Here is a 56,057-nt window from a genome sequence, read left to right as displayed (position 1 = left end):
CAGATTCCCGGAGCGCTGTCGTTGCTCGAGAGGGCTCTCTGGCCTGATCCAGGTCGGCGAGCACGACGGTTACGGCGTCGTAGGTCTGTTCAGGATCGCGTCCGTCCGTGTACACGACCGCGCAGCCCGGCCGGCCGCGGAGGAACTCAGTGAGTTGGTCGTGGATTCGACTCAACAGTGTCGGACCGCCGCTGCGCGCGACGATCTCGTCGATATGACGGTGACGGGCTGGGTCGCCGCTCGCCGCCCGGCACGCGAAACGGTCGAGGGCCTGCTGCTTCTCAGCCAACAGGACGACCTCGCGATACTCAGCGCCGCTCCGGTGGACGGCGGTCTCGAAGCCCTCGATCTCGTCTGGCGCGGTCACCAGCTGAGGCATCACGACATCGTGGCCGGTCCGCAGGTGGGTCTCAACCATGCTGATCGCGAGGAGCCGGGCCGGCTTCAGGGTCTCCCAGAAGTTGTCCTTCCAGCCACCGATGAGGCTGACCACCCTATCGGTGTCGAGGTTGAGCACACCCGGATGCCGATCGGCATACATCTGGGCGACAGTCGACTTCCCGACGCCAGGCGGACCATTTAGATGGATCAGTCTAGCCATCGGCGCAATGTACGTTCTCGCCCCTCGAGCCCGAGCCTGAGGTGATCTCCTCGCGGCGCGGGTTCATCCCTGCCAGGGTCGAGGGTCGGGGTGCAAGGCATGCGATCCCGCCTTTGGCGGAGCCCGCTTGATACCTAGTCGAGTGCACGGCACCATCGGTGCATGCTGGCATCCCGAAAGGACAGTGGGTCGTAAGCACCCGCCCCGACAACAGGAACCCTTCATCCTTCCGTCGCGCATTCGCGGCTTGCCGCGTTCGACGTCGTGGGCGCTCGATCGGCTCCGGCGTCCGGAGATCAGCTCACATGGCGTTGCAGGCGCACTGATTTTGTGGCGGCGATACTCCCAGATTCCACGGGGGCCTCGGCGCTGGCAGAAGGACCCGGTCGCCGAGGACGTGGGCATCTATGCGCGGACGACCTTGGAGGCTGCGATGTTCGCGCTCGGGCCACGGCGGGCTGAGCCGCTGCGGAGGGTGGTAGATCGGCTGGACCGTGCGTTCCTGGCCGCGACGGTGCCGGACCCGTCGGTGGACGCGAGGCGCTACTGGTGGCAACGGCGGGATTGGTTCTGATCGCCGAATCGGCTTCTGAGATGTGCGCGGTCGTGGCGGCGAACGAGACTAGGAAGGTCAGCCTCCACCTGGACGACCGGTCCGCTCGTCCGCGGTCGACCTGCCTCCACCCCTCGGCCCGGTAGCCCTCGGGCGCGCCGTGAGGAGATCACCACCTCCGCCGCACTCCTCCGATCTTTGAGCCGTGCCGGGTGCGGGCGGAGCCCGTCGCTGTTCTTCGGATCGACACTCGCCCGGGTGGTCTCTAGCCTGATGAGGTACCGCACCGGTGGCGGCTTCCTTGCACTCGTGGTGAAAAGGAGAGCCGTGGTGTCCATTGGAGAGGTAAGACCGTTCCGTCGCGCCGACCGCGACCAGCTGACCGCGCTGGTGAACGCGCACGTCCAGGCGGTCATCCCGGGGATGTCGGTCTCAGTAAATGCTGTGCTGAGCCAGCTGGAACGCGATCCGGGGGAGTTCATCGTCGACCCATGGGTGAGCGAGCGTGTCACCCTCGTCGTGGAGCAACGAGGACGCGTGTCTGCTGCGACCCACCTGGTTCGGTACGGCACGGGGACGGATGTGGGCCCGGCCTTGCGTGGGACCGGTGAGATCCGTTGGTTGATCTACTGGCCGGATGCTCCGTTCTGGCCTGATTCCTCGGCTGCTGGCGCGGCGGTGGCTCATGCCGCTGTTGCTGTCCTGCGTCGATGGCAGGTAGCCAAGATCACCGCCGACGGAACGCTGCCGGCGCCCGGTGTCTACGGCCTGCCTGAGCAGTGGCCGCATGTCCATGAGGTCCTTGAACGGGTCGGGTTCGTGCGAGGGGACCGGACGGAGGTCGTCCTGCTGGCCGACGTCGCGTCTCTCCCCCGCTCCTCGGGGCACACCGTGGGCCACGACCTGGTGCGCACGTTGGGTGTGTCCGGTACGCGGTTCACGGCTCGGCGGGACGGGGTCGAAGTCGGGTTCATCGAGATCAACACCGGGATCAGCGGTGCCGGTCGCGTGTCGAGCCATGAAGGCTGGGCCGATGTCGGGGACCTGCACGTCGATGAGGCGCACCGCCGCCGCGGTGTCGCTACGTGCCTGGTCGCTCGGGCCGCTGACTGGCTCCGTCTGGCCCGGGTCGATCGGCTGCTCGACTACGCGGCGCCGCAGGAAGTGGCGCGGTTGGCGTTCCTTGAACGGCTGGGGTTCAGCCGTCTGACTGAGACGGCCCGGGAGTGGCAGCTCGACATCTGATCTGGGTCAAGGCTCCCCTTCGCGCCGCCGGAGGCGGCGCCCTGAAAGCCCATACGTCCGTGCTGTGGAGTCCATCGACGGGGGCACCACCGCGCAACGATCCGGATCCGTCACGAGAAGTGGCCGAGCGCGGGCTGCCACGATGAGCCGCGTGACCACGGATTCAAAAGATCATGCACGTATCACTGAGCCGGCCGGTGGAGGCGCTTACGACCCCATCGCCGAGGGGTACGCGGCCGAGAACGAGGTCAGCCTCCTGAACGCCCACTACGAGCGGCCCGCGGTCCTGGAGCTCGCCGGCGACGTGACCGGGCGGCGGATCCTCGACGCCGGGTGCGGCGCGGGACCCCTGTCCGCCGCACTGCGCGACCGCGGTGCCCTCGTCACCGGCATCGACGCGAGCGCGGGCATGCTGGAGGTGGCTCGGCGGCGACTAGGCCCCGACGCCGACCTGCGGGTCGCCGACCTGGCCGAGCCGCTGCCCTTCGCCGACGCCGCATTCGACGACGTCGTCGCGTCCCTGGTGCTGCACTACCTGCGCGACTGGGGACCGACCCTGGCCGAGCTGCACCGCGTGCTGGTCCCCGGCGGGCGGCTCATCGCCTCGGTCGAACACCCGTTCGCCCTCGCTCTTCTTAGGCGCCTGGCGGGAGAGAAGGCGAACTACTTCGGGGTCACCGAGCGCACCGAGGAGTGGACGAAGGGCGGGGGCACCAGCCGGCTGACCTTCTGGGACCGGCCGCTGCACGCGATGACCGACGCCTTCACCGCGGCCGGCTTCCGGATCGAGGTCATCAGCGAGCCGCCGGCCGTGCCCGGGGCCCCGGAGATGTTCCCGGAGGACTTCGCCACGCTGTCCGACACCCGCTTCCTGGCCTTCCTGTTCTTCGTCCTCAAGGCCGAGTGATTGCGATGGTCTTGGTGAGTTCGTGGGCGTCGGCGAACTGCTGAGCACTCCGCCCGCGCCTCCACCAGATGCTCTCGCGCCCAGCAGCGGGGTCGCGACTGCAACCAGAACTGCAACCAGACGACGAACGCCGGGCGCTCCCTCAACGGAAGGCCCGGCGTTCGCCCTGTTCAGTGGCGGTAGCGGTGGGATTTGAACCCACGGAGGCTTGCACCTCACACGCTTTCGAGGCGTGCTCCTTCGGCCGCTCGGACACGCTACCGCCGATGAGCTTACAAGGTCCCGTCCGCGCGCTCCGCACGGTCCTCACAGACCCCGGGAACCCTGCGAGGACCAGGGCGAGCGCGCGAAGTGGCGGGGGCCGTTCCCAAGTCGGCGCGGTTCTGCCACGCTCCGAACGGGACTTCCCGCGAAGGAGCGGTGACGTGGGCGAGCAGAGCGGTCCGACCCTCATCCAGTCGGTTCAGCGTGCGCTGCGGTTGCTCGAGGTCGTCGCCGAGCGGGAGGGGCGGGCGCCCGCCAAGGAGCTCGCCCGGGCCACGGGGCTGCCCCTCCCGACCGCGTATCACCTGCTGCGCACCCTGACCCACGAGGGCTATCTGCAGCGCCTCGATGACGGGTCCTACGTGCTCGGCCACCGGATCGACGTCGTCCGCAGCCACGGGACGGCCGCGCGTGGGGTGGCGCGTGCCCGTCCGGCGCTGGAGTGGCTGCGCGACGAACTGTGCAGCGCCGTGTACCTCGCACGGCACGTCGACGGGGAGATCGTGATCGTCGAGATCATCGACAGCGCGCGGGCCCCGCGGATCGACCTCTGGGTCGGCATCCACCACGCGGCCCACGCCACGGCGTTGGGGAAGTCGATCCTCGCCCAGCTTCCCGCCCCGGACCGGGAGGACTACCTCGCCCGGCACCCGCTGCACGACCTCACCCCGCACACGGTGGTCGACCGCCGCAGGCTCGGCGACCGCCTGCCGGCTCCGGGCGCCCTCGCCGTCGACGACGAGGAGTACGCGGTGGGCGTCTGCTGCCTCGCCGTGCCCGTGACCACGAGAGACGGTGCCGGCTCGCTCGGGTTCGTCGCCTCGCCCACAGCTCTGCGACGCCGGGCCGCGCTCCGGCAGACATTGAGCGCGGGCGCGTCGCGGGTCTCCCGGGCGCTCACCCTCGAGTGAGGCTGCCCTGACCGGGCGGCCCACCATCTGAAATCACCGCTCTTCCGCCACTGAGACCGGCGTCACACGATCATCGTATGGATCCACACGCCGCGCCCCCGGCCGTTCCCGAGTGGGCCACCGCCGCCCTGTCGGACGTGTACGACCCGTGCTGCCGGGAGAAGGGCATCTCGGTGGTCGACATGGGCCTGCTCCGGTCGGTGGCGCTCCACGACGGCCACGCCCGGGTCGAGCTGCTCCTGACCTCGGGGTGGTGCCCGTTCGCCTCGCGCGTGCTCACCGAGGTGGAGGAGGCGATCGCGGCGCAGCCCGGGGTGGACAGCGCCGAGGTCGAGATCGTCTGGGACGAAGCCTGGACCACGGACCGGCTCGCCGAGTCGGCCGTGCGCAAGCTCCGCTTCCTGCCCGCCCCCACTGCCGTGCCCGACCGTGACGCCTACGTCGCGGCGCACCGTTCCCAGGTCGAGGAGGCCAGCTGATGATCGGCGACGCATTCGTGTTCGACGGGGTGGCGCACCCGTTCAACTTCGACCCCAAGAACGCCTACGGCAAGCCCGCCGAGATGTTCTCCAACCACCTCTACGCCTTCCACGCCACCCTCACCCCTGACGACGCGACGAAGCTGCCGCCGGAGGAGTTCCTCAAGGACTGGAGCCCGGCGGACGTCCGGGAGATGGTCTACGAGCAGTCCGACACCGACATGCTCGTGGCGATGCCGCTGCCGCTCACCGACCTCTACCGTGACGGGCTCTCCCCCTGGGAGGAGTGCACCGAACTCGCCGCGCGCGACCCCGACCGCACCGTCTTCTGGGGGTCGGTGAACCCCCTCGAAGGCCGGCGGGCGGTCGATCTCATGGAGCGTCAGGTCGGCGAGTTCGGGGCGAAGGCGTTCAAGTTCTACAACGTCCGCTACGACTTCGGGGCGCCGATCCCCTGGCGGATGGACGACCCGAAGGTAGCGTTCCCGATCTTCGAGAAGGCCCAGGAACTGGGCGTCAACCTCATCGGCGTGCACAAGGGCGTGCCGCTGGGCCCGCAGCCGATCGAACACACCCAGACCTGGGACATGGACGGTGCCGCCGCCAACTTCCCGGACATCAACTTCGTGATCTACCACGTCGGACTGCCGTTCATCGACGAGACGTGCTGGCAGCTCATCCGCTACCCGAACCTCTACGCGTCGATCGCCGCGACGATCAACTTCGTGCGGCGGTCGCCACGGATGTTCGCCGAGATCATGGGCAAACTGCTGTTCTGGTGCGGCGAGGACAAGATCGTGTACGGGTCCGAGGCCCCGCTGTTCCACCCGCAGTGGGCGCTGAAGGCGTTCATGGACTTCCAGATCCCGCAGGACCTCTGCGACGGCTACGGCTACCCGCAGCTCACCGACCAGGCCAAGCGGAAGATTCTCGGGGAGAACCTGCTGCGGCTGCACGGCCTCGACGTCGAGGAGACGGTCAAGCGGCTGGGCCGGCCCCAGACGCACTGACCTCCCCCGGCGGCGCCGGGCCCGGGCGCGGAGCGGGGTGCGCGCCCGGGTCCGGGTCCGCGCCACGTGCGCCGCCGGGTGGGGATGATCGACGCCCCGCGTCCCGCACGACAGAATCTCCTGGTGCCCTCCCCGCTTCCCCTCCGGCGCCTGCTCGTGGCGGCCACTGCCGTCCTCGCCGTCGCAGGCTGCGCCCCAGCCGACACGAACAGCGCACCGGCCACAGCCGCCACCTGCACGCCAGGAGCGCTCCCGACCCGTTCCGACGGGATCCTCACCGTGGGAACGGACCAGCCGGTCTACCCACCGTGGTACGTCGACGACGACCCGACGTCGGGCAACGGGTTCGAGAGCGCTGTCGCCTACGCGATCGCCGGCGAGCTGGGGTACCCCCGCGACAAGGTGACCTGGACGCGAGTGCCGTTCAACGCGGCCGTGCAGCCGGGGCCCAAGGCGTTCGACCTGAACCTCACCGAGTTCTCGATCACCGCCGAACGGCGCCAGGCGGTCGACTTCTCGGCGCCCTACTACGACGTCAAGCAGGCGGTGGTCGCCCTCGCGTCGAGCCCGTTCGCCGGCGCGACCACCATCGCCGCGCTCAAGGACGCGCGGTTGGGTGCGCAGGTCGGCACCACCAGCTACGAGGCGATCGCCGACCAGATCAAGCCCTCCGCGCAGCCCGCCGTCTTCAACACCAACGACGACGCGAAGCTCGCGCTCACCAACGGGCAGGTGGACGCGATCGTCGTGGACCTGCCCACGGCCTTCTTCATCACCTCGGCGGAGCTGGAGGGAAGCAAGATCGTCGGGCAGCTGCCGGCCGGGTCGGGCACCCCCGAGCAGTTCGGCGCGGTGCTGGACAAGGGCAGCCCGCTCACCGGGTGCGTCTCCGCCGCCGTGGAGCGGTTGCGGTCCGCCGGGACCCTCACCGCGCTGGAGCAGCAGTGGCTCGCCTCGGCGGGGTCGGCGCCGACGCTGACATGAGGGGGACGCCCGTCGCGGCGGAGCTGAGCCCGCTCGCCCGGGACCGGCTGGCCTACCGGCGCTCCCGGGCGCGACGCTCCACGCTGGTCGCGTTCGCGTCCACCGTCGTGTTCGCCGGGGCGGTCGGCTTCGGGGTGGTCAGCTCGCCGGGCTGGCCACGGGTCCGCGACACCTTCTTCGACATCGACGTGGCCTGGTCGTCGCTGCCCCCGGTGCTCGCGGGGCTCTGGCTCAACGTCCGGGTACTCGTGGTCGCCGAGATCGGGATCCTCGTGCTGGGGCTGCTGATCGCCGTGCTGCGGACGTTGCGCGGGCCGGTGTTCCTCCCGGTGCGCGCGCTGGCCACCGGTTACGTCGACCTGTTCCGCGGGCTGCCGCTGCTCATCGCGCTGTACCTGATCGGTTTCGGGGTGCCGGCGCTGCGGCTGGGGGGCGTGCCGACCGACACCGCCGTGCTGGGCACGATCACGTTGATCCTCGTGTACTCCGCGTACGTGGCCGAGGTGTTCCGCGCCGGCATCGAGTCCGTGCACCCGTCCCAACGGGCCGCGGCCCGCTCGCTGGGGCTGAGCCACCGCCAGTCGATGCGGCTGGTCGTGCTGCCGCAGGCGGTACGCCGGGTGCTGCCGCCGCTGCTCAACGACTTCGTCGCGCTGCAGAAGGACGTCGGCCTGATCTCGGTGCTCGGCGCCGTCGACGCGATCCGGGCGGCGCAGATCGAGGCGGCTCGCACGTTCAACTTCACGCCGTACGTGGTGGCGGCGCTGCTGTTCGTGCTGCTCGCGATCCCGACCGGCCGGGTGGCCGACGCCGTGGCGGCCAGGGCGGCGCGCCGGCAGGGTGCCTCGTGAACCCCGTGCTCGAGGTGCGCGGGCTGGTCCGGCGCTACGGCCCGGCGACCGTGCTCGACGGCGTCGACCTGACCGTCGAGGAGCACCGGGTGGTCACGCTGATCGGGTCGTCGGGATCCGGCAAGTCGACGCTGCTGCGGTGTGTGGACCTCCTGGAGGAGATCGACGACGGGCAGGTTTTCCTCGACGGCGTCGACGTCTCCGACCCCCGTGCCGACGTCGCCGCAGCGCAGCGCCGGATGGCGATCGTGTTCCAGGCGTTCAACCTCTTCCCGCACATGACCGCGCTGCAGAACGTGTCGCTGGCTCCGCGGGTGGTGCACCGCGTGCCGGCCGCGGAGGCGGACGAGCGGGCGCACGAACTGCTGCGCAGGGTCGGGCTGGAGCGGTTCGCCGGCGCCTACCCCGACCGCCTCTCCGGCGGCCAGCAGCAGCGGGTGGCGATCGCCCGCGCGCTGGCGGTACAGCCGCGGCTGCTGCTCCTCGACGAGATCACCTCCGCCCTGGACCCCGAGCTGGTCGGCGAGGTGCTCGCGATCGTCCGGGAGCTGGCAGACGGCGGGATCACCATCCTCATGGCGACCCACGAGATGGGGTTCGCCAAGCAGGTGTCGGACCGGGTGTGCTTCCTCGACGGCGGGCGCGTGCTGGAGTCCGGGCCCCCGGGGCAGGTGCTGGGCGACCCGGTGCACGACCGGACCCGCCAGTTCCTGGCGCGTGTGATCGCGGCGGGCCGGCTGGCCTAGTTGCTACGGTTGCTACGGAGGTGAGCGTCGTGGCCAGGACGATCCCGCACCGCGAACTACGCAACAACAGCAGCGCCGTGCTGCGCGACGTACAGGCAGGCGAGACGATCGCGGTGACGAACAATGGCGAGGTCGTCGCGATGCTCGTCCCACCCCCGCGTCGTCCCGGTGCCGTCCTGCCGATCCGGCGGGCGAGCGTGAAGGGGGGCTTCGCCGACCTCCCGCGGACCCGGCTCGATCACTCACTCCAGGACGATCTCGACGAGCTCCGCGGGGACCGTTGATCGTCTACGTCGAGACGTCCGCGGCAGCGAAGCTGCTGGTCGAGGAGGAGGCGTCGGCGCGCCTCGCCGAGCACCTCGATGCGCTCCCCGAGGCCCCGGTCTCGTGTCTCGTACTGGAGACGGAGCTGCGCCGCCTCGCCGTGCTCGTCGAGCTCCCGCAGACCGCCGTCACTGCCCTGCTCGAGCGGTTCGACCTCCTCGAGACCGATCGATCGCTGTACCGGGAAGCCGGCCTGCTACCCGGTCGCAACCTGCGCAGCCTCGACGCGTTGCACGTCGCCGCGGCCCTCCGGCTGAACGCCGACGTCATGCTGTCATACGACCGCAGGCAGATCGCGGCGGCGGAAGCGGTCGGGCTGCGGACGACGACCGTATAGCGGTCAGGACCGGAGTGGCGGTCAGGCGAGGCCGGCTGCGGCGAGCCCGATGTCGACCAGCCCGATGTGCGGCCGGTCGGAGAGGTCGGCCAGTGGCACCCACTCCGCGCGGTCGGTGCTGCCGCCGACCTCGTCGCGCAGGGAGCCGCCCACCACTTCGGCCGTGTAGACGATGTGGAGCGCGTGCATGTCGATCGGGCTGCCGTCGCTGGCGCGGTCCCAGCGCGACGAGTCGACCCCGATCACCCTGCCGAGCTCGACGTGCAGGCCGGTCTCCTCCTCGACCTCGCGCACGACCGCGTCCTCGGGTCTCTCGCCGTGGTCCAGGCCGCCGCCCGGCAGTGTCCAGCGCCCACCGCGGCTGAACCGGACCAGGAGCAGCGCGCCGTCCCGGACACACACCGCATATGCCCCGACGCGGGTCTTCTGCACCACCGCCTGCTCCATTCGCGCAGGCTAGCGCGGCAGCCGGAAACGTCCACCGCATGTCGTCACGACACTGCACGGGCTCAGCGGAAGCCCCCGAAGAACGACTCCAGAAGCTCGGCACACTCCCGCTCCAGCACTCCGCCGACCACCTCCGGTCGATGGTTGAGCCTGCGGTCCCGTAGGACGTCCCACAGCGAGCCCGCCGCGCCCGTCTTCGGTTCCCACGCCCCGAACACCACGCGCGCCACCCGGGCCAGCCCGATCGCGCCTGCGCACATCGTGCAGGGCTCCACCGTGACCGCGAGGGTGCAGCCCTCCAGGCGCCACTCCCCGCGCACCGCCGCAGCCGCCCGCAGCGCCAGCAGCTCCGCGTGCGCCGTGGGGTCGCCCATGGCCTCGCGGCCGTTGCACGCCGCGGCGAGCTCACGCCCATCAGCGTCGACGACCACCGCGCCGATCGGCACGTCACCAGTGCGCGGTGCGGCAGTGGCGAGCTCGATGGCCCGCTTCACCAGCGCCTCGTCCGAAGCGGAGGGGGTGGGCCCGGCGCGCCCCGCGCCCGGTGTCACCGCGCGTCGACGACCTCGGCGAGCGCATCGGCGAAGCCGCAGCGGCGGCCGATCGCGGCGAGCTGCTCGTCGGGGTAGAGCTCCACCTCGCCCGCGAGCACCTCGAGCTCGTCGGCGGGCAGGCCGAGATCGGCGAGGATCGCGAGATCGCCCTCCGGCCACGGCGGGGAGTCGAGGGCCTCGTCCTCCGGCGGCAGCTCCAGGCGCAGCAGGTCGAGGACGTCGGCGGCGACGTCGTAGTCCAGGGCCGCCACGGCGTCGGACACCATCAGCGAGATCCCGCCGGGGGTGGGCCGCAGCAGGACGAAGAACTCGTCGTCGACGTCGAGCAGGCCGAGCACCGCGCCGGTGGAGCGCAGCTCCCGTAGCTCGGTGATCGCAGTGTCCAGGTCGACGAGGGCCTCTGGCGTCATCCGGGAGCAGCGCCACTGCCCGTCCTCCCGGATCGCCGCCACGGCGTACCCGGGCAGGGCCTGTTCACGCACCTCTGCGCGCGACTCAATGCTCTGCACCGCCATGCCACTACCGTAAGCCTCCGAGCGACTGTGCTCCAAACCACAGGGGGAAGAGGTTTCGCACGTCACCTCCCCGAGCTGCCAGGATTCGGTCCATGCCACCGGATGCCGCATTCATCACTACGCTCCGTTCACAGGCACGCGGCGTCCAGCCACGCACGGTTGCGTTGCGTCGCGCGCTGCACCGCCACCCCGAGCTCGGCCTCGACCTGCCGCGCACCCGTGACGCGGTGGTCGCCGCCCTCGCCGACCTTCCGCTGCAGGTGCACCTCGGCCGCTCGGTCAGCTCGGTGGTGGCCGTGCTGGAGGGCGAGCGGCCCGGGCCGACGGTGCTCCTGCGCGGCGACATGGACGCGCTGCCGCTCGAGGAGGACACGGGCCTCCCGTTCGCCTCGCGGATCGAGGGCGCGATGCACGCCTGCGGCCACGACACCCACGTGGCGATGCTCGCCTCGGCAGCCCGGGTGCTGGCCGCGCGGCGCCACGACCTGGCGGGGCGCGTGCTCTTCATGTTCCAGCCCGGCGAGGAGGGCTTCCACGGCGCCCGGCACATGATCGATGAGGGCCTGCTCGACCGCACCGGGCCCGCCGGACGGCCCGACGCCGCCTACGCCCTGCACATCAGCGCCACGCTGCCGGCAGGCGAGGTGCACGTCCGGCCGGGTCCGGTGATGGCGGCGGCGGACACGGTGCGTGTCACGGTGAGTGGTCGAGGGGGCCACGCCTCGGCACCGCACGACGCCCTCGACCCGCTGCCGGCGGCCGCCGCGATGGTGGGAGCGCTGCAGACGGCGGTGACCCGCCGGGTGAGCGCCCACCAGCCCGTGGTGGTGACGATCAGCCGGATCGTCGCAGGCACCACCAACAACATCATCCCCGAGACCGCCTTCATGGAGGGCACCGTGCGCACGCTGTCCGAGGCGACCCGGGCCACCGTGCACGAGGAGATCCGGCGCGTGTGCCGCCACACCGCGATGGCCCACGGCTGCACCGCGGAGGTGCACATCGAGCAGGGCTACCCGGTCACCGTCAACGACTCGGACGCCGCCGTGCGCCTCGGCCATCTCGCCGACGCCGTGGTCGGGCCGAACCGGGTGGTCACGATGGAGAGCCCGATCATGGGTGCCGAGGACTTCTCGTACGTGCTCGCCGAGGTGCCCGGCGCACTGGCGTTCCTCGGAGGCTGCCCGCCGGACGTCCACCCCGGAGCGGCGCCCCCCAACCACTCCAACCGCGTCGTCTTCGACGAGGACGCGATGGCCGACGGCGTGGCCGTCTACGCGGGACTGGCGCTGGACGCGCTCTCCTGACGCGGCTCCTGCCCGGTGGTCCCGTGCGTCACTCTCCGCACGTTCGCGAGACCCGTGCGGACGCTGTGCGCCAGGATGACCGGGTGGCCACCTCCCTACGCGAGCTCGGAATGGCGCTGCGCTCCGGCGAGCTCTCCCCCGTCGAGCACGTCACCGAGATCCTCGACCGACTCGCCGCCGACACGCACAACGCCGTGATCAGCCTTGACACGGAGGCCGCGCTGGCACAGGCCACCGCGCTCACCGCCGAACTCGGCCGCGGCGAGTGGCGGGGGCCGTTGCACGGCGTGGCAGTCGGGGTGAAGGACCTGTTCGACGTGGCCGGGCTGCCCACGAGAGCGGGTTCGAACGTGCTCGCCGACGCACCGCCCGCGAAGGCCGACGCCGCCGTCGTCGCACGGCTGCGGGAAGCCGGCGCCGTCGTGGTCGCGAAGCTGCACACCCACGAGTTCGCCTACGGCCCCACCGGAGACATCGCCGCCACCGGTCCCGCGCTCAACCCGCACGACCGCACGCGCATCACCGGCGGGTCGTCCTCGGGCTCCGCCGCCGCCATCGCGGCGGGGCATCTCCCGCTCGCGCTGGGCACCGACACCGGCGCGAGCGTGCGGACACCGGCCGCGCTGTGCGGGGTGGTGGGACTGAAGCCGACATACGGGGCGCTGTCCACGGACGGGGCGTTCCCGCTGTCGGAGACCTGCGACCACGTCGGCGTGCTCGCGGCCGACGTGCACGCCGCGTCGGTGGCCTGGGATGTGCTCAGCAGGCCGGACGGCACCGGCGGCGGGATCCAGTCCCCCGGCGTCACCGGCGTGCGGGTGGGAGTGCTCGTCGACGACTACTGGCGGGCCCTGGACCCGGCGCTCGACGCCGCGGTGGCCGCCGCTGCCGAGACGCTGCGGGCCCGCGGCGCGTCGGTCGTCGAGGTGAGCACGCCGATGATCGACGAGCTCGCCGCCACCTACCCGGTGATCGTCGGCGCCGAGGCCTACGCCACCCACGCGGCGTGGCTCGCCGAGCGACCGCAGGACTACCAGGACGCCACGCGGGAGCGGCTCCTGCCGTGGGCCGGGCAGCCCGCCAAGGAGTACGTCGACGCGCTGCGTGTCAGGCGGCGCCTCTCGGCCGCGATGCGGGCCGCCGTCGGTGACCTCGACGTTCTCCTACTGCCCACCACCCGGCTGCGCGCCACCCCCGTCGGCGCCGAGGAGGTGGACGTCGCCGGCACGACCGTGCCGGTGCGCAAGCACCTTCTCGCGCTCACGCTGCCGTTCAACCTGACGGGCTGGCCCGCCGTGTCGGTGCCCGGGGAGGTCGCCGACGGCAGCCTGCCCGCGGGCGTACAGGTCGTCGGCGTCCGGCTCGAGGAGCGCGGCGTGCTGCGGGTGGCGGCGGCACTCAGCAGAGAGTGACGGACGGCGCCCGCTTGATCACCCGATCATCCCCGCACCGGTCCGCGCCACCGCACTAGTCTCGGAGCGGTGACGGAGCGGGCGGTGTGCGTGATCGGCACCGGGTTGATCGGTGGCTCGCTGATGCGGGCGGCCGCGAAGGCCGGGCGCACGGTGTGGGGCACGAGCGACTCGCCCGGCACGGCGGAGGAGGCCCGGGCCGACGGCTTCGACGTCACCACCGACACCGACGCCGCGCTGCGCAGGGCCGCCGGGGACGACGCACTCGTGGTGCTGGCCGTGCCGCTCCCGGCGCTCCCCGCGGTGCTGCGCCGCGTCGACGCGGTCGCTCCGACCTGCCGGCTGACCGACACGGTGAGCGTCAAGGTCGCCGTGGCCGATCACGTGGCGCGCTACGCGCCCCGCGCCCGCTTCGTCGGCGGGCACCCGATGGCCGGCACCGCGGAGTCCGGCTGGGCGGCGGGGCAGGCCGGCCTGTTCACCGGCGCGGCGTGGGTGGTGGCCGCCGACGACGGGCTCGACCTCGACGTGTGGGCCGACGTCGCCGAGCTGGCCTGGGAGTGCGGCGCCCGGGCCGTGCCGGCGGCGGCCGACGAGCACGACCTGGCCGTCGCCAGGGTGTCGCACCTGCCGCACCTGCTGGCCGCCGTACTGGCCGCCGTGGGCGCCGCGGGGGAGGACGACCTTCCGCTGGCGCTCGCCGCGTCGTCGTTCGCCGACGGCACGCGGGTGGCAGGCACCCGTCCGGAACTGGTGCTCGCGATGTGCGAAGGCAACCGGGACGCGCTGCTCGGCGCCGTGGACGACGCCCTGGGCCGGCTCGGCGCGATGCGGGGCGCGCTCGCGTCCACCGGGGGTCTGGCCGCCACCGTGAACGCCGGGTACGCCGGACGGCAGCGCTGGGCTGCCGCCCGCGACCCGGAGGCCGTTCGGGTACGACGTTCCCGCCCCGCTCTCCCGGCGCTGCGGGAGATCGGCCGCCGCGGCGACGCGGTGGTGGGCTGGACTGAATGAGCCGTGGGGTGAGCCTCAGCCCGCCGCCGGCGTGACGCCGGGCAGGAGCCGGGTGGCGATGCCGGGGTAGGTGACCACGACGCCGTCGGCGTCCACCACCAGTTCCGCGACGAAGTCGCCGCTGCGGAACTCCACCACGGCGTGGCCGGTGGCCTCGTCCAGCGCCGACACCGTGCGGTAGGTCTGCTCGACCACCTGCACCCCGAGATCCGGCAGCGACACCAACACCATCGCCATCGTCTGCTCGGCGGCCTCACGATGCAGGTTGAGACGGCGGATCGGGAGCGTGTTGAACATCGCGCTGTACTCGAGGTCGACGTCGACCGCGCCTGCGAAGTCGGTGCGGGTGCTTCCGCCGCCCGAACCGGTGTCGAGGAGCCAGACGCCGTCGTCGGTGCGGTTGATCGTCAGGTGCCGTTCCCGCTCCGCGGTGGCCGCGGTGACCGAGAGCCGCACGATCTCGCCGCCCTCGCCGACGATCAGCCGGTAGGAAGCCGTGAAGTCGTTGCCGGGCTCGGCCCGGACCATCCGGCCCAGCGCACGGTAGCCGTGGGGCTGTAGCAGGAGGCGCGCACCTTCGAGCCCGTGGCCGCCGTCGGCCTGCCAGGTGAGCATCGTCGTCATCGGCACCACCGTAGACGAGCGCGGACGGCGAACGGCGCGCGTGACGCCGCGCACCTCGCCAGAGTGGTGGGCGGCAGGTGTACTGGCGCAGGCACGTGGGCGCCCCCTTCTGGAGCATGCGACGGGGCACATCCTGCACCGCACCGGGGAGATCGGCCAGTCCCGTGAGCGATCACGCCTCCTGCCGCACGTGATCGGGATCAAGATCGTCCCGGACCCCGCGGAACACCGGTTGCCGCAGACGTCCACCCTCGGTCCAGCCGGTGTGGGCCACCTCCACCACGGTCTGCGGATCGCACCAGTGCGCGCCCGCACCGTCGGGGCGGGGCAGCCGCTCGGAGAACGGCGGGTGCTCGACCTCGACGAGGCGGTCACGCAGCACCCGCTGGGCCGTCTCCCCGGCCAGACCGGACCCGACCCGGCCCGCGAAGCGCAGCCCGGCGCCGTCGGGGACACCGAGCAGGAGCGACCCGATACGGCCGGGGCCTGCACGCTCCGCGCGCCATCCCCCGACGACACACACCTGCGTCTGCCGGTGGGTGACCTTTCTCCAGCCCGGGCCCCGGCGGCCCGGCCGGTAGACGCCGTCGCGCCGCTTCGCCACCACGCCCTCCATCCCCCGTTCGCGGGTAGCCTCGAACAGAGCGTGGCCGTCGGAGTACGTCGGCGACAGCGAGAGCACCGGCACGGCGGCGAGGTCGAGGCGTTCGAGGGTGGCCCGGCGTTCCTCGAGCGGGCGGTCCAGCAGCGGGACGCCGTAGAGGCGCAGCACGTCGAACACCATGTAGGTCACCGGCCGCGCCTGCACGGTCCGCGGCAGGACGGGGCCGTGGATGCGTTCGAGCAGCGCCGGGAAGCTCGGCACACCGCCCTCGAGCAGCACGACCTCCCCGTCGAGCAGGACGTCGGGCGCGAGCCGGGCGAGCTCGGCGAGCTCGGGGAAGCTCGCCGTGACGTCACGCTCGGTGCGGCTGGCGAGCCGGACATGCCCGTCGGCGACGTCGGCGAGCAGCCGCATGCCGTCCCACTTCACCTCGAACACCCATTCCGGGCCGTCCGGAAGGGCTCCAGGGGTGGCGAGCATGGGCTGCACGCCGTCATGCTGGCACTCGGGAGAGATTCACACATATTGCCAACTCGGTTACCGGCGAAGGGAACAGGGGCCTGCATGCGCGCGATGTGGAGCGGCGCCGTCTCGTTCGGTCTGGTCAGCGTGCCGGTCAAGGCGTACTCGGCCACGACCAACCACGACGTCCGGTTCCACCAGGTGCACGCGGCCGACGGTGGACGGATCAAGTACAAGCGCACCTGCTCGATCGACGGCGAGGAGGTCGAGTACGCCGACATCGTCAAGGGCTACGAGACCGACGACGGCGAGCTGATCACCCTCAGCGAGGAGGATCTCGACTCGCTGCCCACGGCCACCGGCCACGAGATCGACGTCATCGAGTTCGTCCCCGCCGACCAGATCGACCCGCTGCTGTTCGAGAAGAGCTACTACCTCGAGCCCGACGCCAAGGCGGCCAAGCCCTACGCGCTGCTGCGCGAGGCGCTGGTGCAGACCGACCGGATGGCCGTGGTCAAGGTCGCGCTGCGGCAGCGCGAGAGCATGGCGCTGCTGCGGGTGCGCGACAAGGCGATCGTGCTCCAGACGATGCTGTGGCCCGACGAGGTGCGCGAGCCCGAGTTCGACATCCTGGACGCCGAGGTCGAGTTGCGGCCCCAGGAGCTGACGATGGCGGCCTCACTGGTTGAGAGCCTGGGCGCCGAGTTCGACCCCGCGCAGTTCCACGACCAGTACCGCGACGCCGTGGTGGAGCTCATCGATCGCAAACGCACCACCGGCGAGACCCGGCCTGCGCCCGTGGCCGCGAAGCGCGACGAGGGCCCGGACAGCATGACCGACCTGTTGAGCGCCCTGCAGGCGAGCGTGGAGGCCGCCCGGGCCGGATCCGGGGCGGGCGCCGCCTCGCCCGCGTCCACGAGCGGGTCGTCGAACAACGCGGGCGCCAAGAAGAAGGCGCCTGCCCGCAAGCCCGCGGCCAAGAAGAAGACCGACGAGGACGAGGCTCCCGCTCCGCGCAAGCGCACCCGCAAGCCCGCCTGACACCGGCTTGATCGCTGCGAGATCCAGGCTTTCGCCCTTCGGAGGGCCGAAACGCGGATCTCGCAGCGATCAGCCGGCTCAGGGGCCGAGGGCGTTGGCCGGGGGCCGCTCGTCGTCGGCGATCGCCTGGAACAGCGCGCCTGCGCGCTGACGGTCCCAGTTCACGACGCCGTCGCGCACCGGCACGGTGGTGGAGACGCCGTCCTTCAGCCCGCGCATCGCGAGCCCGAGGCTCGCGAGGTTCCACACGTGGTCGCCGTCGTCCACGGTGATCGCGCTGGACAGTCCCGTGGCCAGCGGCACCACCCGGAACGGGTTGAGCAGCGTGGCCGGGCTCGTCACCTTGTCGAGCAGCGCGGAGATGAAGGCGCGCTGCCGCTCGACCCGCCCGAAGTCGGACGTGGCGGTGGCGCGGGTGCGGACGTAGCCCAGCGCGGTGGCCTGGTCGAGGGTCTGGCAGCCCGCCTTGATGTCCAGCGCGGCCTTGGGGTCCTTGATCGCCTCGGGGACACAGAGGTCGACGCCACCGACGGCGTCCACCATCGAGACGAGACCGAGGAACCCGATCTCGGCGTAGTGGTCGATGCGCAGGCCGGTGGCCTGCTCGACCGTCCGCACCAGCAGTTCGGGGCCACCGCCGTCGGCACCGCCGCCGCGCCCGTACGCCGAGTTGATCTTGTGGCGACCCTTGCCTGGGATGTCGACCATCGAGTCGCGCGGGAGGCTGACCAGCGTGGTGGGGCCGCTCCCGGTGTGCAGGAGCATGATCGTGTCGGTGAGCTCGGACTCCGGGTCGCCCGTGGCGAACTCGGCGCGCTGCTCCGGCGTGAGGTTGGCCCGGCTGTCCGACCCGACGATCAGCCAGTTGGTGCCCTTCGACTCGGCCGTGCTGTCGGCCGGCAGGGCCGCCACGCGGTTGAGGCTCGTGTCGACGTAGACCCCGAGACCCACCACGAGCAGCAGCAGAACGAGCAGCGCGATGCCGATCCGTCGTCCCCACCGCGGCCGGCGAACCGGACGGGCGCCCACCGGGCGCCGTGGCGGGGGCGCGACCGGGACGGCGGGACCCCGGTACTGGGGAGACCGGTACTGGGGCCCGACCTGGTCCGACGGGAGCAGCGCCGTGTCGCGCAGCGCCCGCGGCGGACCGGGCCGTACACCGGGCGGCGGACCGGCCTGCTGGGGCCGGGGTCGCTGCGGCTGCCCCCAGCCGGGGCCACCACCGCGCCGCGGCGGCCGCCCCGAAGGGTGTGCCGGCGGCGGCTGGCCGCCCCGTCCTCGGTACTCACCGTTCATGCTGACCCCATCCCCCCGCGGCCCCGCACCGATGAACGGTGGCAGTGGTCACGCGGCGCAGTTGTCCTACAGCAAAGGACGCATCGGGTCGCCCCGCGGTTGCGTGACCGCCGCCACTTCTCGCTCAGCGGGCCTCAGGAGGAGAGCAGTGGCTCCCCCGCGAATACGCCGAGTTCCTCTCTGTAGAACTCGATGCCCACCCCGTTGGGGTCGCGGATGTAGAGGCTGTCCTCGACGCCCCGGTCCGGGCCCAGGTAGGAGATGCCGGCCTCGTCGAGCCGCTTGCGGGCCGCGTCGAACTCCTCCGGCGAGGTGGAGAGCGCGAGGTGCTGGACGGCTCCGATCGTCTCGGAGTAGTCGGGATGGTCGTGCCCGGGGAAGTCGAAGAAACCGAGCAGGTTGCGGTTGCCGATGTCGAAGAAGAAGTGGCTCGACCCCTGGTAGTCGCGGTTCTCCACCAGCTCGACGAGCGGGAACCCCAGCAGGTCCTGATAGAACTTGATCGTCTCCTCGACGTCGCGCGCGACCAGCGCGAGGTGGTGCACGCCCCGCACCGTCGTGGTGGGGCGCTCACCGACCGGGCGCAGGTACCGCTCCTTGAGCGCGACTCGACGAGCGCGCACGGCTTCGAGCTCGGCACCCTCTGGCTGTGGCATGGGTCCTCCTTCTCGTGGACGTACAGTGCTGCGATCAACGTTACTTGCATGTTCAACATTCCGAACCTCGGTCTGCCCAGCCTGGCAGGCCTGCCCCCACCGCGTCAGCCTCCGGCCCAACACCGGTCGGCGTGGCTCGCCGCGTTCCGGGTAGTACCCGGGGAACCGGAGGGGGCACGATGACCGACCGCTTCGACGGCTGGATCGCCGGTCTGGGGACGGCGGCCGGGCTGCGCGTGGTCGTCGGGCACTGGCCCCGCTCGCCGCTCGGCGCGTTCACCGACGTCATGGTGGAGCGGCCGGACGGGCACCGTGTCCTGCTCGCGCCGTCGGCGGAGGTGGCCGAGTTCGTGGCCGCCACCTACCTGTTCGACGACGTGCGGGTGGGCCGGGTCCGCGCCGAGATCGACGGGGTGCGCTGGCGGGTGGACGCCGCGCCGCTGGCCCTGTCGTTCACGGTCGGAGGCCGACCCCCGCTCGGGCTCCTGCTCCGCGCGGTACCTCGGACAGTGGCGACGAGCCCGCTGTGGATCAGCGCCGTGGACGTCGTCGCCCGCCGGGTGCTGCCGGGGGTGCGCACCAGGGGCAGCGCCGGCGGCGGCCGCAGGGAGTACTACGCCGCTCTAGACCTGCACGGCCTGACCTCGGCGGCCACGGCCTGGAACGGCACCGACCAGGGCGCGCTCGCCCCGGTGGCGCCGCCCGTGCGGTTCGGGTTCGGATCCACGCCCCGCGCCCCGTCACTGACGCGTGTGGTGACCCTCGTCGAGCGGGCGTAGGCGAGATGCAGACGTTCCTGCCCTACCCCGACTTCGCCGCCAGCGCCGCAGTCCTCGACGACCTGCGGCTCGGCAAGCAGCGCGTGGAGGCACTGCAGGTGCTGCGGGCGGTGACCAGGGCGACCTACGGCTGGAAGCGACACCCGGCCGTGCGGATGTGGGCGGGCCACCCCGAGGGCATCGCGACCTACGGGCTCGTGGTCTGCACGGAGTGGGTGGCGCGAGGCCGGGCCGACACGTGCGCGGCGACCATCGGCACCGACCTCGCCGAGCACGGCCTGGCGCCGCCACGGACCCAGGCAGAGCTCGCCGCACGGTCGCTCCTGCCGGAGTGGCTCGGTGACGAGCGCCTGCACCGCAGCCACCGGTCCGCGCTGGTGCGCAAGAATCCGGAGTTCTACGGGCCGCTGTTCCCGGACGCGGATCCTGAGTCCGCCTACTTCTGGCCGGTCTGAGGGCTACAGCCGGCGCGGCGCACCCGGTGACAGTGCCGAGATCGACACCAGAGGGCTTTCCTCCGGACGAAACCACGCTCATGTCGATCTCGCGGCGGGATCGGGCGTTCCGGCGCTGGTAGTGCGGCCCACCACCGTCAGACTCGGACCGGCCTCGTCGATCCGACCAACACGGTGATGGGCCACTCGCCCTGGGCCTGCACGGACACCGACCTGACGTGCAGGTTCCACCGCTCCATGCGCTGAGGTAGCTCTGCCCGGATAGCTGCGACGACCTCGTCCACGTCCACAGTGGTCAACCTCCCAGATGTCCGGGGGCTACAGCCAGCGCGGCGGGACCGGGACCGGGGCCGGCCTGCCGGTGGGGCCGACCGCGTCGACGCCGTCGCCCTCCGTGCGGCCCACGAGCCAGCCGAGCACGGCGGCCGCCTCGCCCCGCAGTTCGAGCGAGCCGGACCCGCGGTCGGGCTCCGGGCCGAGCCACCACGTGTGCTCGCGGTCGACCGGCGCCAGTTGCGCGGCGGGACATCCCTCGCGATCCGACAGGGTGGCCGTGGCGTCGTCCAGCAGGGCGTCGACCACCTCGGGCGGGAGGTCGTCGACGCTCGCACCGACGTCGAGGTCGACCGTGTGCACCCACACCTCCCGCACCCGCATCCAGGGGATCTCGGCCGCGGGGACCGGGCGCCCGAGAGCGGTGCGCACCTCGGCGAGCCACGCCTCGTCGCCGAGGTCGGCGAGGGCGGCGTCGAGTTCGTCGGCGGTGGTGATCAGCTCCCGGCGCAGTGTCTCGGCGGAGGCCTGCGCCGAGGACTCGATCTGCGCCGCCCGCTCCTCGCGAGAGGCGTACATCGGGGTCTCGACGCCGGTGCGCGCCCAGGTGGCGAGCCGGGTGAGAGCCTCCGCGTTGCGCGCCACGTGGGCGACGACGTGGGCCCTGCTCCACCCGGGCAGCGTGCTGGGTGCGCGGAAGGCGTCGTCGGGCAACGCGTCGACGGCGCGGGAGAGGAACTCGGTGCCTGCCCCCATCCAAGGCAGGGTGGCGCTGACGTCCTGGCGATCCACGGGCTCGCCTCCAGCCGTGCTGCGACTGCCGTCGCAGCGCCTCGTCCTTCTCGTCGAACCAACCGCGTGCTGGGTGACGGTAGCGCCCGAAACAGGGCTACCGGTGGATCTCACACTCCGGTGGTGCGCGCGGTGGCAGGCAGCGCGTCGAGCACCGCATGGCCGTTGACCCTCGCCGAGTGCCTGCTCCGCACCAGCGTGAGCGCCGCGCGCAGAGCGCTGGCCGCGTCGAGGGTGGCGTCCCGGGCAGCGGCACTGACCGCGGTGAAGCTGGCGTACCCGTGCACCAGGCCGGGGAAGCGGCGGGCCACCACCGGCACCCCGGCGTGGTGCAGCCGGTCGGCCAGCTCCTCACCCTCGTCACGGAGCGGGTCGAAGCCTGCGGTGGAGAGATAGACGGGCGGCATCCCGGCCAGGTCGTCGGCGCGCAGGATCGCGCCCCGCGTGTCGTCGGACGGCACCCCGTCGGGCAGGTAGAGGCGTTCCAGCTCGGCGATGTACTCCGCGGTGAGGCCGAAGCCGGAGCCGAACATCTCGCGCGAACGCGTGGAGCGCGCGGCATCGGTGACGGGGTAGAGCGCGAGGACGAACGCCGGGAGCGGGCCACCGGCCATCGCCTGCTGCTGGGCCACGACGAGGGCGAGGTTGGCCCCCGCGCTGTCGCCGCCCACCGCGATCAGTTCGGGATCGGCGCCGAGGTGGGACGCTGCTTCCCGGGCTCCGTGGTAGGCGGCGATGGCGTCCTCGAGCGCCGCGGGGTAGGGGTCCTCCGGAGCGAGCCGGTAGTCGACCGATAGCACCCGCACTCCGGACTGGGCCGCGAGCAGCCGGCACAGCGGGTCCGTGGAGGCGATGCTGCCCATCACGAAGCCGCCGCCGTGGAAGTAGACGATCAGCCCCGCCGTCTCGGGCACGGCCGGAGGGACGTAGAGCCGGGCGGCGCGGGGCCCCGCTCCCCCGGGCACCTGCAGGTCCTCGGTGACGACGTCGTCCAGCGCGGCGTCCGCGACCACCTCGGCCGCCTCGTCGGCCTGGCGGCGCTGCTCGGCCAGCGCGGCCTGGTCGACCGTGCCGCCCGCGGAGCTGGACAGCAGCCGGTCGACGCGCCCCAGCAGTTGCAGGTCCATGTCGAGGACCTGCCCGTCGAGCCGCACCGGATGCCCCGCGAGCACCCGTTTCACGGGCTGCGGCAGCCCGAACACGATACGTAGACCCCACCGCAGTGCCCGGAGCCTCGCCCTCGAGCCGATCACTTCTGCACCGTACGCCGCATGTGGCCGCCCTTTCACCGTGTCGACGGCCACGGCACCGGCCCCGCTACTTGATGGCTCCCACGCTCAGTCCCTCCTGGATACGGCGCTGGAACACGACGTACACCGCGAGCACCGGCAGCAGCGCGATCACCAGGCCGGCGAACAGGGCGCTCCAGTCGCTGCGGTAGCCCTGGTTCGCCGCCAGCACCGCCAGCCCCTGCGAGAGCACGTAGTGATCGCTGTCCGGCATCAGCACGAGCGGCAGCAGGTACTGGTTCCACAGCCCGAGGAAGTTGAAGATGCCCACGCTGATCAGGCCGGGTCGGGCCAAGGGCAGCATGATCCGGAAGAAGACGCCCGCGTGCGAGCAGCCGTCCAGCATCGCGGCCTCGGCGAGCGCGCTCGGCAGCGTCCGGAAGAACCCGGTCATGAAGAAGACGGTGAACGGCAGGGCGTACGCCGTGTAGACGAGGATCAGCCCCTGGTAGGTGCCGAGCATCCCGAGGTTCTGCACCACGAAGAACAGCGGCACGAGGGCCAGGAAGATCGGGAACGTCATCCCGGCGATGAACGCGTAGTAGATGACGCCCCGCCCGGGGAACTCGTAGCGGGCCAGTACGTAGGCCACCATCGACCCCAGCAACATCACCAGCACGACCGACGCGCAGACGACGATGAGGCTGTTGACGAAGTAGGTGCCGATGCTGGCCGTGGTCCAGGCCCGCACGAAGTTGCCGAACTGCCACTGCGCGGGGAGGCTCCACGGGCTGGTGAAGATCTCGCTGTCGGTCTTGAAGGCCGTGAGCACCGCCCAGAGCAGCGGGGCCGCCACGAGGATCCCCCACACCGCGAGGAAGCCGTGGGTGAACACGTTGAGCGTCCGCTCACCCGTCGAGCCCTTGTGGCGGGCGTCGTCGAGCCGTCGTGGCCGGCGCTGCGGACGATCGGGAGGCGCCGTGGCCGGCGCGGACGTGCCGAGTGTCATCGCCGTACTCCTCAGTACTCGGTCTGCTGACGGCGGGTCAGCCGCAGGACGGCGACGGCCAGCAGCAGCGTCACCAGGCACAGCGCCACCCCGATGGCCGAGGCGTAGCCGAACCGACCGTCGGTGAAGGCGCTGCGGTAGAGGTACTGCGACACCACCTGGGTGGACGAGTCCGGACCGCCGTCGGGCAACATCACCTGGAGCAGCGTGAACCCGTCGAGCACCATGATCCCCAGGTAGATGTAGGAGACCTGGACGCTGTCCCAGATCATCGGCAGGGTGATGCTCCAGAAGGTGCGCAGCCGGCCCGCGCCGTCGAGCACCGCCGCCTCGAAGACGTCAGGCGGCACCGACTTCATCGCCGAGCTGAACAGCACGTAGTAGAAGCCGACCGCCCCCCAGATGAGCACGGCCATCACCGACGGCAGGGCGAACGCCGTGTCGCCGAGCCACGACCGCGTGAGCCCGTCCAGGCCGACCACGCGCAGCAGCCCGTTGAGCAGGCCCGCGTCGGGATTGAAGAAGAACCCGAAGAGCACCCCGGCGATCACCACCGGGACGACCTGGGGGAAGAAGAACACCACCTGGTAGAGGCGTGATCCCCGCACCCCGCCACGGCCGACCGCGCCCTGACGGCCGGCCACGGTCGTGACGGCCGCCAGGAACAGGGCGAACACGATCGTCACCAGCGGCACCACCACGAGCAGCAGCCCGTTGTGCCCCATCGCCCGCCAGAACCGGCCGTCGGTGGCCAGCTCGACGTAGTTGTCGAAGCCGATGAAGTTCTGCTGGCCGGAGAAACCCCGCCAGTCGGTCATCGAGATGTAGAACGCCTGGGCGTACGGGGACACGACGAACACGATGTAGAGCACCAGCGGGATCGCCAGGAAGCTGGCGATGAACCGGTATTTTCCGTGGCGCATGGCTGGTCAGCGCTGGTACTTGGTGATGCTCGAGTCGGCGGCGATCCGGTCGGTCTCCGCCTGCAGCTTAGCGAGATAGCCCTTGGCGTCGGTCCGGCCGGCGAGCAGGTTGGACGTCTCCGTCTTGAGCAGCTGCGAGTAGGTGGAGTACCAGGTGCGGAACTGCCAGCTGAAGACGTTGTCACCGGCTGCCGCCAGACCGGCCGAGAGCGACTCCAGCGCCGGTGTCTTCTTCGCCTCGGCGGTGGCGCCCTTCACCGCCGGCACCGATGCGGTGAGCTCGGCGAACTTCGCGCCGCCCTGCTGGGAGAGCATCAGCCGCAGGTACTCCATGCCGCCGTTCACGTTCTTCGCCTTCGCCGGAACGACGAACGCCTCGGCAGGCTGCGTGCGCAGCGCCGTGACCGGCATGGCCGAACTGCTGTCGAGCACAGGAACGGGCGCCATGGTCATCGCGAAGTCCGGCGGCGCGATGCCCTTCATCTCGTTCTCGATCCACGAGCCGGAGAGGTAGAACGCGGCCTTGCCCTGCACCCAGGCCGTCTGCGCCTCGGTGTGCTTGAGGCCCTCCGAGCCCGGCATGAAGTAGCCCTTGCGGACCATCTCCTCGAGCCGCTGCGTCGCCGCCACCACCGTGTCCTGCGTCCAGGCGCCCGACTGCAGGTTGTCGATGTTCTTCACGACGTCGAGGCCGCCCTGCTTGATGGCAGCGCCCAGGTTCAGGTCGATCACGTAGTCGCCCGCGTTGACCCCGCCGTAGGTGAACGGGGAGATGCCCGCGGCCTTGATCTTCTCGCTGAGCGCCATCATCTCGTCCCACGTGGTGGGGACCTGCCAGCCGTTCTTCTCGAACAGCGGCTTCGAGTACCAGAGCGCGTAGGTCTCGTAGACGTAGTTGAGGATGACGAACTTGTTGCCGAAGGTGCCCTGCTCGATCACGCCGGGGAGCAGCGTGTCGCGCACCTTGACGTTCGGGTCGTCGGCCGAGGGCGCGTCGAGGAGAGGCCCGAGGTCGGTGAGCTGGTTGTCGTTCACGAGCACCGCGTACTCGATCTTCTGTGCGCCCGAGTCGTCCAGGACGTCGGGCGGGTTGCCCGCGACGAAGCGCGGCTGCATCTCCTGCGCGATCTGCGTGCTCGCCGAGTGCTTGACCTGCGCCTGCGGGTAGAGCTGCTTGTACATCGCCTCGTGGGCGATGGCGTAGTCGTCGCCGTAGCCGCCCTTGAAGATCACGACGTCCAGTGGGGCGTCGGCGGCGACACCGAGCGGGTTGGTGGCGCTGACCTGGCCCTGCGCGGCGGTGGTGGTGCCCCCGCCTCCGGTGGCGCAGGCGGAGAACAGCCCGGCTCCCGGTACCGCGAGCAGGCCCGCGGCCGCCAGCCGCTGCAGGAACTGCCGGCGGTCGATACCGGTTGGGGGACGAGACGGGGTCATGGCTGTCTCCTTGAGCTGACGATGATGCTGCTGATCACGAGGGGTGGGGAGCGGACAGAACGGGCCGTGCCGATGGGGAGCGGACGGACTGTGGGTGGGGCGGTCAGGCGGATCGCCGGATGCGCCCGGCGTACCGGGCCTCCAGCACTGAGTTGTGGGCGTCGCCCTCAGGGATGTTGGCGGAGAGGTAGACCGGTGGGGTCTCGCCCGCGGCGATCATGGTGGCGACCACCTCGGCCACCACCATCTGGGCGAGCAGGGCCGCGGTGATCGACGAGATGCCGCCGACCGCGATCTCACCCGCGGTCAGCACGGCGTCCCCGTAGGGCGCGCCGTTGTCGAGCACGACGTCGGCGAGCTCGAACAGCCGCAGCCCCGAGGGATGTCGCGAGATCACCCGCGAGCTGTGCGCCATCGACGTGATCGCGACGAGGCCGTGCCCGCGCTCCTTGACCAGCCGCGCCAGCTCCACGACGGACCCGTTCGCGCCGGAGTTCGACGCCATCACGAACACGTCGGAGGGGTGCGCGCCCGCCAGGTCGTACACGCGGTGGGCGACGGCCGGATCCCGCTCGAGGTGGGCGTCGAACAGCACGTCCGGCGGCTCGCCGCCCAGGATCACCAGGTCGCGCAGGGCGATCATGTTGGTGGGTACGAGGCCGCCCGCGCGTCCGGCGATCTCCATCGCCAGCGCCTGCGAGTGGCCGGTGCCGAACGCCTGCACCACCCCACCGGCGCGTAGCGCGTCGACCAGCAGCGCCGCGGCCGCCGCGACGGCGTCCGCCTGTTCGGTGGACACCCGCTGCACCGCGGCCGCGGCGGCCTCGGCAAAGGCTGCGCCGGACACGGGGGCGACGCTCGTCGTGTTCGTCTCGGAGGTCATCAGGCTCCTCGGGGATCGGCGGAGCGTGCGGAACCGCCCCTCGCGCGCGGGTCGTAAGGGGTGCGATGCGCGGCCACTGCGGCGGCCGTGCGGGCGAACGCCTCGGTGGAGCGCTCGTGCGTGCGTTGCGCGACCGCCAGGTAGATCAGGTCAAGCACCAGGAACTGGGAGTGCCGGGCCGACATCGCGCCGGCCCGGAACGCCGTCTCCCGCACCGAGGTGCCCAGCAGGTGGTCCGCGACATCGGCGATCGGCGAGGTGGAGAAGTTGGTGATCGCCACGGTCGTGGCGCCGCGGCGCCCGGCCTCGGCGAGCATCTCGACGGTCTCGGTGGTGCGGCCGCTGTGCGACAGCGCGACGGCCACGTCGCCCGGCCCGAGCAGCGCGGCGCTGGTGAGCCCGTTGTGCACGTCGGCCCACGTCCAGGTGGCGATGCCGATCCGGTACAGCCGCAGCTGCTGGTCCTCGAGCACCGCGGCGCTGCCGCCCGTGGCGTAGAAGTCGACCCTCCGCGCGGCCACCACCGCGTCGGCGACCGCATCGACCACTGAGAGGTCGAGTGCCGCAGCGGTCTCGTGCATCGCCTGCACGTCGACGGCCACCAGCGTGCGCAGCACCCGGTCGATCGGGTCGGTGGGCAGCACATCGGCGCCGATACCGAGCTCCCAGCCTGCCTGGTCGGCGCGCCCGATCTCGGTGGCGATGCCGACCCGCAGCTCTGTGTAGCCCGCCACGCCCAGCGTGCGGCAGAAGCGGGTGACGGTGGCCGGTGAGGTGCCACTCCGCTCCCCGAGCTCCACGATCGTCGCCCGCGAGGCCCAGGCCGGATCCTCGAGGATCACGTTCCCGACCTGCCGCAGCGCGCCGGCGAGCCCCGGGAGGAGGCTCCGCAGATGCACGAGCAGCTGACCGGTGCCCGCCTCGGCGGGTGAGTCGGATCCAGCGAGCACCACCAGTACAACCTTTCGAGCAGGAGCAAGGTGGTGAAAATTTCCACCGCATGGGGTGAAGTGTCAAGACTTCGGTAAGACGTTTCTGTTAAGGGAGGGCAACGGGACGGACACGGCCCCCACCGCTCGTCCAAAGACGTCCGATGTCCGTCCCGGAACACCGCTCCGCCCTTGTGCGCCGGGGTGGGTGGCCGTATAAAGATCGGCGATACATCGGATGTCTAGCGGGGGTTGCAGTGCGGCTTCTTCGTTCGGCGGGGCAGTCATGACCGCTCGGATCACCACCGTGCGCACCCTCGACGTGCGCTTTCCCACCTCCCGTGAGCTCGACGGCTCCGACGCGATGAACCCCGACCCCGACTACTCCGCCGCCTACGTGGTGATCAGCACCGACGACCCGGACGGCCACGAGGGCCACGGCTTCGCGTTCACGATCGGCCGGGGCAACGAGGTGCAGACCGCCGCGATCGAGACGATCGGCTCGATGCTGGTCGGACGTCCGCTCGACACCACGCTCGACGCGCTCGGGCCGCTGTGGATCGAGCTGGTGCACGACTCCCAGCTGCGCTGGCTCGGCCCGGAGAAGGGCGTCATCCACATGGCGATCTCCGCGGTCGTCAACGCGCTGTGGGACCTGCGGGCCAAGCGGGCCGGCCTGCCGCTGTGGCAGCTGCTGGCCGGTCTCACGCCCGAGGAGATCGTCGACCTCGTCGACTTCCGGTACCTGACCGACGCGCTCACCCGTGACGAGGCGCTGGCCATCCTCCGTGGGGCCGAGCCGGGCCGCGCGGAGCGGGAGGCCACGCTGCGGGCGCAGGGCTACCCGGGCTACACCACCACCCCCGGCTGGCTCGGCTACGACGACGAGAAGCTGCGCAGGCTGTGCCGGGAGGCCGTCGCCGACGGGTTCACCCAGATCAAGCTCAAGGTGGGCGCCGACCTCGAGGACGACCTGCGCCGGATGCGGATCGCCCGCGAGACGGTGGGCCCCGACATCCGTATCGCCGTCGACGCCAACCAGCGCTGGGACGTCGGCTCGGCGATCGACTGGGTCCGTGCGCTGGCCGCGTTCGACCCGTGGTGGGTCGAGGAGCCGACCAGCCCCGACGACGTGCTCGGGCTCGCCGCCATCGCCCGCGGTATCGCGCCGGTCAAGGTGGCCACCGGCGAGCACGTGGCCAACCGCGTGGTGTTCAAGCAGCTTCTCCAGACCGGCGCGCTGTCCTACCTGCAGATCGACGCGGCCCGGGTCGGAGGCGTCAACGAGAACGTGGCGATCCTGCTGCTGGCCGCGAAGTTCGGGGTGCCCGTCTGCCCGCACGCCGGCGGTGTCGGCCTGTGCGAGCTGGTGCAGCATCTGTCCATGTTCGACTTCATCGCAGTGTCCGGATCCATGGACGACCGGGTGATCGAGTACGTCGACCACCTGCACGAGCACTTCGTCGCCCCGGTGGTGGTGCGGGACGGCCGGTACCTCGTCCCGACCGCGCCGGGTGCCGGCGCCGAGATGCGGCCGCAGACGCTCGCCGAGTACCGGTTCCCCGATGGCGCCGTCTGGGCCGGCGAGCCGCAGCGGAGCGCGCTGTGAGCGCCCCCGCGGGTGAGTTCGCGGGGCTGGCCGCGGTGGTCACCGGCGGCGGCTCCGGCATCGGGCTGGCCACGGCGCGGCTCCTGGCCGAGCGCGGGGCGCGGGTGGCCTGCCTGGACCTCGACCCGTCCGGTGTCGAGGAGCCGCTGCTCGGCCTCACCGCCGACGTCACCGACCAGGACTCGGTGGATGCCGCCGTCGCCACCGCCGTCGAGCGCCTCGGCGGCCTGGACGTGCTGGTGAACAACGCCGGCATCGGGGCGCAGGGCACCGTCGAGACCAACTCGCTGGACGAGTGGCACCGTGTCCTCGACGTCAACGTGCTCGGCATCGTCCGGCTCAGCCGGGCCGCGTTGCCGCACCTGCGCCGGTCCTCGAACGCGGCGATCGTCAACACCTGCTCCATCGCGGCCACCGCCGGGCTGCCGCAGCGGGCGCTCTACAGCGCCAGCAAGGGCGCGGTGCAGTCGCTCACGCTCGCGATGGCGGCCGACCACGTCGCCGATGGCGTCCGCGTCAACTGCGTGAACCCGGGCACCGCCGACACGCCGTGGGTCGGCAGGCTGCTCGACGCTGCCGACGACCCCGCCGCGGAACGCGCCGCGCTGGAGGCCCGCCAGCCGATGGGCCGGCTGGTGTCGGCGCAGGAGGTGGCCGCGGCCATCGCCTATCTGGCCAGCCCGGTGGCGGCCGCCACCACCGGCACCGCCCTCTTCGTGGACGGCGGCATGCAAGGCCTGCGGCTGCGGCCGCGCAAGGACTGACCCGAGCCCGTTAAGCCGAGGAGATCAACGATGATTTCGGTCCCCGCGCGACGCGCCGTGGGCGCGCTGGCCGCGACCACCTTCCTGCTCGCGGTGGGCGCGTGCAGCCGCGACACACCCGGTGGCGCACCCCCGGCGAGCGGGGGCGCCTCGGCGTCGGTCGGCGTCGACCTGCCGCGCGCCGACTCCGACTTCTGGACGGCCTACGCCCGCTACGTCCCGGAGAAGGCCGGGGAGCTGGGCATCACCGTCACCGGGCCGACCAACTCGCAGAACGACGTGCAGAAGGTGATCGGCAACATCGACAGCCTGGTCACCCAGGGTGCGGGCGCGCTCGTCATCGCCCCGCAGGACACCGGCGCGATCGGGCCCAAGCTCGACGAGCTGGCCGGCCGGGGCATCCCGGTGGTCAGCATCGACACCCGGCCCGACAGCGGCAAGATCTACATGGTGGTGCGCGCGGACAACCGGGCGTACGGGCAGAAGGCCTGCGAGTTCCTCGGCGAGAAGCTCGGCGGCACCGGCAAGGTCGTCGAGTTCCAGGGTGCGCTGTCGTCGATCAACGGGCGCGACCGCTCCGAGGCGTTCAAGGAGTGCATGACGTCGAAGTTCCCCGGCATCACCGTGTTCGAGGAGCCCACCGACTGGGAGGGCACCAAGGCCCAGGCGGCGCTGGAGACCCGGCTGTCCACCGACCCCGACATCAAGGGCATCTACATGCAGGCGGGCGGGGTCTTCCTGGACCCGACCCTGCAGGTGCTCAAGCAGCGCAACCTGCTCGTCCCGCCGGGCGACCCGAAGCACATCACGATCGTCTCCAACGACGGGATCCCGCAGGAGTTCGACGCGATTCGGGCCGGTGAGATCGACGCGACGGTGTCCCAGCCCGCCGACCTCTACGCGCAGTACGGCCTGTACTGGGCGAAGCAGGCGCTGGCAGGCGTGTCCCCGACACCGGGCCCGACCGACCACGGCAGCACCGTCATCGAGCTGCCCAACGGCTTCGAGGACCAGCTGCCGGCGCCGCTGGTCACGAAGGACAACGTGGACGACAAGAGTCTCTGGGGCAACGCGGCGGCCTGAGGGTGGAGTCGATGGATCCGCGAGCGGACGGACCGGTGCCCGTCGCCGAGGCGGTGGGCGTCACGAAGCGGTTCGGCGCCACTGTCGCGCTGGCCGACGGGCGCCTGACCGTCGCGCCCGGCGAGACGCACGCGCTGGTCGGGCGCAACGGCGCCGGCAAGTCCACGCTCGTCGGGGTGCTCACCGGTCTGCTGCGCGCCGACGCGGGTGAGGTGCGGTTCGGCGGCACGCCGGCCCCGGCCGCCGGTGACCGGGCGGCGTGGCGGCGGCACGTCGCCTGCGTCTACCAGAAACCCTCGGTCGTGCCCGGCCTCTCGGTGGCGGAGAACCTGTTCCTGCACCGCCAGCCACGGGGGCGGTTCGGGCTGCTGTCCCCCCGGCTGCTGCGCAGGCAGGCGGCGGAGCTGCTCGAGGAGTGGGCGGTGCACGTCGACCCCGACGTGGCGGCCCGCGAGCTGTCGGTCGAGCAGCGCCAGCTCGTCGAGATCGCGGGCGCCCTCTCGCTCGGCGCTCGGTTCGTCATCCTCGACGAGCCGACCGCGCAGCTCGAGGGACGCGCGACCGCCCGCCTGTTCGACCGCCTGCGCGACCTGCGGGCCCAGGGCGTCACCTTCCTGTACATCTCCCACCACCTCCCGGAGATCTACGAGATCTGCCAGCGGGTCACCGTGTTCCGCGACGCCCGCTACGTGCTCGACGCGGACGTCGCCGCGCTGGGCCGCGACGAACTGGTGGCGGCGATGATCGGTGAGGCCCGCGGGCTCGTCGACGTCGGCGCGGACCGCCCGCCGGTGCCCACCGATGCGCAGGCCGCTCTGGAGCTCGCCGGGGTGACCGTGCCGGGGATCGTCACCGGCGTTGACCTGACGGTGCGGCGCGGCGAGATCGTCGGGGTCGCGGGATCGGCGGCGAGCGGGAAGCGGCAGCTCGCCGAAGCCGTCGTGGGGCTGCGGCCCCGGGAGGGCACGGTGCGCGTGGCAGGCCGCGCGATCCGCTCCGGGGACGTGCCCGCCGCTCTGCGCGGCGGCGTCGGGTACCTGCCGGGCGACCGCAACATCGACGGCTTCGTCCCCGCGCTCTCCGTGGCGGAGAACGCCACGATGACGATCACCGACCGGCTCGGGCCCGGCGGCTTCGTCCTGCCGAAGAAGCGCGACGAGCGGGCCAACCGGATGATCGCCGACCTGGACGTGCACACCGCGGGGCCGGGGCAGCCCGTCGGTGAGCTGTCGGGCGGCAACGCGCAGAAGGTCGTCATGGCCAGAGCGCTGGCGAACGACCCCACGGTGCTGGTGCTGGTGCAGCCGACGGCAGGGGTGGACGTGCGCTCGAAGGAGTCGCTGCTCGGGGCGGTCGACGCGGAGACCCGCCGGGACCGCGCCGCGCTGCTGGTGAGCGACGAGCTGGAGGACCTCCGGTTGTGCGACCGGGTGGTCGTGATGGTCGGGGGCCGGCTGGTCGCCGAGCACCCGCGGGGCTGGCGGGAGGCGGACCTGGTGGCGGAGATCGAGGGCATCGGGGCGGCTCCGGATCCGGACGACGAGCCGGGTCCGGCGGACGGGACGGCCCCTGCCGAGAGGGAGCAGCGATGACGGACACGAGCACCGCGGCGCCGCAGGCACCGGTGACGCCACCGAAGCCGGGACGCCCGGCCAACCGGCTGCGGCTGGCCCGGCTGCGCGACTTCGCGCTGATCCCGCCGATCATCGCCCTGCTGGTGGTCGGCTACCTGCTCAAGCCGGACGTCTTCCTCAGCCAGTCCTACCTGGTCGACACGGTGCTCAAGTACCAGTCCGAGCTGGCGCTGGTGGTGCTGGCCGAGGCGCTCGTGCTGATCGTGGGCAAGTTCGACCTGTCGCTGGAGTCCGTGGTCGGGATCGCGCCAGCTGTGGCGGTGTTCCTCGTGGTGGGCCAGACGTCGGTGCTCGGCGCGCCGTGGCCCGCCTGGACGGTGCTCCCGGTGGCCGTGCTGTTCGGGGCCCTGATCGGCGCCTTCAACGGGCTGCTCATCGTGCGGTTCCGGCTCTCGGCGTTCATCGTCACGCTGGCGATGCTCATCGCCTTGCGCGGTCTACAGCTGGCCATCGTCGGCGGCGCGACGATCTCGAACCTCGCCAACCGCATCCCCGTGATCGACGACCTCGGCAGCCTGCGGATCGCCACGATTCCGCTCGCCATCTGGATCGTCGTGATCGCGTTCGCGGTGGGCATGGTCGTGCTCGGCTACACGAGGGTCGGCCGCTCGCTCTATGCCGTCGGCGGCAACCCCGACGCCGCCCGCGCCGCCGGTATCCGCGTGGAGCGGGTGATCTGGCTGACGCTGGTGGTGGCCGGAGCGCTGGCCGCGCTCGCGGGCCTGATGCTCTCCGCCCGGCTCGGCTCGGTGGCCGCCGCGCAGGGCAACGGCATGATCTTCACCGTGTTCGCGGCCGCCGTGATCGGCGGGATCAGCCTCGACGGCGGGAAGGGCTCGCTCTTCGGCGCCCTGTGCGGTGTCGTGCTGCTCGGGCTGATCCAGAACGTGCTCACCCTCGCCCAGGTGAAGGCCGACCAGATCCAGGCCGTGAACGGGCTCGTGATCCTCGTTGCACTGGTGCTGGCCCGTCTGACCAGCGGAAAGGCTCAGGACTGATGGAGCGGATCGCCCTGCACACGACGCTGCGACCGGGACGTGAGGAGGACTACGACCGGATCCACGCCGAGATCCCGCCCGAGCTGGACGCAGCCCTGCGCGACGCCGGCGTACACGCGTGGCGGATCTGGCGCGACGGCCTCGACCTGTTCCACGTCGTCGAGGTGGAGGACTACCGGGCCATGCGCGACGCGCTGCACGACGACCCGGTGAACGTCGCCTGGCAGGCGCGGATGGCGGAACTGCTCGACGTCGCCGACGACTACTCCGGCACCGACCGCGGGCTGCGTCAGGTCTGGGAGCTGCCGTGACCGCCGTGCTGGGACGTTCCGCCGTGCCGGTCAGCCCGATCGGGCTCGGCACCGCACCGCTGGGCAACCTCTACCGCGTGGTGCCCGAGGCCGACGTCACCGCCACGATCGACCAGGCGTGGGAGAGCGGCATCCGGTTCTTCGACACCGCGCCGCACTACGGGCTGGGCCTGGCGGAGCGGCGGCTCGGGGCGGCGCTGGCCCGTCGCCCGCGGGCCGAGTACACGATCTCCACGAAGGTCGGACGGCTGCTGGAGCCCGACCCCGCCGGCGCCTCCCGCCGTGACGACGAGGGCTTCGACGTGCCCGCCGACCTGCGACGGGTCTGGGACTTCAGCGCCGACGGCGTCCGGCGCAGCCTGGAGGAGAGCCTGGAACGGCTCGGGCTCGACCGCGTCGACCTCGTCCTGATCCACGACCCGGACGACCACTGGGCCGAGGCGGCCGGGCTGGCCTACCCGGCGCTGCACGAGCTGCGCGCCCAGGGCGTGATCGGCGCGATCGGGGCCGGGATGAACCAGACCGCCATGCTCACCCGGTTCGTCGTAGAGACCGAGGTGGACGCGGTGCTCGTCGCGGGCCGGTACACGCTGCTCGACCCGTCCGCGGCCGACGACCTCCTCCCGGCGTGCGCGGAACGCGGTGTGTCCGTGCTGGCGGCCGGGGTGTTCAACAGCGGCCTGCTCGCCACGGACGACCCGCCCCCGGACGCCACGTACGACTACCAGCCCGCCCCCGCCGCCGTTCGCGAGCGCGCGGCCGCGATCGGCGCCGTCTGCCGCCGCCACGGGGTCCCGCTGCCCGCCGCCGCGATCGCGTTCGCGGGAGCGCGCCCCGAGGTCGCCTCGGTGCTGCTGGGCGCCCGCACCGCGGCGGAGGTGGCCGCGAACGTGACCGCAGCGAGAACCGGGATCCCGGACGCCCTCTGGACGGACCTGAGCGACCAGGGCCTCCTCCGTGGACGTTGACGCGCACCATCATCTGTGGGATCCCGCTGATCCGGGGCACGGCTGGCTCGACGCTCCGGAGCACGCCGCCATCCGGCGCCGGTACGACGTCGCCGACCTGCGCGCCGTGCTCCCGCCCGAGGTGGGGGCGACCGTGCTGGTGCAGGCGCTGGCGTCCACGGCGGAGAGCGAGCGGCTGCTCGCCGTGGCCGCCGGGTCGGACCTCGTCGCCGGAGTCGTCGGCTGGGCCGACCTCACCGCGCCCGGCGTCGGGGACGAGGTGGAGCGGCAGCGCGACCGGGCAGGCGGGGACCGGCTCGTCGGGGTTCGGCACCTCGCACAGGACGAGCCCGACCCCGGCTGGCTGGCCCGTCCCGACGTGGCTCGCGGGATCGCCGCCGCCGGGCGGCACGGCCTGGTCGTCGACCTCCTCGTGCGGGCCCCGCAGCGCGCCGCGGCGCTCACCGCGGCCCGCGCCGCGCCCGACGTGGCGTTCGTGCTCGACCACGCGGGCAAGCCCGGGATCGGGGACGGCGAGTGGGAGCCGTGGGCGGCCTTCGTCGCCGAGCTCGCGGCGTTGCCGAACGTCTCGTGCAAGCTCTCCGGGCTGCTCACCGAGGCGGCACCCGGCGGCCGGGACGTGGCCACCCTGCGGCCGTACGCCGACCTGGTGCTCCGATGTTTCGGGCCGGACCGGGTGATGTTCGGCTCCGACTGGCCGGTGTGCGAGCCGGCAGGCGGCTACCCCGCCGTCCGGACGACGACCGATGGCCTGCTCGCCGAACTGCTCCCCGCCGAGCGCGCGGCCGTCCTGGGCGGAACGGCCCGGCGGGTCTACGGCCTGTAGCCCGCTCCGGGCGAGCCGTCGGCGGCGCCCAGCGCACTGCGCAGCCACTGCTCGACGCCCGCGACGTGGACGGTGGCCCAGGACCGCGCGACGTCCGGCTGGCGGGCCGCGATCGCGTCGCAGATGGCCGTGTGCTGCTCGATCGTGCGCGCGACGGCCCCCTCCTGGGTGAGCCCGCGCCAGATCCGGGCCCGGGTGGTCGGGCCCGACAGGCCCTCGATCAGCGAGCACAGCACGGTGTTCCCGCTGCCCACCGCCACGCGGCGGTGGAACTCCAGGTCGTTCGCCACCAGGGCCTCGACGTCGGGCTCCGGGTCGAGTTCGGCGAGCACGCCGCGCAGCCCGTCGATCTCCTCGTCGGTCATGGCGAGGGCGGCCATCGCGGTGGCGGCCGGTTCCAGGATCCGCCGCACCTCGAAGAACTCCAGCACGGTGTCGTCGCGATGGAAGTCGACGACGAACGTCATCGCGTCGAGCAGCAGGTGCGGGTCGAGGCTGGTGACGTAGGTGCCGTCGCCCTGCCGGACGTCCAGCACCCGGATCAGCGACAGCGCCTTGACGGCCTCGCGCAGGGAGTTGCGCGACAGCCCCAGCCGCTCGGCGAGATCGGCCTCGCGGGGCAGCCGCGCCCCGGGGCCCAGCTCCCCGGAGACGATCATCGCTTTGATCTTCTCGATCGCTTCGTCCGTGACCGGCACTCGACCTCCCCAGGACATCGGATGTCTGGGAGCCTACTTCGCCTCGGCCGCATACCTCGTCCCCGCGCCGTTCCCGACATCGCAGCGTCGACCATTCCGTCAGGCGCCCCTTCTCCCTAGTGTCGATCCGTCCGGACGTCACAGGAGGTGGGCGGTGGCCAGGATCGGCTCCGACAGCGGAGCGGTGGCGCTGGTCTCGGCGTTGCGTGAGCTCGGGGTCGATCTCGCCTTCGGGCTGCCCGGCGTGCACAACCTGCCGGTGTGGGAGGCGGCGGCCGCCGCCGGGATCCGGCTGGTCGGGGTGCGCCACGAGCAGGCGGCCGCGTATGCGGCGGACGGCTACGCGCGGGCCACCGGCAGGCTCGGGGTCGCGGTGGTGACCACCGGGCCCGGCGCGGCCAACACCCTCGGGGCCACCGGCGAGGCGATGGCGTCCGGCGCGCCCGTGCTCGTGCTCGCCACCGACATCCCGTCGACCCTGCGGCGTCCCGGCGTGTACCGGGGAGTGCTGCACGAGACCCGCGACCAGGCCGCCATGTTCGCGCCGGTGACGAAGGCGGCCACCACGAGCATCACGGCGGCCGACCTGTACGGCGACGTGCTGCGGGCCGGGCGGACAGCGCTGCGCGCGCCGACGGGACCGGTCTACCTCGGGGTGCCGACCGACCTGCTCACGGCCGTCGGGCAGCCTGGGGCGGCCGGGCCGGACGAACAGCAGGAAGCCGAGGAGCCCGACCTCGCGGCCGCGCTGGCGCTCGTGGAGCGGGCCCGCCGTCCGCTGCTGTGGGTGGGCGGCGGAGCCCTGCGGGCGGATGCGGGCGCGGAGGTGGCGCTGCTGGCCGAACGCCTCGCGGCACCGGTCCTCACCACCTACAACGGTCGCGGCGTGCTCCCGCCCGACCACCCGTTCCTGGTGCCCGGTCCGGCGCACGTGCCCGCCATCGGGGCGCTGTGGGACGAGGCCGACCTGGTGGTCGCCATCGGCAGCGACTTCGACGGCATGACCACCCAGAACTGGCGGATGCCCGCGCCGCCCGCGTTGCTCGCGATCAACGTCGACGCCGAGGACGCGGCGAAGAACTACCGGCCCGACCACGTGCTCGTCGGCGATGCGAAGGCCGTGACGGGACGGCTCGCCGCGGCGGTGGCGCCCCGCGACGGCGGCGCCCCGGTCACCACCCGCATCGACGGCCTGCGCGCGGAGGTCACGGCGCTGGTGCGCGAGGAGGAACCACAGGCCGCCCAGCTGCTGGACGCGCTCGACCGCATCCTCCCCGCCGACGCCACCGTGCTCGCCGACATGTGCATCGCCGGCTACTGGGTCGCCGGGTTCCACCGGGTGCCGGGCCCGCGCCGGCTCGCCTATCCGATGGGCTGGGGCACGCTCGGCTACGCCTTCCCCGCCGCACTGGGTGCGGCGGCCGCCGGCCCCGGCCGCGCCGTGGCCGTGGTGGGTGACGGCGGTTTCCTCTTCGCCTGTGGCGAGCTGGCCACCGCGGTTCAGGAGCAGCTGCCGCTCACCGTCGTGCTCGTCGAGGACGGCGGCTACGGGATGCTGCGCTTCGACCAGGTGCAGGCCGGAGTGCCCACCCGCGGCGTCGACCTGGCCACCCCCGACTTCGCCGCGCTCGCCGCCGCCTTCGGGGTGCCCGCCGAGCGCGTCGACGGGTTCGGCGACGCATTCGAGGCGGCGCTCACGAAGAGCCTCGACACCGCGGGACCCCACCTGGTCGCGGTACATGCGGCGCTCACCCCGCCGCTGTCGACATCACCCCGCTGGTACCGCCCGCGCTGAGCGGCCCGGGTGGTTGACTCCCTGACCATGGACACGGGACTGCAGGGACGCACCGCCATCGTGCCGGGCTCGAGCTCCGGGCTCGGTCTCGCCGTGGCGCGCTCACTCGCCGCGGAAGGCGCCCACGTCGTGCTCGCCGGGCGGCGCGGGGGCCTGGTGCAGGCCGAGGCGGCGAAGCTGCCGTCGGCCGTCGGGCTCGAGGTGGATCTCACCGACCCGGACGCCGCCGCGCTGCTGGTGGCCGAGGCCGAGCAGCGCTTCGGCCCGGTGGACGTGCTGGTGCTCAACGGCGGGGGCCCGCCGCCGGGCACCGCCGACGCCTTCAACCCCGAGCAGTTCGCGACCGCCGTCGACCTCCTGGTACAGCCGCACCTGCGGCTCGTGGCCGCCGTGCTGCCGGGCATGCGGGAGCGCGGCTTCGGCCGGATCGTCGCGGTGGGGTCCACCGGGGTGCAGCAGCCGATCAACGGGCTCGTGGCCTCCAACGCCGCACGTGGCGCGCTGGCCGGCTACCTCAAGACCCTCGCGGGCGAGGTCGCCGCGGACGGCGTGACGGTCAACATGGTGCTGCCCGGCCGCATCGACACCGACCGGGTCGCCGTGCTGGACCGTGCTGTCGCCGAACACTCGGGCAGCAGCCCCGAGGAGCAGCGGGCGCTGGTGGAGGCGTCGATCCCCGTGGGCCGCTACGGCACCCCGGACGAGTTCGCCGCGGTCGTCACCTTCCTGGCCAGCACCGCGGCGTCCTACGTCACGGGCGAGCAGGTCCGCTGCGACGGCGGCATGATCCGCGCGCACTAGACGCGAGGCCGTTCAGCCCCGGCCGATGAACGGCATCGCCGTCGCGGTGATGGTCATGAACTGCACGTTCGCCTCGAGCGGCAGGCCGGCCATGAGCAGCACCGCGTCGGCGACGTGGGCGGGGTCGAACGTCGGCTCCGGCCGCACGCTGCCGTCGGCCTGGCGCGCGCCGGTGGCGATCCCGGCCGTCATGTCGGTGGCCGCGTTGCCGATGTCGATCTGCCCGCAGGCGATGCGGTAGGGCCGCCCGTCGAGCGAGATGGACTTCGTGAGACCGGTGATGGCGTGCTTCGTCGCGGTGTACGCGGCACTCCCCGGTCGGGGGGCGTGGGCGGAGATCGAGCCGTTGTTGATGATCCGACCGCCCTGCGGCTGCTGGGAACGCATCGCGGTGAACGCCTCCCGCGCGCAGAGGAACGAACCGGTCAGATTGGTGGCAACCGTGGCCGTCCAGTCCTCCACCGAGATCTCGTCGAGGCTGCCGGCGGGGCCGAACGTGCCGGCATTGTTGATCAGCAGATCCACCCCGCCCCACGTTTCGAGAACCGTGCCGAACAGCCGGGCAACGGACCGAGCGTCGGCAACATCCGCGGGCAACACCACCGCAGCCGGGTCGGCGTTTGCCGTGTCTTCGAGCGCCTCGCGCCGGCGTCCCACCAATGCCACGCGATATCCGGCGCCGAGCAGAGCCCGCGCCACCACGCGGCCGAGGCCGGAACCCGCGCCCGTCACCACCGCGACTGGTCCGTTCGCCACCGCTTCCCCCTTGATCATCGGTTTCGCGGAACGCTAGCCCTGCTTCCGGAGGGACCCGGACCCGACCGGCGCGCCGGCTTCCGCAGTGGTGGCCTCTCTGGCCAGGGCGGACAGTAGCCGGGGCGCCTCGATCGACAGGCGGGTGCCGGGCCCGGCAGCCCGCCCTCGGCGGCAGGCGGGCGGTGGCGTGAGCTCCCCGCGTCCGAGGTGGTGCAGCCCTCAACATGTCGCAAGTCACAGTAGGGAACACTTTTCCGACAGGCCACGCAGACCTCCCGAACGTGTCCGGTTAATACCCTTCACGCTGGTTTCATCTGCATTCAAGGGTTTACTCGAGCGTTACAGAAATGTGGATCAAACCCTTGCGGGAAGGCGGTGAGTACGGTCACTGCTTGAAGCTCGAACAAACCGGAGGCCTACCGCGTAGGCCCAGACATGATGACTGAACGCCGGAACTCGACCGGCATGGACGTTTTCGCGCGGCGGGAGTCGCGTGTCCGGAGCTACAGCCGCAAGTACGAGATCGTGTTCGAGGGGGCCCGCGGCACCCTCGTCTGGGACGCCGAAGGTCGGGAGTACCTGGACTTCCTCGCCGGTGCCGGCTCGCTGAACTACGGCCACAACGACCCCGACATGGCCGAGGCCCTCATCGCCCACATCCGGGGCGGGGGCATCGCGCAGGGGCTGGACCTCTTCACCCGGCCGAAGATGGAGTTCCTGGAGGCCTTCGAAGGCCTGGTCCTGGAGCCCCGCGGCATGGACTACCGGATCCACTTCACCGGCCCGACCGGGACCAACGCGGTGGAAGCCGCGCTGAAGCTGGCCAGGAAGGTCACCGGCCGCCGCAACGTCATCGCGTTCACCAACGGCTTCCACGGCGTCAGCCAGGGCGCCCTCGCCGCGACCGGGAACAGCGACAACCGCATGGGGACCACGCTCTCCCTGCCCGACGTCACCCGCGTGCCCTACGACGGCTACCACGGCGCCTCGATCGACACCGCCGAGATGCTCGACCGGATGCTGTCCGACCCGTCCAGCGGCGTCGACGCCCCCGCGGCGATCCTGCTCGAGACCGTTCAGGGCGAGGGCGGCCTCAACGTGGCGTCCCGGCCGTGGCTGCGCCGCATCGCCGCCACCGCACAGGCACACGGCGCGCTGCTGATCGTCGACGACATCCAGGCGGGTGTCGGGCGGACCGGCTCGTTCTTCAGCTTCGAGGGCACGGGCGTGACCCCGGACCTCGTGACGCTGTCCAAGTCCATCTCCGGCTTCGGCCTGCCGATGTCGCTGCTCCTGATCAAACCGGAGTGGGACATCTGGAAGCCCGGCGAGCACAACGGGACCTTCCGCGGCAACGCGCACGCGTTCGTCACCGCGAAGGTGGCCCTGGAGAAGTTCTGGGCCGACCGGAGCTTCCAGGAGGACATCGAGCGCAGCAGCGCTCTGGTCGGACAGCGGCTGGAGCGGATCGCGAAGCTCGTCCCGGGCGCCCGGGTCAAGGGCCGCGGGATGATGCAGGGCGTCGACGTCCGCGACGGTGACGTCGCCGCGGAGATCTGCCGGCAGAGCGCCCGCCAGGGCCTGATCGTGGAGTCCGCCGGGCCCCGCGACGAGGTCATCAAGATCCTGGCCCCGCTCACCACGTCCGAGCAGCTCCTGAACCGCGGCCTCGACATCCTCGAGGAGTCGGCCGCATCAGGTCTCCACGCCATCGCGGTATGAGCACCGGATTCGACCAGGGGATCCGGCCGACTGGGGCGTTCGGCCGGCTCGCGGACCTGGTACTCAGCAGCGACGACACCGACCAGTCGGTGCGGTGGAAGCCCGGTGAGCGACTGCACCAGCTGTTCGAGGAGCGGTGCGACCAGCTACTGGCGGATGGGGACCCCGGGCATCTCGCCGTGGACAGACGGGACCTCGAGGTCACCTACGCCGAGCTGGACGCACGTGCCAACCGGATGGCCCGGTTCCTGCTCGGCCGGGGGGTCGGGCCAGGCGCACGGGTGGGGCTCGTCTTCGACGAGCCACTGCAGTCCTACGTGGCCATGCTCGCGGTACTCAAGATCAACGCCGCGTACGTCCCGCTCGACGCGGCGTTCCCGCCGGACCGCATCGCCTACATCGTGGGCGACGCCCGTGTCAGCGTCGTGCTGACCCTCTCCCACCTGCGCGCGCAGGTGGGGGAGGCGGTGGCCGCCGTGGTGTGCGTGGACGAGGTGCAGGACGAGGTCGACGCCCAGGACGGGTCGCGGCTCAGCGCAGCGGAACAGGGCACGCCTGCGGAGGACCTCTGCTACATCATCTACACCTCGGGCACGACGGGCCGGCCCAAGGGCGTCGCGATCGAGCACGCGAGCATCTGCAACTTCGTGCGGGTGGCGTCCGAGACTTATGGCGTCCTCCCCGAGGACCGCATGTACCAGGGCATGACGATCGCGTTCGACTTCTCCGTCGAGGAGATCTGGATCGCGCTCGTCGTGGGCGCGACGCTCGTGCCCAAGCGGGGCGGCAGCCTGCTGGGTGAGGACCTGTCGGACTTCCTCCGCGAGGAGGGCGTCACCGCCATGTGCTGCGTGCCCACCCTGCTCGCGACCATGGACGACGACCTCCCCGACCTGCGGTTCCTGCTGGTCTCCGGGGAGGCGTGCCCCCAGGACCTCGTGGCCCGCTGGCACCGCCACGGCAGGCGGTTCCTCAACGTGTACGGCCCCACCGAGGCCACTGTCACCGCCACCTGGACGACGCTGGACCCCGACCAGCCGGTGACGATCGGCGTTCCCCTCCCCACGTACTCGATCGTCATCCTCGACGAGAACGACCAGCACCCCCTGCTCCCCGGTGCGCTCGGCGAGATCGGCATCGCCGGCATCGGCCTCTCGGCCGGCTACGTGAACCGCGACGACCTCACCGCGAAGGCCTTCATCCCCGACGTCCTGGGCATCCCCAACAACACCTCAGGACTCATCTACCGCAGCGGTGACCTCGGCCGGATCACCGAGGACGGCATGGTCGAGACCCTCGGCCGCATCGACACGCAGGTCAAGGTCCGCGGCTACCGCATCGAGCTGACCGAGATCGAGTCGCTGCTCCTGCAACTGCCCGGTGTGGCCCAGGCCGTGGTGGACACCTACGAGCCCGCCCCGGGTGTGGTGGAGCTCGTGGCCTACTACACGCGGCGCCGCCAGGGGCCGCCCGTGAACATCGACCTCGTGCACGACGAGCTCCGCCGCCGGCTTCCCAAGTACATGGTGCCTGCGTACTTCGAGCAGCTCGAGCGCATCCCGATGCTCCCGAGCGACAAGGCCGACCGCAAGAACCTCCCCGCCCCGCAGGGTCCCCGCTACCAGGCGGCACAGGGCGAGGTGATCGAGGCCGACGGCGAGGTCGAGGAGCTCGTGGCCGCTGCCGTCGCCGGGATGCTCTCGCTCGACCGCGTGTCCGTCGAGAGCGACTTCTTCGACGACCTCGGCATGAACTCCCTGATCATCGCCCAGCTGAGCGCCAAGCTGAGGGTGCACGAGGAGCTGCCGTCGGTGGGTATGAAGGACATGTACCTGAACCCCACCGTGCGGAAGCTCGCCGCGACGCTGCAGGACCGCGCTCCGCGCCGCATCGATGCGGAGCCGCGCACCGTCCGCCGGGCGAGCACGGCGCAGTACCTCTTCACCGGGTTCGCGCAGGCCGCGATCTACGTGGGCTTCGCCTACATCGTCGCGCTCGTCGGCGTCATCGGATACCAGTGGCTGTCCCAGGCGAACGGCCTGGCCGACGTCTACCTGCGTTCGGTGGCCGTCGGCGGGGGCGCCTTCCTCGTCCTCAGCCTGCTCCCGATCGTGGCGAAGTGGGTGTTGATCGGCCGCTGGAAGCCGCGCGTGATCCCGATCTGGGGCTTCGCCTACCTGCGGTTCTGGACGGTGCGCCAGCTGCTGCGCGTCAGCCCGGCGCTGGCGTTCGTCGGCTCTCCCCTGTACCTGGTCTACCTCAGGATGCTCGGGGCGAAGGTCGGCAGGGGCGCGGTCGTCCTCTCCACCTCTCTGCCGGTCTGTGCCGACCTGATCTCCATCGGGGCAGGCGCCGTCGTCCGCAAGGACTCGTTCTTCAGCGGGTACCGCGCCGAGTCCGGATGGATCCGGACGGGCCGCGTCGACATCGGGGCGGGCGCCCTCATCGGCGAGGCCACCGTGCTCGACATCGGCACCTCCGTCGGGGAGGGCGCGCAGCTCGGCCACACGTCGTCGCTGCACACGGGTCAGCACGTGCCCGCCGGGAAGAGCTACCACGGGTCCCCCGCACAGGAGACCACCGCCGACTACCGGCGAGTGGAGCCGCTGGGTAGCACCCGGGCCCGGCGGTTCGCCTACGGCGCGTCCCAGCTGCTCGGGATGCTGCTGGTCTGGGGCCCGCTCGCCACCGGGGTGCTGTTGGTCGCGCTGCCGAGCATCTTCCCCACCGTGAACACGGCGTCGGCGATCCCGGGCATCGTGGACGGCACCGACCGCAGCGTGTTCGTGGAGCCTCGGTTCTACCTCGACTACTTCCTCGTGTCGGGCGCACTGCTGTTCGGCGTGATGCTCCTCGGGCTACTGGTGGCCACCACCCTGCCGCGCCTGGCGAACCGGCTCGTCCCGGCGGACACCACCCTCAAGCTCTACGGGCTGCGCTACACGGCCCACCGGGCGCTGCGCCGCATGACGAACATCGGGTTCTTCACCAACCTGCTCGGCGACAGCTCGTTCATCATCCGCTACCTCCAGATGATCGGGTACGACCTGTCCACCGTGCAGCAGACCGGGTCGAACTTCGGGCTGATGGTGAAGCACGAGTCGCCGTTCCTGTCGCACGTGGGCACCGGGACGCTCGTGTCGGACGGCCTGTCGATGGCGAACGCCGACTACTCCAGCTCGTCGTTCAAGGTCTCGCGGGTGTCGCTGGGCGACAACAGCTTCGTGGGCAACGCAGTGACCTACCCGGCCGGCGGCCGGACCGGGGACAACGTGCTGCTCGCCACGAAGGCCATGATCCCGATGGACGGGCCGGTGCGGGAAGGGGTGGGCCTCCTCGGGTCGCCCTCCTTCGAGATCCCCCGCTCCGTCCAGCGCGACATCGAGCTCGAGCGGTTCCGCACGGACGAGGAGTTCCCGGCGCGGCTGGCCAGGAAGAACCGCTCGAACGCCGTGACGATCGTGCTGTTCCTGCTGATGCGGTGGCTGCAGTGGTTCGGCGTCGTCGTCATCGGGCTGCTCTCGAGCTACTTCTACAGCGACATCGGAGTCAGCTCATACGCGCTGGGGATCATCGCCGCGCTCCTGTTCACCACGCTGTACTCGATCCTGGAAGAGCGGATCAGCTTCGGGTTCCGCAGGCTCCGGCCGCAGTTCTGCTCCATCTACGAGCCGTACTTCTGGCGTCACGAACGCCTGTGGAAGCTGAGCGGGACCGGCTACCTCCAGATCTACAACGGCACACCGTTCAAGTCGATCGTGTGGCGGCTGCTCGGCGTGCGCGTCGGGAAGAAGCTCTTCGACGACGGCGTGGCCGTGCCGGAGAAGACGATGGTCACGATCGGGGACTACTGCACCCTGGGGGCCCAGTCCACGATCCAGTGCCACTCGCTGGAGGACGGCAGCTTCAAGTCCGACTACGTCGTGATCGGCAGCGGCAGCACGATCGGCGCCAACAGCTACGTGCACTACGGCGTGGTCATGGGCGAGCGGGTCGTGGTGGAGGCCGACGCCTTCCTGATGAAGGGCGAGCAGCCCGGCGCGGACACCCGCTGGCAGGGCAACCCGGCCCGCGAGATCCCCGAGGCCGGCGATCCGGCGGTGCCGCCGACGCGCCGGCAGATCCGCGAACTGGCCCGGCGAAACGCCCGCGAGGCGCGGGAGGCCGCTCGGCTGGCCGCCTGGCAGGCCCGTCACGGACGGCACGCCAAGCGGCACGACGCCCGGCCGGCCAACTGGTGCTCGACGCCCCGCAGCCGTCCCGGTTCCGGGGGGTCCCACCTGGTGGACGAGGTCGACGGACACCGTCGTCGTTCCCGGCAGAAGGGGCCCGGGACGGGTACGGAGGCCTACGACCCCACGCGCGGACACAGGCGGCGGCGCAGGTCGTCGTGACGAACGGTGGTGCCACATCCCGGCCCGGGGTGTGGCATCACCGCGTCGCCGCCTCCGTCACTGCGACGGCTGCGGCACCTCGCACTCGATCCGCGGGTTGACCCCGAGGTAGTTGAGCGGCCCGACGACGATGGTCACCAGGACGGTTCCGAATGCGGCACAGTTCACCTCCGACTGCGTGAAGTAGCCGCGTTGGTAGCTCGCGATCACACCGATCACCAGCCAGATGACGACGATCACGCCACCGATCCGCATGCTGCCCCCCGCCCTTCAAGGTCAAGTGCTCTTCGGTACCCGCCGAACGCCCCGCTCCAAACCGGACGGAGCCCACGCGCGCAGCACGCACGGCTCCCAGATCCGGCGGTACAGGCAGACTGGAGCCAGGATCCCCGGTGTTCCCCTCACGAGGAAGGTCGTCCCCACCCGCATGGACTTCCACTCCGCGTACCGCCACGGCTTTCTCCGCGTCGCCGCCTGCACGCTCACGACCACGATCGCCGATCCGGCCGCCAACGCCGAGTCGGTGCTGCACACCGCCCACGAGTGCCACGACGACGGCGTCGGGTTGGCCGTCTTTCCCGAGCTGACGCTGTCGGGCTACTCGATCGAGGACATCCTCCTGCAGGATTCGCTGCTCGACGCGGTCGAGCAGGCGCTGCTCGACATCGTCGCCGGGTCCGCCGACCTGCTGCCGGTGCTCGTCGTCGGCGCACCCCTGCGCTACCGGCACCGCGTCTACAACACCGCTGTGATCATCCACCGCGGACGTGTGCTCGGGGTGGCACCGAAGTCGTACCTGCCGACCTACCGGGAGTTCTACGAGCGCCGTCAGCTCGCTCCTGGCGACGACGTGAGCTCGACGATCCGCATCGGGGGCCCGGACGCCGGCGTCGATGTCCCCTTCGGTCCCGACCTGCTGTTCGCCGCCACGGACGTGCCGGGCTTCGTCCTGCACGTCGAGATCTGCGAGGACATGTGGGTGCCGGTGCCGCCCAGCGCCGAGGCCGCACTGGCCGGTGCCACGGTGCTGACGAACCTGTCCGGCAGCCCCATCACGGTGGGCCGTGCCGAGGACCGGCACCTGATGTGCCGGTCCGCCTCGTCGCGCTGCCTCGCCGCGTACGTCTACGCCGCCGCGGGCGAGGGTGAGTCGACCACCGACCTCGCCTGGGACGGCCAGACCATGATCTACGAGAACGGGGTGCTGCTGGCCGAGTCGGAGCGCTTCCCCGAGGGTCCACGGCGTTCGGTCGCCGACGTGGACCTCGACCTGCTGCGCGCCGAACGCCTGCGCATGGGCACGTTCGACGACAACCGCAGGCACCACGGCGCCCGGGCCGACTCGTTCCGTCGGATCGACTTCCGTCTCGACCCGCCCGGCGGCGACATCGGGCTGCGCCGCGAGCTCGAGCGGTTCCCCTTCGTCCCGGCGGACGAGTCGCGCCTCGAACAGGACTGCTACGAGGCCTACAACATCCAGGTGTCCGGCCTCGAACAGCGGCTGCGCGCCATCGGGCAGCCCAAGGTCGTCATCGGCGTCTCCGGCGGACTGGACTCCACCCACGCGCTGATCGTCGCGGCGAGGGCCATGGACCGTCTGGGCCGTCCCCGCAGTGACATCCTCGGGTTCACGCTCCCTGGCTTCGCCACGGGAGAGCGCACGAAGGGCAACGCGATCCGGCTGGCCCGCGCGCTCGGGATCACCTTCGAGGAACTCGACATCACCGAGACGGCGCGCCTGATGCTGACCAATCTCGGCCATCCCTTCGCGCGCGGCGAACCGGAGTACGACGTCACGTTCGAGAACGTGCAGGCCGGGCTGCGTACCGACTACCTGTTCCGGGCCGCCAACCAGCGCGGCGGCATCGTGCTCGGCACCGGCGACCTGTCCGAGCTGGCACTGGGCTGGTCGACCTACGGCGTCGGCGACCAGATGTCGCACTACAACGTCAACGGCGGCGTGCCGAAGACCTTGATCCAGCACCTGATCCGGTGGGTCGTCTCGTCCAAGCAGTTCGAGGCCGAGGTCGGCAAGGTGCTCGAGTCCGTACTCGACACCGAGATCACCCCGGAGCTGGTGCCGACCGGCGAGGACGAGGAGGTGCAGAGCAGCGAGGCGAAGGTCGGGCCCTACTCCCTGCAGGACTTCTCGCTCTTCCACGTCCTGCGCTACGGGTTCCGCCCGTCGAAGATCGCGTTCCTGGCCTGGCACGCCTGGCGGGACCCGGAGTCCGGGAACTGGCCGCCGGGCTTCCCCTCCGACAGGCGGCCCAGCTACACCCTCGCCGAGATCCGGCACTGGCTCGAGGTCTTCGCCCAGCGGTTCTACAGCTTCAGCCAGTTCAAGCGGTCCGCGCTGCCCAACGGCCCGAAGGTGTCGGCAGGTGGCTCGCTCTCGCCCCGCGGCGACTGGCGGGCACCGTCGGACATGTCGGCCCGGATCTGGTTGGAGGAGATCCGGCGCGAGGTCCCGGAGAAGTGACGCTTGCCGTGGGGCGGCGTCGACGCCCGGGGGCGGTGCGGGGAGGATCGGGGACCGTGTCCCGTTCCGCACTCGCCATGATCGGTTCCGTCCTCGCCGTCGGCTTCGCCGTCGCCGGCTGTTCCGCGGCGCCACCCCCCGCTCCGGCCGCTCCGCCCGCAGCCGCCCCGACCGCGGCCGCCCCGGAGCAGCACGGTGGCCACGGCGGCCACGAAGGCCACGGCTCATCCTCTGCCGTGCCGGCGCTGTACGCCGTGCAGAGCGGCCCACTCGGCGTCGTCGCCACCGACGGTGGCGGGCACCTCATGTACCGGTCCGACAAGGACAGCGCCGCACCGTCCACGTCGACGTGCACCGGCCCCTGCGCCCAGACCTGGCTCCCCGTGCTGATCGCGCCCGGCCAGGAGCCCGAACTGCTGGGCGTCGACAAGGCAGCGGTCGGCAGGATGGTCCGCCCGGAGGGCACCTCGCAGCTCACCCTCGCCGGGTGGCCCCTGTACCGCCACCGCGACGACGTGGGCGGCCTGCAGAACAGCGGGCATCACGGGGAGGACGGCACCTGGTTCGCCGTCACCCCCACCGGTGACAAGGCGACCCCGAGCTGAGCCGAGGGGTCAGGGACGGCTCTCCGTGGTCCCGGCGATGGTGCCGATGAGGGCCGCGAGCTCCCTGGGCATCGAGAGGAACGGGGAGTGCGAGCTCACCAGGAGGAGATGCCCCCTGCTGTCCACCGTCGGCGTCACCTGTGCCGCCCTCCACGACGTAGCACGCTATCCGATGACGTGACGGGACTACGCGATGACCGGCGCTCAGCTGCGGTGGAGCTGCGCCACAGCGTCCCGCAGGTGGCCGTAGGCCGTCAGCTCCGCCCGGACCGGCGAGAGCACGAGCGCGTCGGCCACGCCCGCGACCGCCTCACGCAGCCGCATCTCGGCCTTCGCCCGCCGCCGGCGCGCACCGACGACCGCCAGCAACCGCGCCAGCAGCGCGAGGAGCAGCCCGGCCAGCAACCCCCCGAGCAACAACGCGGTCGGCGCCGGCACCTCCCGGAACATGGGGGTGCCGGGCTCGGGAAGCCGGAGCACGGTCAGCACGTACAGGGCGGCGAGCCACAGGCCCCCGGCGATGGCGAGTGTGGCGAGCAGTACCTGCAGCAGGCCGACGGCACGCCACCACGTCGGGGTGCGCGTCAGCCCGAGGTCCGTGGTGGCCACCGCGCGGTCGAGCGCGTCCGGCAGGTCCTCGAACCGGGCCCGGGCAGCGGTCCGCACGGCGTCCGGCCACGGAGCCGGCAGATCCTCGGCCGCGGAGTCGGCCAGCACCCGCAGCGCGACATCCACCCGGGAGCGCTCGACGGCACCGCTCGCGGGCAGCGAGGTCCGGGCGACCGGCGACGGACCCGCACCCTGCCCTTCTCCCCCGCCGTCCCCGCCACCCGTCCGAGCCAGTGCCCGGTCGAGGTGCAGTCGCCGCAGCGGGTCCGGGCGCAGCCGTCGCAACCAGCGCGTGAACGGCGACCCGGTGGCCGCCACCGCCCGGTGCACCGCTGCCTGCTGGACGGCCACGCCGACGGCGGACACCCCCGCCGCGGCGCTCAGCGCGGCGGTCAGCGCGCGCGAGGTCGCCGGGTCGAGGTCGTGGCGGGCGGGCCCGGCGACGACGCCGTCGAGGGCGGCGGCCACGTCGTCCAGGTCGGCGGACACCCGGCGCAGCGCGGCCCGGTGCGCGGCGACGGCACCGACCAGCACCGACCGCAGCTCGTCCTGGCCTCCCTGTGCGACGGCAGATGTGGCCAGCACCGGGACGTCGGTGAGCCCGTCGTCCGCGAGCAGCCGTCGCACGTCGGCCACAGCGGCATCGGCACTGCCGACCGGGAGGCGGTCGACCTGGTTGAGGACCACCACCATCACCTCGCCGTGCCGCGCGAGCGGGCGCAGGTACCGGTCGTGGACCGCGGCGTCGGCGTACTTCTGCGGATCGAGCACCCACACCAGCACGTCGACCAGCGCAACCAGCCTGTCCACCTCGAGCCGGTGTGCCATCTCCGTGGAGTCGTGGTCGGGCAGATCGAGCAGCACGAGACCGCGGAGGTTGTCCGCCACGTCCCCCTGCGGGGTCCGGACGTGGTGCCGCCGCGGGATCTCCAGCCAGTCCAGCAGCGGACCCGCTCCCTCGGCGCCCCACACGGCCGCGTGTGCGACGCCGGTGGTGGGCCTGCGCACCCCCACCGCCGACAGGTCGGCGCCGCTCAGCGCGTTGAACAACGACGACTTGCCACTGCCCGTCGCACCGGCGAGTGCCACCACCGTGTGCGCCCCGGACAGCCGTAGCCGCTCTCCGGCTCGCTGCGCGAGAGCCCGCGCCGGCACGAGCAACGCCTCGTCGAGCCGGCCCGCCCCGACCTGCACCACCCGGTCCAGTGCACGCAGCCGCGCCGCGACGTGTTCCTCCGCGGTGGCCCGCTCACGCTCGGCGCGGCGACCGCTCGGGACCCGCACTCCGGCGTCCTTCACCGGGCTCGCTCCACCGCTGCCGCCGCCCGCTCCAGCGCGACGCCGTCCTCCGGGAGGGTCGCGTGCTGCTCGAGCAGCCGGGCGTAGCGCTGCTCCTCCCTGCCGAGCAGGGCTTCGACCCGGCCGAGCAGGTCGGCCCGTGCGTCGTCGGCGAGCTCGCGGACGGCCTGGTCACCGAACAGCGCCTCCAGCACCTTCTGCGACAGCATCGTGGTGCCTCCCGCCACCACGATCTCGATCGGCGGCGCGATCACCGACGTCGTGGCGAACACGGCGATCATCACCAGCAGGCCGGTGGCGTTCACGCCGTACGCAGCCGCCCTGGCCACCGTCCGCCGGTCCCCGCCCTCCCGGCGGACGAGGTCGAGCACCGCGGCCTGCCAGTCGCGCACCGTGCGCTCCGCGTCGTCCCGGAACTCCGGGGACACCCGGTCCAGCCGCAGTCCGGCGTCGCGGAGCAGGACGGCCCCCGCCGCGGTGGACCGCCACGTCGTCGCGGTGCGCTCGGCGGCCTGCTCGGCGGCGCTGCTCACCAGGAGCGCGACTCCCGACTCCAGCGCGACGGCGAGATCGTCCCCGGGCCGCGGCCTGCCCCGTACGGCAGCCGCCACCCGGTCGCGCCACCGGCCGACCCTGGCCTGCAGCGTGCGCAGCAGTTCCCCGGTGCCGACGAACTCCTGCCAGCGGGCCAGCACCTCGCCGCGCAGCAACGCGCCGTCGCGGATCCCGGCGTCCACCTCGGCCAGCGCGGCGGCGTAGGCGGCCCTGGCGTCGGCACGCAACTGCCGGGCCGCATCCACCTGGGCACCGGCCTGCGCAGCCAGCGCCGCGGTGCGGGGCCGAAGGCTGTCGAGCGCTCCGTCGAGGGTGCGGCGCACCACCAGCGCACGCTGCCCGGCGTCGCGGGCGAGGTCGTGGAACCACGCACGCAGGGGGGCCAGCACCGGTTCGGGCAGCAGCCCGGCGTCGAGCACCGTCTCGGGCACGACGAACAGCGGCGCGTCCCCCAGACCGTGCTCGACGAGCATCTCCCGCAGGTGCGGCCCGATCTCGTCCTGCGCTCCGGGCGGCACCCGGTCGAGCAGCACAGCGAGCGCGGTGCCCCGGGCCGCGGCGGTCTGCAGCACGTCCCAGGGCACGGCGTCGGCGTACCGCGCGGCGGTGGTGACGAACAACCACAGGTCGGCCGCGGCGAGGAGCTGCGTGGCGAGCCGCCGGTTGGCCGTGACGACCGAGTCGATGTCCGGTGCGTCCAGGAAGGCCAGTCCCTGGTCGAGCGCCGGTGAAGGGACGAGCTGCAGCGTCTCGTGGTCGGCACCCGCACCGGTGGTGCGCGTGAGGTCGGGCAGCACGCGGGTGTCGGAGAACCAGCGCATGTCCTCGGGATGGCACACGAGCACCGGGGACCGCGTGGTCGGGCGCAGCACCCCCGCGGGCGTGACGGGTGCTCGTACCAGGCTGTTGACCACCGTCGACTTGCCCGCACCGGTCGAGCCACCCACCACCGTGAGCAGGGGCGCGTCCAGCCGCTGCAGCCGGGGCAGCACGTAGTCGTCGAGCTGGTGGACCAGCTCGGCCTGCACGGCACGCGCCTGCTCCGCACCGGGGATCTCCAGCGCGAAGCGGGTGGCGGCGGCCGCCTCGCGCAGTCGGACGAGCGCGTCGAGGAGCGGTGCGGTGGGTGCGGGAGCACCGATGTCCATCCTCGCTCCTCGACGCCGACGATGAGCGTTCCGCGACGAATGCCCGTTCGATGCCCTCCCGAACCCCGTTTGCCGCCACCCGAGATCGGCCGGAGACCGGCCACCGGGAGGCACGGCCCGCGGGGTCACGTCGACATCGCAGCGTGACCAGCAGGGTGGTTGGCGACTCCGATGGCGGGTACGTGAGGGGACATCCGAACGCAATCGACGCGGCATCACGTCACCCGCTGCCACCGAGTCAGGAGGATCGCGGCATGTCGGAGGAGGCGCCCGGCCCAGCGAGGCCCGGCACGGACAGCGGCGGCTCGCGGACGAGCGGAAAGCAGGTACCGGCATGCGGACGGGAGCACCGGCCGGCCACCAGGGCTACTTCCACGAGGCGGCCTTCTACGACACCGACGAGGAGTTCCTGGCCATCGTCATCCCCTTTCTCGAGCAGGGCGTCGCAGCGGGAGAGCCGGCCGGGGTCAGTGTGGGAGGCACGACGGCGGAGTTGCTCCGCGCTGCGGTCACCGGCATTCCCGGAGTCGTCTTCCTCGACGAGCGGGAGGGTCGACACACCCGGCCGGCGAACATCATCGCGGCCAACCGGCAGTTCCTCGCCGACCGCCTGACGGACGGCGCGCAGCAGGTCCGCGTGCTCGGTGAGGTCCCGCATCCCGGGCTGGGCGCGCCGTGGGACTGGTGGGCCCGCTACGAAGCCACGATCAACCACGCCTTCGCCCCCTTCCCCGCGTGGGGCCTGTGCCCGTACGACACGCGCCTCATCTCCGACGACGTGGCGGCCGACGTCGTCCGCACCCACCCGCACCTCGCGACCGTCGACGGGCGGCACGTCCCCAACCCGCGCTACCAGGAGCCTGCGGAGTTCCTCGCCCGGCTGCCGGCCGGTGCCATCGACCCGTTGGAGGCGACGACACCCCCGGTGGTCGATCTGCTCGATCCCGCACCTGCGGCTGCCCGCGGCGCCACCCGCGCGGTCGGTGACGCGACCGTGCTCGACGAGACGGAGGTCGACGACACCGTGCTCGCCGTCAGCGAGGCGGTCACCAACGCGCTGGCGCACGGACGCCCGCCCGTCCGGGTGCGCCTCTGGTCGACGCCGGAACGCGTCGTGGCCTCGGTCAGCGACGCCGGCCCAGGGCCGATGGATCCGTTCGCCGGACTGCTGCCCACGACGGGGACGACGTCGGCGGGTCTCGGCCTGTGGATGATCCACCAGGTCTGCACCCACGTCACGATGGGTACGACGGACCGCGGCTTCACGATCCGGCTGGTCATGAGGTCAGGAGCGACAGAGGAGGACGGGCATGTCCGGCGACCGGCGTGACGCGCTGGCGACGGTCGGGCACCACGCACTCCTCGCTGCCTCCGACCGCCACCGGCGCACCGAGATCGACACGTGGCTGCACGCGGCCCACAGCCGTGGCGAGAAGGTGCTCACCCTCGCCGCGCCCGACGGCTTCGCCACCGACGTGCGCCGGTCCGGCGCCGGTCCGGTCGTCCTCGATCCCGCCGACCTGCGCCCCGCCGCCGAGCCGGCGCGCCTGGTGCTGCGCGCCCTGGACGAGGGCTATCGGGGACTGGGCGTGGTCATGTGGGCCGACGGTGTCGTCGCCGCGTCCTCGAACGAGATGTACTCCGACGTCGAGGCGGTGCTCGGGGACCTCAGCCGCAACCACCAGGCATCGGTGCTGTGCCTCTACGACCGGGCAGCCGGAGTGGACCACCTCGACATGGCCGTGACGGGCCACCCCGACGGTCTGCACGAACAACAGCTCGACGTCCGTCGTGGCAAGGCCACGCTGCATCTCAGCGGCGAAGTCGACCTCACCAACCTGGACGTCCTGGCTGTGGCACTGCGCAGCCTCACCCGCACCGCGGGCCGGACGGTCCGGATCGAGCTGGGCGGTCTCAGGTTCCTCGGGGTCAGCGGGGTCCGCCTGCTCCACCTCGAGACCGCAGCGTTCCGTGCCGCCGGTGGGCAGGTCGAGCTCTACGGTGCGACTCCGCACCTCACCCGGGTGCTGCGGCTCCTGCAGCTGGATCAGCTGCCGGGCCTCACGCTCCTGCCCGGACGATCCTGACCACCGGCCACTAGACGTCCAGGATCGGCGGGTGCGGGGGCGGGTAGCCGTAGGTCGGCTGGAACTCGGCCGGGATCGAACCCACGTCGCGGCTCAGCGTGTCCTTGTCCTGCTCACACACCCATCCGCCGAGCTCGGGAACGTAGTCCCACCGCTTGCCGCGGGCATCCCAGATCGACGGGTGCTCCTGCGCCTGGCCTGCGGGAGTGCCTGAGGCGATCTGCCTGTCGGGAATCGCTGAAGGGTCGATATTGGGGCCGCTCATCCATTGCTCCTGTCACCGTGCGCTCGCGCCGAGAACCGGCGGGGGCCGTCGCAGCCACTCACGGTTCGACGCTAACACCCGTGCGTGACGGTCCGGGGCGTGACGCCGCCGGCAGTGGAGTGTTGTCTCGGCGCCGTCACAACGCGGTTCCCCCGACCTCTAGTCACCTCCGCAGCCGGCTGTACGCGCCCGGTAGGCAGCGACGTTGGTGCGGTTGCCGCAGTACTCGTAGGAGTGCCAGCGCCGGGTGCGGCTGCGGGTGGTGTCGTAGAACACCGCGCGGCACTCGTCGTTGGCGCAGAGCTTCAGGCGCGACCAGCCGCCCGCGGCGACCACCGCGGCGTCCCGGGTGATCCGCCCGGCCACCGGGTCGCCGGTGATCTGACGCAGCCGCACCTGTCCCGCCCTCCTGCCTCAGGACGCTCAGCATCGTTCGACCTCGTCGACCTCGTCGACCTCGTCGACCTCGTTGCCCGCGGCGTGCTCGCCGTGCCCGTCGACTCCACCTACCCGCTCGACCGGTTCGAGGAGGCGTTCGCCCGCAACGCCTCGCCGGACCGCCGCGGAAAGGTGCTCTTCACGTTCCCCCGCGCCTGAGCCGCACCGGCACCACGGGTCGCCAGGGCTCAGCCCTTCGCGATGTCGCCCTTGACGTTGTCGAAGAGCTGGTTGTCGGCGGGGGCCACCACGCTGGGCGTGCCCTTCAGCATGACGCCCGTGCGGTTGCCGAAGATGGTGTTGCCGGTGAGGTCGAAGGTGCCGTCGCCGTCGACGTAGACGCCGTAGCGGGTGTTCTCA

The 56,057-nt window shown here is 72.0% G+C and carries 55 protein-coding genes and 1 tRNA gene (1 of these 56 running past the window's edge); 33 read left to right on the top strand and 23 right to left on the bottom strand.

Translation table 11 applies throughout. The features are described from left to right. Positions 1-601, bottom strand: the 5' portion of a protein-coding gene (locus tag AC5L35_RS29490; RefSeq protein WP_495062985.1) for an AAA family ATPase. It extends 53 nt beyond the left edge of the window; only the first 601 of its 654 coding nucleotides appear in the window; it begins with the start codon at positions 599-601; the stop codon falls past the left edge of the window. 826 nt (positions 602-1,427) lie between these two features. Between AC5L35_RS29490 and AC5L35_RS29485 the strand changes: the two genes are divergently transcribed. Beyond that, positions 1,428-2,399: a GNAT family N-acetyltransferase gene (locus AC5L35_RS29485; RefSeq protein ID WP_495062984.1), complete on the top strand. Its 972-nt coding sequence runs from the start codon at positions 1,428-1,430 to the stop codon at positions 2,397-2,399. 142 nt (positions 2,400-2,541) lie between these two features. Next, positions 2,542-3,306 carry a class I SAM-dependent methyltransferase gene (locus AC5L35_RS29480; protein ID WP_495062983.1) on the top strand — a complete coding sequence of 255 codons (765 nt, stop codon included), beginning with the start codon at positions 2,542-2,544 and terminating at the stop codon, positions 3,304-3,306. 174 nt (positions 3,307-3,480) lie between these two features. Here AC5L35_RS29480 and AC5L35_RS29475 read toward each other — a convergent pair. Next, a tRNA-Ser gene (locus tag AC5L35_RS29475) sits at positions 3,481-3,568 on the bottom strand. 163 nt (positions 3,569-3,731) lie between these two features. Between AC5L35_RS29475 and AC5L35_RS29470 the strand changes: the two genes are divergently transcribed. The 8 genes from AC5L35_RS29470 (at position 3,732) to AC5L35_RS29435 (ending at position 9,212) form a co-directional block, all read left to right on the top strand. Continuing rightward, positions 3,732-4,481 (top strand): IclR family transcriptional regulator, encoded by a 750-nt coding sequence (locus tag AC5L35_RS29470; protein WP_495062982.1) that lies wholly within the window; start codon positions 3,732-3,734, stop codon positions 4,479-4,481. Positions 4,482-4,558: 77 nt separating this feature from the next. Next, entirely contained in the window at positions 4,559-4,960 is a 402-nt protein-coding gene (locus AC5L35_RS29465) for a metal-sulfur cluster assembly factor (protein WP_495062981.1), read from the top strand. Then, a complete protein-coding gene (locus tag AC5L35_RS29460) occupies positions 4,960-5,970 on the top strand; it encodes an amidohydrolase family protein (RefSeq protein WP_495062980.1) in 1,011 nt (336 codons plus the stop codon). Before AC5L35_RS29465 ends, AC5L35_RS29460 begins: the two co-directional genes overlap by 1 nt. Positions 5,971-6,093: 123 nt before the next feature. Continuing rightward, complete coding sequence (locus AC5L35_RS29455) at positions 6,094-6,954, top strand: ABC transporter substrate-binding protein (RefSeq protein ID WP_495062979.1); 861 nt, start codon at positions 6,094-6,096, stop codon at positions 6,952-6,954. Then, entirely contained in the window at positions 6,951-7,805 is an 855-nt protein-coding gene (locus tag AC5L35_RS29450; RefSeq protein ID WP_495062978.1) for an amino acid ABC transporter permease, read from the top strand. The genes AC5L35_RS29455 and AC5L35_RS29450 overlap by 4 nt, the downstream gene beginning before the upstream one ends. After that, positions 7,802-8,551 carry an amino acid ABC transporter ATP-binding protein gene (locus AC5L35_RS29445; protein WP_495062977.1) on the top strand — a complete coding sequence of 250 codons (750 nt, stop codon included), beginning with the start codon at positions 7,802-7,804 and terminating at the stop codon, positions 8,549-8,551. The genes AC5L35_RS29450 and AC5L35_RS29445 overlap by 4 nt, the downstream gene beginning before the upstream one ends. A gap of 29 nt (positions 8,552-8,580) precedes the next feature. Further along, complete coding sequence (locus AC5L35_RS29440; protein WP_495062976.1) at positions 8,581-8,835, top strand: type II toxin-antitoxin system Phd/YefM family antitoxin; 255 nt, start codon at positions 8,581-8,583, stop codon at positions 8,833-8,835. Beyond that, positions 8,832-9,212, top strand: a complete 381-nt coding sequence (locus AC5L35_RS29435; protein ID WP_495062975.1) for a type II toxin-antitoxin system VapC family toxin — start codon at positions 8,832-8,834, stop codon at positions 9,210-9,212. Before AC5L35_RS29440 ends, AC5L35_RS29435 begins: the two co-directional genes overlap by 4 nt. Positions 9,213-9,233: 21 nt before the next feature. Here the strand turns inward: AC5L35_RS29435 and AC5L35_RS29430 are convergent, their stop codons facing one another. The 3 genes from AC5L35_RS29430 to AC5L35_RS29420 all read right to left on the bottom strand — a co-directional run bounded on the left by AC5L35_RS29430 (position 9,234) and on the right by AC5L35_RS29420 (position 10,728). Next, the gene (locus AC5L35_RS29430; protein ID WP_495062974.1) at positions 9,234-9,659 is read right to left on the bottom strand and encodes an NUDIX hydrolase; all 426 of its coding nucleotides are present in this window, start codon (positions 9,657-9,659) and stop codon (positions 9,234-9,236) included. A 62-nt stretch (positions 9,660-9,721) separates the two neighbouring features. Continuing rightward, positions 9,722-10,156 carry a nucleoside deaminase gene (locus AC5L35_RS29425; protein WP_495063114.1) on the bottom strand — a complete coding sequence of 145 codons (435 nt, stop codon included), beginning with the start codon at positions 10,154-10,156 and terminating at the stop codon, positions 9,722-9,724. 50 nt (positions 10,157-10,206) lie between these two features. Then, positions 10,207-10,728, bottom strand: coding sequence for a tRNA adenosine deaminase-associated protein (locus AC5L35_RS29420; protein WP_169394628.1), 522 nt, complete (start codon positions 10,726-10,728; stop codon positions 10,207-10,209). 92 nt (positions 10,729-10,820) lie between these two features. On the opposite strand from AC5L35_RS29420, the gene AC5L35_RS29415 reads away from it, so the two are divergent. The 3 genes from AC5L35_RS29415 to AC5L35_RS29405 all read left to right on the top strand — a co-directional run bounded on the left by AC5L35_RS29415 (position 10,821) and on the right by AC5L35_RS29405 (position 14,461). Further along, complete coding sequence (locus tag AC5L35_RS29415) at positions 10,821-12,035, top strand: M20 metallopeptidase family protein (RefSeq protein ID WP_495062973.1); 1,215 nt, start codon at positions 10,821-10,823, stop codon at positions 12,033-12,035. An 83-nt stretch (positions 12,036-12,118) separates the two neighbouring features. Next, positions 12,119-13,447, top strand: coding sequence for an amidase (locus AC5L35_RS29410; protein ID WP_495062972.1), 1,329 nt, complete (start codon positions 12,119-12,121; stop codon positions 13,445-13,447). Between the two features lie 69 nt (positions 13,448-13,516). Next, positions 13,517-14,461, top strand: coding sequence for a prephenate dehydrogenase (locus AC5L35_RS29405; RefSeq protein WP_495062971.1), 945 nt, complete (start codon positions 13,517-13,519; stop codon positions 14,459-14,461). A gap of 15 nt (positions 14,462-14,476) precedes the next feature. Here the strand turns inward: AC5L35_RS29405 and AC5L35_RS29400 are convergent, their stop codons facing one another. Together AC5L35_RS29400 and ligD are read right to left on the bottom strand one after the other, a co-directional pair. Then, positions 14,477-15,085: a putative glycolipid-binding domain-containing protein gene (locus tag AC5L35_RS29400; RefSeq protein ID WP_495062970.1), complete on the bottom strand. Its 609-nt coding sequence runs from the start codon at positions 15,083-15,085 to the stop codon at positions 14,477-14,479. Between the two features lie 172 nt (positions 15,086-15,257). Continuing rightward, entirely contained in the window at positions 15,258-16,169 is a 912-nt protein-coding gene (gene ligD / locus AC5L35_RS29395) for a non-homologous end-joining DNA ligase (RefSeq protein ID WP_495063113.1), read from the bottom strand. Between the two features lie 84 nt (positions 16,170-16,253). On the opposite strand from ligD, the gene ku reads away from it, so the two are divergent. Next, on the top strand, positions 16,254-17,192 hold the full coding sequence (gene ku / locus AC5L35_RS29390; RefSeq protein ID WP_495062969.1) for a non-homologous end joining protein Ku: 939 nt from the start codon (positions 16,254-16,256) through the stop codon (positions 17,190-17,192). A gap of 78 nt (positions 17,193-17,270) precedes the next feature. Here the strand turns inward: ku and AC5L35_RS29385 are convergent, their stop codons facing one another. Together AC5L35_RS29385 and AC5L35_RS29380 are read right to left on the bottom strand one after the other, a co-directional pair. Further along, positions 17,271-18,488: an LCP family protein gene (locus AC5L35_RS29385; protein ID WP_495062968.1), complete on the bottom strand. Its 1,218-nt coding sequence runs from the start codon at positions 18,486-18,488 to the stop codon at positions 17,271-17,273. Between the two features lie 134 nt (positions 18,489-18,622). Beyond that, positions 18,623-19,144 (bottom strand): VOC family protein, encoded by a 522-nt coding sequence (locus AC5L35_RS29380; RefSeq protein ID WP_495062967.1) that lies wholly within the window; start codon positions 19,142-19,144, stop codon positions 18,623-18,625. 179 nt (positions 19,145-19,323) lie between these two features. Here AC5L35_RS29380 and AC5L35_RS29375 point away from each other — a divergent pair, with 179 nt between their 5' ends. Continuing rightward, entirely contained in the window at positions 19,324-19,923 is a 600-nt protein-coding gene (locus tag AC5L35_RS29375) for a hypothetical protein (protein WP_495062966.1), read from the top strand. Positions 19,924-19,928: 5 nt separating this feature from the next. Further along, complete coding sequence (locus AC5L35_RS29370) at positions 19,929-20,378, top strand: MSMEG_6728 family protein (protein WP_495062965.1); 450 nt, start codon at positions 19,929-19,931, stop codon at positions 20,376-20,378. A gap of 318 nt (positions 20,379-20,696) precedes the next feature. On the opposite strand, the gene AC5L35_RS29365 is transcribed toward AC5L35_RS29370, so the two are convergent. The 7 genes from AC5L35_RS29365 to AC5L35_RS29335 form a co-directional block, all read right to left on the bottom strand. Further along, positions 20,697-21,443: a maleylpyruvate isomerase family mycothiol-dependent enzyme gene (locus AC5L35_RS29365; protein WP_495062964.1), complete on the bottom strand. Its 747-nt coding sequence runs from the start codon at positions 21,441-21,443 to the stop codon at positions 20,697-20,699. Between the two features lie 110 nt (positions 21,444-21,553). Further along, positions 21,554-22,696, bottom strand: a complete 1,143-nt coding sequence (locus AC5L35_RS29360) for an alpha/beta hydrolase (protein ID WP_495062963.1) — start codon at positions 22,694-22,696, stop codon at positions 21,554-21,556. Positions 22,697-22,760: 64 nt separating this feature from the next. Next, positions 22,761-23,681, bottom strand: coding sequence for a carbohydrate ABC transporter permease (locus tag AC5L35_RS29355; RefSeq protein WP_495062962.1), 921 nt, complete (start codon positions 23,679-23,681; stop codon positions 22,761-22,763). 11 nt (positions 23,682-23,692) lie between these two features. Continuing rightward, entirely contained in the window at positions 23,693-24,604 is a 912-nt protein-coding gene (locus AC5L35_RS29350) for a carbohydrate ABC transporter permease (RefSeq protein ID WP_495062961.1), read from the bottom strand. Between the two features lie 6 nt (positions 24,605-24,610). Continuing rightward, positions 24,611-26,038 (bottom strand): N-acetylglucosamine/diacetylchitobiose ABC transporter substrate-binding protein, encoded by a 1,428-nt coding sequence (ngcE, locus tag AC5L35_RS29345; RefSeq protein WP_495062960.1) that lies wholly within the window; start codon positions 26,036-26,038, stop codon positions 24,611-24,613. Between the two features lie 103 nt (positions 26,039-26,141). After that, positions 26,142-26,921 carry a sugar isomerase domain-containing protein gene (locus tag AC5L35_RS29340; protein WP_495062959.1) on the bottom strand — a complete coding sequence of 260 codons (780 nt, stop codon included), beginning with the start codon at positions 26,919-26,921 and terminating at the stop codon, positions 26,142-26,144. Continuing rightward, positions 26,921-27,874 carry a MurR/RpiR family transcriptional regulator gene (locus AC5L35_RS29335; RefSeq protein ID WP_495062958.1) on the bottom strand — a complete coding sequence of 318 codons (954 nt, stop codon included), beginning with the start codon at positions 27,872-27,874 and terminating at the stop codon, positions 26,921-26,923. The genes AC5L35_RS29340 and AC5L35_RS29335 overlap by 1 nt, the downstream gene beginning before the upstream one ends. Before the next feature lie 262 nt (positions 27,875-28,136). Between AC5L35_RS29335 and AC5L35_RS29330 the strand changes: the two genes are divergently transcribed. Genes AC5L35_RS29330 through AC5L35_RS29295 form a run of 8 tightly spaced genes read left to right on the top strand, consistent with a single transcriptional unit; the run spans position 28,137 to position 36,043 of the window. After that, positions 28,137-29,459, top strand: coding sequence for an L-fuconate dehydratase (locus tag AC5L35_RS29330; RefSeq protein WP_495062957.1), 1,323 nt, complete (start codon positions 28,137-28,139; stop codon positions 29,457-29,459). Then, positions 29,456-30,223 (top strand): SDR family NAD(P)-dependent oxidoreductase, encoded by a 768-nt coding sequence (locus tag AC5L35_RS29325; protein ID WP_495062956.1) that lies wholly within the window; start codon positions 29,456-29,458, stop codon positions 30,221-30,223. The genes AC5L35_RS29330 and AC5L35_RS29325 overlap by 4 nt, the downstream gene beginning before the upstream one ends. 30 nt (positions 30,224-30,253) lie before the next feature. Further along, positions 30,254-31,306, top strand: a complete 1,053-nt coding sequence (locus AC5L35_RS29320; protein WP_495062955.1) for a sugar ABC transporter substrate-binding protein — start codon at positions 30,254-30,256, stop codon at positions 31,304-31,306. 11 nt (positions 31,307-31,317) lie between these two features. Then, positions 31,318-32,898 carry a sugar ABC transporter ATP-binding protein gene (locus tag AC5L35_RS29315; RefSeq protein WP_495062954.1) on the top strand — a complete coding sequence of 527 codons (1,581 nt, stop codon included), beginning with the start codon at positions 31,318-31,320 and terminating at the stop codon, positions 32,896-32,898. Then, the gene (locus AC5L35_RS29310; RefSeq protein WP_433277573.1) at positions 32,895-33,938 is read left to right on the top strand and encodes an ABC transporter permease; all 1,044 of its coding nucleotides are present in this window, start codon (positions 32,895-32,897) and stop codon (positions 33,936-33,938) included. The genes AC5L35_RS29315 and AC5L35_RS29310 overlap by 4 nt, the downstream gene beginning before the upstream one ends. Continuing rightward, positions 33,938-34,249 (top strand): L-rhamnose mutarotase, encoded by a 312-nt coding sequence (locus AC5L35_RS29305; RefSeq protein ID WP_495062953.1) that lies wholly within the window; start codon positions 33,938-33,940, stop codon positions 34,247-34,249. The genes AC5L35_RS29310 and AC5L35_RS29305 overlap by 1 nt, the downstream gene beginning before the upstream one ends. Further along, entirely contained in the window at positions 34,246-35,217 is a 972-nt protein-coding gene (locus tag AC5L35_RS29300; RefSeq protein ID WP_495062952.1) for an aldo/keto reductase, read from the top strand. The genes AC5L35_RS29305 and AC5L35_RS29300 overlap by 4 nt, the downstream gene beginning before the upstream one ends. Beyond that, entirely contained in the window at positions 35,207-36,043 is an 837-nt protein-coding gene (locus AC5L35_RS29295; RefSeq protein ID WP_495062951.1) for an amidohydrolase family protein, read from the top strand. The genes AC5L35_RS29300 and AC5L35_RS29295 overlap by 11 nt, the downstream gene beginning before the upstream one ends. Here the strand turns inward: AC5L35_RS29295 and AC5L35_RS29290 are convergent. Beyond that, entirely contained in the window at positions 36,031-36,741 is a 711-nt protein-coding gene (locus AC5L35_RS29290) for a FadR/GntR family transcriptional regulator (protein ID WP_495062950.1), read from the bottom strand. The two genes, AC5L35_RS29295 and AC5L35_RS29290, sit on opposite strands and share 13 nt — an antisense overlap. Positions 36,742-36,904: 163 nt before the next feature. On the opposite strand from AC5L35_RS29290, the gene AC5L35_RS29285 reads away from it, so the two are divergent. Both AC5L35_RS29285 and AC5L35_RS29280 read left to right on the top strand, forming a co-directional pair. Continuing rightward, positions 36,905-38,536: a thiamine pyrophosphate-binding protein gene (locus tag AC5L35_RS29285; protein WP_495063112.1), complete on the top strand. Its 1,632-nt coding sequence runs from the start codon at positions 36,905-36,907 to the stop codon at positions 38,534-38,536. Between the two features lie 27 nt (positions 38,537-38,563). Next, positions 38,564-39,337: an SDR family oxidoreductase gene (locus AC5L35_RS29280; protein ID WP_495062949.1), complete on the top strand. Its 774-nt coding sequence runs from the start codon at positions 38,564-38,566 to the stop codon at positions 39,335-39,337. Positions 39,338-39,349: 12 nt separating this feature from the next. Here AC5L35_RS29280 and AC5L35_RS29275 read toward each other — a convergent pair whose 3' ends face one another. Next, positions 39,350-40,093 (bottom strand): SDR family oxidoreductase, encoded by a 744-nt coding sequence (locus AC5L35_RS29275; RefSeq protein ID WP_495062948.1) that lies wholly within the window; start codon positions 40,091-40,093, stop codon positions 39,350-39,352. A 465-nt stretch (positions 40,094-40,558) separates the two neighbouring features. Between AC5L35_RS29275 and ectB the strand changes: the two genes are divergently transcribed. Further along, a complete protein-coding gene (gene ectB / locus AC5L35_RS29270; RefSeq protein ID WP_495062947.1) occupies positions 40,559-41,815 on the top strand; it encodes a diaminobutyrate--2-oxoglutarate transaminase in 1,257 nt (418 codons plus the stop codon). Further along, positions 41,812-46,209, top strand: coding sequence for a Pls/PosA family non-ribosomal peptide synthetase (locus AC5L35_RS29265; RefSeq protein ID WP_495062946.1), 4,398 nt, complete (start codon positions 41,812-41,814; stop codon positions 46,207-46,209). Before ectB ends, AC5L35_RS29265 begins: the two co-directional genes overlap by 4 nt. Before the next feature lie 57 nt (positions 46,210-46,266). On the opposite strand, the gene AC5L35_RS29260 is transcribed toward AC5L35_RS29265, so the two are convergent. Continuing rightward, a complete protein-coding gene (locus tag AC5L35_RS29260) occupies positions 46,267-46,464 on the bottom strand; it encodes a hypothetical protein (RefSeq protein ID WP_169394598.1) in 198 nt (65 codons plus the stop codon). 172 nt (positions 46,465-46,636) lie between these two features. Between AC5L35_RS29260 and AC5L35_RS29255 the strand changes: the two genes are divergently transcribed. Together AC5L35_RS29255 and AC5L35_RS29250 are read left to right on the top strand one after the other, a co-directional pair. Further along, positions 46,637-48,691 (top strand): NAD(+) synthase, encoded by a 2,055-nt coding sequence (locus tag AC5L35_RS29255; RefSeq protein ID WP_495062945.1) that lies wholly within the window; start codon positions 46,637-46,639, stop codon positions 48,689-48,691. 56 nt (positions 48,692-48,747) lie between these two features. Next, positions 48,748-49,296, top strand: a complete 549-nt coding sequence (locus AC5L35_RS29250; RefSeq protein ID WP_495062944.1) for a hypothetical protein — start codon at positions 48,748-48,750, stop codon at positions 49,294-49,296. 204 nt (positions 49,297-49,500) lie between these two features. Here AC5L35_RS29250 and AC5L35_RS29245 read toward each other — a convergent pair whose 3' ends face one another. Both AC5L35_RS29245 and AC5L35_RS29240 read right to left on the bottom strand, forming a co-directional pair. Then, a complete protein-coding gene (locus AC5L35_RS29245) occupies positions 49,501-51,204 on the bottom strand; it encodes a GTPase (protein WP_495062943.1) in 1,704 nt (567 codons plus the stop codon). Beyond that, complete coding sequence (locus AC5L35_RS29240; RefSeq protein ID WP_495062942.1) at positions 51,201-52,907, bottom strand: hypothetical protein; 1,707 nt, start codon at positions 52,905-52,907, stop codon at positions 51,201-51,203. The genes AC5L35_RS29245 and AC5L35_RS29240 overlap by 4 nt, the downstream gene beginning before the upstream one ends. 334 nt (positions 52,908-53,241) lie before the next feature. Here AC5L35_RS29240 and AC5L35_RS29235 point away from each other — a divergent pair, with 334 nt between their 5' ends. Together AC5L35_RS29235 and AC5L35_RS29230 are read left to right on the top strand one after the other, a co-directional pair. Further along, a complete protein-coding gene (locus AC5L35_RS29235; RefSeq protein ID WP_495062941.1) occupies positions 53,242-54,237 on the top strand; it encodes an anti-sigma factor RsbA family regulatory protein in 996 nt (331 codons plus the stop codon). Beyond that, positions 54,218-54,994: an STAS domain-containing protein gene (locus AC5L35_RS29230; RefSeq protein ID WP_495062940.1), complete on the top strand. Its 777-nt coding sequence runs from the start codon at positions 54,218-54,220 to the stop codon at positions 54,992-54,994. Before AC5L35_RS29235 ends, AC5L35_RS29230 begins: the two co-directional genes overlap by 20 nt. 10 nt (positions 54,995-55,004) lie before the next feature. Here the strand turns inward: AC5L35_RS29230 and AC5L35_RS29225 are convergent, their stop codons facing one another. Together AC5L35_RS29225 and AC5L35_RS29220 are read right to left on the bottom strand one after the other, a co-directional pair. Next, complete coding sequence (locus AC5L35_RS29225; RefSeq protein WP_495062939.1) at positions 55,005-55,259, bottom strand: hypothetical protein; 255 nt, start codon at positions 55,257-55,259, stop codon at positions 55,005-55,007. Positions 55,260-55,418: 159 nt separating this feature from the next. Further along, positions 55,419-55,655: a CGNR zinc finger domain-containing protein gene (locus AC5L35_RS29220; RefSeq protein WP_495062938.1), complete on the bottom strand. Its 237-nt coding sequence runs from the start codon at positions 55,653-55,655 to the stop codon at positions 55,419-55,421. On the opposite strand from AC5L35_RS29220, the gene AC5L35_RS29215 reads away from it, so the two are divergent. After that, on the top strand, positions 55,641-55,856 hold the full coding sequence (locus AC5L35_RS29215) for a zinc-binding dehydrogenase (RefSeq protein WP_495063111.1): 216 nt from the start codon (positions 55,641-55,643) through the stop codon (positions 55,854-55,856). The two genes, AC5L35_RS29220 and AC5L35_RS29215, sit on opposite strands and share 15 nt — an antisense overlap. The last annotated feature ends 201 nt before the right edge of the window (positions 55,857-56,057 follow it).

This window comes from Pseudonocardia sp. OZ21 (genome assembly GCF_059359135.1).
The sequence above is the reverse complement of the archived record's forward strand: the minus strand, read 5'-3'. Positions and strand labels throughout refer to the sequence as shown.

Excerpts from the sequence above, each read along its gene's own strand:
- AC5L35_RS29485 (WP_495062984.1), top strand. The coding sequence starts at position 1,428 with ATGAGGTACCGCACCGGTGGCGGCTTCCTTGCACTCGTGGTGAAAAGG.
- AC5L35_RS29480 (WP_495062983.1), top strand. The coding sequence starts at position 2,542 with ATGAGCCGCGTGACCACGGATTCAAAAGATCATGCACGTATCACTGAG.
- AC5L35_RS29465 (WP_495062981.1), top strand. The coding sequence starts at position 4,559 with ATGGATCCACACGCCGCGCCCCCGGCCGTTCCCGAGTGGGCCACCGCC.
- AC5L35_RS29460 (WP_495062980.1), top strand. The coding sequence starts at position 4,960 with ATGATCGGCGACGCATTCGTGTTCGACGGGGTGGCGCACCCGTTCAAC.
- AC5L35_RS29450 (WP_495062978.1), top strand. The coding sequence starts at position 6,951 with ATGAGGGGGACGCCCGTCGCGGCGGAGCTGAGCCCGCTCGCCCGGGAC.
- AC5L35_RS29430 (WP_495062974.1), bottom strand. The coding sequence starts at position 9,659 with ATGGAGCAGGCGGTGGTGCAGAAGACCCGCGTCGGGGCATATGCGGTG.
- AC5L35_RS29420 (WP_169394628.1), bottom strand. The coding sequence starts at position 10,728 with ATGGCGGTGCAGAGCATTGAGTCGCGCGCAGAGGTGCGTGAACAGGCC.
- AC5L35_RS29415 (WP_495062973.1), top strand. The coding sequence starts at position 10,821 with ATGCCACCGGATGCCGCATTCATCACTACGCTCCGTTCACAGGCACGC.
- AC5L35_RS29400 (WP_495062970.1), bottom strand. The coding sequence starts at position 15,085 with ATGACGACGATGCTCACCTGGCAGGCCGACGGCGGCCACGGGCTCGAA.
- ligD (WP_495063113.1), bottom strand. The coding sequence starts at position 16,169 with ATGCTCGCCACCCCTGGAGCCCTTCCGGACGGCCCGGAATGGGTGTTC.
- ku (WP_495062969.1), top strand. The coding sequence starts at position 16,254 with ATGCGCGCGATGTGGAGCGGCGCCGTCTCGTTCGGTCTGGTCAGCGTG.
- AC5L35_RS29385 (WP_495062968.1), bottom strand. The coding sequence starts at position 18,488 with ATGAACGGTGAGTACCGAGGACGGGGCGGCCAGCCGCCGCCGGCACAC.
- AC5L35_RS29380 (WP_495062967.1), bottom strand. The coding sequence starts at position 19,144 with ATGCCACAGCCAGAGGGTGCCGAGCTCGAAGCCGTGCGCGCTCGTCGA.
- AC5L35_RS29375 (WP_495062966.1), top strand. The coding sequence starts at position 19,324 with ATGACCGACCGCTTCGACGGCTGGATCGCCGGTCTGGGGACGGCGGCC.
- AC5L35_RS29370 (WP_495062965.1), top strand. The coding sequence starts at position 19,929 with ATGCAGACGTTCCTGCCCTACCCCGACTTCGCCGCCAGCGCCGCAGTC.
- AC5L35_RS29355 (WP_495062962.1), bottom strand. The coding sequence starts at position 23,681 with ATGACACTCGGCACGTCCGCGCCGGCCACGGCGCCTCCCGATCGTCCG.
- AC5L35_RS29350 (WP_495062961.1), bottom strand. The coding sequence starts at position 24,604 with ATGCGCCACGGAAAATACCGGTTCATCGCCAGCTTCCTGGCGATCCCG.
- ngcE (WP_495062960.1), bottom strand. The coding sequence starts at position 26,038 with ATGACCCCGTCTCGTCCCCCAACCGGTATCGACCGCCGGCAGTTCCTG.
- AC5L35_RS29340 (WP_495062959.1), bottom strand. The coding sequence starts at position 26,921 with ATGACCTCCGAGACGAACACGACGAGCGTCGCCCCCGTGTCCGGCGCA.
- AC5L35_RS29330 (WP_495062957.1), top strand. The coding sequence starts at position 28,137 with ATGACCGCTCGGATCACCACCGTGCGCACCCTCGACGTGCGCTTTCCC.
- AC5L35_RS29320 (WP_495062955.1), top strand. The coding sequence starts at position 30,254 with ATGATTTCGGTCCCCGCGCGACGCGCCGTGGGCGCGCTGGCCGCGACC.
- AC5L35_RS29315 (WP_495062954.1), top strand. The coding sequence starts at position 31,318 with ATGGATCCGCGAGCGGACGGACCGGTGCCCGTCGCCGAGGCGGTGGGC.
- AC5L35_RS29310 (WP_433277573.1), top strand. The coding sequence starts at position 32,895 with ATGACGGACACGAGCACCGCGGCGCCGCAGGCACCGGTGACGCCACCG.
- AC5L35_RS29305 (WP_495062953.1), top strand. The coding sequence starts at position 33,938 with ATGGAGCGGATCGCCCTGCACACGACGCTGCGACCGGGACGTGAGGAG.
- AC5L35_RS29280 (WP_495062949.1), top strand. The coding sequence starts at position 38,564 with ATGGACACGGGACTGCAGGGACGCACCGCCATCGTGCCGGGCTCGAGC.
- ectB (WP_495062947.1), top strand. The coding sequence starts at position 40,559 with ATGGACGTTTTCGCGCGGCGGGAGTCGCGTGTCCGGAGCTACAGCCGC.
- AC5L35_RS29265 (WP_495062946.1), top strand. The coding sequence starts at position 41,812 with ATGAGCACCGGATTCGACCAGGGGATCCGGCCGACTGGGGCGTTCGGC.
- AC5L35_RS29260 (WP_169394598.1), bottom strand. The coding sequence starts at position 46,464 with ATGCGGATCGGTGGCGTGATCGTCGTCATCTGGCTGGTGATCGGTGTG.
- AC5L35_RS29255 (WP_495062945.1), top strand. The coding sequence starts at position 46,637 with ATGGACTTCCACTCCGCGTACCGCCACGGCTTTCTCCGCGTCGCCGCC.
- AC5L35_RS29240 (WP_495062942.1), bottom strand. The coding sequence starts at position 52,907 with ATGGACATCGGTGCTCCCGCACCCACCGCACCGCTCCTCGACGCGCTC.
- AC5L35_RS29235 (WP_495062941.1), top strand. The coding sequence starts at position 53,242 with ATGCGGACGGGAGCACCGGCCGGCCACCAGGGCTACTTCCACGAGGCG.
- AC5L35_RS29230 (WP_495062940.1), top strand. The coding sequence starts at position 54,218 with ATGTCCGGCGACCGGCGTGACGCGCTGGCGACGGTCGGGCACCACGCA.
- AC5L35_RS29225 (WP_495062939.1), bottom strand. The coding sequence starts at position 55,259 with ATGAGCGGCCCCAATATCGACCCTTCAGCGATTCCCGACAGGCAGATC.